General features: G+C 63.8%; 48 protein-coding genes, 2 tRNA genes and 1 pseudogene (1 of these 51 running past the window's edge). 22 read left to right on the forward strand and 29 right to left on the reverse strand.

Annotated elements, in window-relative coordinates; translation table 11 throughout:
• The 3 genes and pseudogenes from PG899_RS08025 to PG899_RS08035 form a co-directional block, all read left to right on the forward strand.
• A pseudogene (locus tag PG899_RS08025) lies at positions 1-534 on the forward strand (IS630-like element ISAhy2 family transposase); the annotation flags it as partial.
• A gap of 610 nt (positions 535-1144) precedes the next feature.
• Positions 1145-1675 (forward strand): hypothetical protein, encoded by a 531-nt coding sequence (locus tag PG899_RS08030; protein ID WP_232105285.1) that lies wholly within the window; start codon positions 1145-1147, stop codon positions 1673-1675.
• A gap of 3 nt (positions 1676-1678) precedes the next feature.
• Complete coding sequence (locus PG899_RS08035) at positions 1679-2008, forward strand: hypothetical protein (RefSeq protein ID WP_232105286.1); 330 nt, start codon at positions 1679-1681, stop codon at positions 2006-2008.
• A gap of 235 nt (positions 2009-2243) precedes the next feature.
• Here the strand turns inward: PG899_RS08035 and PG899_RS08040 are convergent, their stop codons facing one another.
• Together PG899_RS08040 and PG899_RS08045 are read right to left on the reverse strand one after the other, a co-directional pair.
• Complete coding sequence (locus PG899_RS08040) at positions 2244-3347, reverse strand: anhydro-N-acetylmuramic acid kinase (RefSeq protein ID WP_190283956.1); 1104 nt, start codon at positions 3345-3347, stop codon at positions 2244-2246.
• 16 nt (positions 3348-3363) lie between these two features.
• Positions 3364-4674 (reverse strand): peptidoglycan DD-metalloendopeptidase family protein, encoded by a 1311-nt coding sequence (locus PG899_RS08045; RefSeq protein ID WP_190283957.1) that lies wholly within the window; start codon positions 4672-4674, stop codon positions 3364-3366.
• 114 nt (positions 4675-4788) lie between these two features.
• Between PG899_RS08045 and tyrS the strand changes: the two genes are divergently transcribed.
• A complete protein-coding gene (gene tyrS / locus PG899_RS08050) occupies positions 4789-5988 on the forward strand; it encodes a tyrosine--tRNA ligase (RefSeq protein ID WP_103827013.1) in 1200 nt (399 codons plus the stop codon).
• Positions 5989-6069: 81 nt separating this feature from the next.
• Here the strand turns inward: tyrS and ygjK are convergent, their stop codons facing one another.
• The 4 genes from ygjK to PG899_RS08070 form a co-directional block, all read right to left on the reverse strand.
• The gene (gene ygjK, locus PG899_RS08055) at positions 6070-8550 is read right to left on the reverse strand and encodes an alpha-glucosidase (RefSeq protein WP_190283958.1); all 2481 of its coding nucleotides are present in this window, start codon (positions 8548-8550) and stop codon (positions 6070-6072) included.
• Positions 8551-8734: 184 nt separating this feature from the next.
• On the reverse strand, positions 8735-9547 hold the full coding sequence (locus tag PG899_RS08060; RefSeq protein ID WP_190283959.1) for a helix-turn-helix transcriptional regulator: 813 nt from the start codon (positions 9545-9547) through the stop codon (positions 8735-8737).
• A gap of 11 nt (positions 9548-9558) precedes the next feature.
• Positions 9559-10095, reverse strand: a complete 537-nt coding sequence (locus PG899_RS08065) for a YbhB/YbcL family Raf kinase inhibitor-like protein (RefSeq protein WP_025201329.1) — start codon at positions 10093-10095, stop codon at positions 9559-9561.
• Between the two features lie 214 nt (positions 10096-10309).
• On the reverse strand, positions 10310-11566 hold the full coding sequence (locus PG899_RS08070) for an adenylosuccinate synthetase (RefSeq protein WP_029304166.1): 1257 nt from the start codon (positions 11564-11566) through the stop codon (positions 10310-10312).
• Between the two features lie 187 nt (positions 11567-11753).
• On the opposite strand from PG899_RS08070, the gene PG899_RS08075 reads away from it, so the two are divergent.
• Positions 11754-12662 carry a LysR family transcriptional regulator gene (locus PG899_RS08075; protein WP_011706900.1) on the forward strand — a complete coding sequence of 303 codons (909 nt, stop codon included), beginning with the start codon at positions 11754-11756 and terminating at the stop codon, positions 12660-12662.
• Positions 12663-12732: 70 nt separating this feature from the next.
• Here PG899_RS08075 and PG899_RS08080 read toward each other — a convergent pair whose 3' ends face one another.
• Positions 12733-14103, reverse strand: a complete 1371-nt coding sequence (locus PG899_RS08080; RefSeq protein ID WP_190283960.1) for a TAXI family TRAP transporter solute-binding subunit — start codon at positions 14101-14103, stop codon at positions 12733-12735.
• A 262-nt stretch (positions 14104-14365) separates the two neighbouring features.
• Entirely contained in the window at positions 14366-15502 is a 1137-nt protein-coding gene (locus tag PG899_RS08085; protein WP_190283961.1) for a MalY/PatB family protein, read from the reverse strand.
• A 161-nt stretch (positions 15503-15663) separates the two neighbouring features.
• Here PG899_RS08085 and PG899_RS08090 point away from each other — a divergent pair, with 161 nt between their 5' ends.
• The gene (locus PG899_RS08090; RefSeq protein ID WP_005303290.1) at positions 15664-16836 is read left to right on the forward strand and encodes an MFS transporter; all 1173 of its coding nucleotides are present in this window, start codon (positions 15664-15666) and stop codon (positions 16834-16836) included.
• 59 nt (positions 16837-16895) lie between these two features.
• Here PG899_RS08090 and PG899_RS08095 read toward each other — a convergent pair whose 3' ends face one another.
• Positions 16896-17780, reverse strand: coding sequence for a LysR family transcriptional regulator (locus tag PG899_RS08095; RefSeq protein ID WP_045527769.1), 885 nt, complete (start codon positions 17778-17780; stop codon positions 16896-16898).
• Between the two features lie 99 nt (positions 17781-17879).
• Positions 17880-18635 carry a YciK family oxidoreductase gene (locus tag PG899_RS08100; protein WP_190283962.1) on the reverse strand — a complete coding sequence of 252 codons (756 nt, stop codon included), beginning with the start codon at positions 18633-18635 and terminating at the stop codon, positions 17880-17882.
• Between the two features lie 233 nt (positions 18636-18868).
• Between PG899_RS08100 and sohB the strand changes: the two genes are divergently transcribed.
• Complete coding sequence (gene sohB, locus PG899_RS08105; protein WP_190283963.1) at positions 18869-19876, forward strand: protease SohB; 1008 nt, start codon at positions 18869-18871, stop codon at positions 19874-19876.
• Positions 19877-20079: 203 nt separating this feature from the next.
• On the opposite strand, the gene astB is transcribed toward sohB, so the two are convergent.
• Entirely contained in the window at positions 20080-21417 is a 1338-nt protein-coding gene (gene astB / locus PG899_RS08110; RefSeq protein ID WP_024944132.1) for an N-succinylarginine dihydrolase, read from the reverse strand.
• 361 nt (positions 21418-21778) lie between these two features.
• Between astB and topA the strand changes: the two genes are divergently transcribed.
• Entirely contained in the window at positions 21779-24400 is a 2622-nt protein-coding gene (gene topA / locus PG899_RS08115; RefSeq protein ID WP_043160059.1) for a type I DNA topoisomerase, read from the forward strand.
• 114 nt (positions 24401-24514) lie between these two features.
• The gene (locus PG899_RS08120; RefSeq protein ID WP_005303277.1) at positions 24515-24682 is read left to right on the forward strand and encodes a hypothetical protein; all 168 of its coding nucleotides are present in this window, start codon (positions 24515-24517) and stop codon (positions 24680-24682) included.
• A gap of 15 nt (positions 24683-24697) precedes the next feature.
• On the opposite strand, the gene PG899_RS08125 is transcribed toward PG899_RS08120, so the two are convergent.
• The 11 genes from PG899_RS08125 to PG899_RS08175 all read right to left on the reverse strand — a co-directional run bounded on the left by PG899_RS08125 (position 24698) and on the right by PG899_RS08175 (position 41194).
• Positions 24698-25054, reverse strand: coding sequence for an MGMT family protein (locus tag PG899_RS08125; RefSeq protein WP_024944134.1), 357 nt, complete (start codon positions 25052-25054; stop codon positions 24698-24700).
• Between the two features lie 67 nt (positions 25055-25121).
• Positions 25122-26675, reverse strand: a complete 1554-nt coding sequence (locus tag PG899_RS08130; RefSeq protein WP_190283964.1) for a methyl-accepting chemotaxis protein — start codon at positions 26673-26675, stop codon at positions 25122-25124.
• Between the two features lie 217 nt (positions 26676-26892).
• Positions 26893-28761, reverse strand: a complete 1869-nt coding sequence (locus tag PG899_RS08135) for a beta-N-acetylhexosaminidase (RefSeq protein WP_044800501.1) — start codon at positions 28759-28761, stop codon at positions 26893-26895.
• A gap of 160 nt (positions 28762-28921) precedes the next feature.
• Positions 28922-29794, reverse strand: a complete 873-nt coding sequence (locus tag PG899_RS08140; RefSeq protein WP_190283965.1) for a BadF/BadG/BcrA/BcrD ATPase family protein — start codon at positions 29792-29794, stop codon at positions 28922-28924.
• Positions 29787-31520, reverse strand: a complete 1734-nt coding sequence (locus PG899_RS08145; RefSeq protein ID WP_190283966.1) for a glycoside hydrolase family 9 protein — start codon at positions 31518-31520, stop codon at positions 29787-29789. The genes PG899_RS08140 and PG899_RS08145 overlap by 8 nt, the downstream gene beginning before the upstream one ends.
• Positions 31521-31622: 102 nt before the next feature.
• The gene (locus PG899_RS08150; protein WP_016351558.1) at positions 31623-32615 is read right to left on the reverse strand and encodes an ABC transporter ATP-binding protein; all 993 of its coding nucleotides are present in this window, start codon (positions 32613-32615) and stop codon (positions 31623-31625) included.
• Between the two features lie 11 nt (positions 32616-32626).
• Positions 32627-33649, reverse strand: a complete 1023-nt coding sequence (locus PG899_RS08155) for an ABC transporter ATP-binding protein (RefSeq protein WP_011706885.1) — start codon at positions 33647-33649, stop codon at positions 32627-32629.
• Positions 33646-34566, reverse strand: a complete 921-nt coding sequence (locus tag PG899_RS08160) for an ABC transporter permease (protein ID WP_011706884.1) — start codon at positions 34564-34566, stop codon at positions 33646-33648. The genes PG899_RS08155 and PG899_RS08160 overlap by 4 nt, the downstream gene beginning before the upstream one ends.
• A 1-nt stretch (position 34567) precedes the next feature.
• Positions 34568-35551, reverse strand: a complete 984-nt coding sequence (locus tag PG899_RS08165) for an ABC transporter permease (protein ID WP_190283967.1) — start codon at positions 35549-35551, stop codon at positions 34568-34570.
• Between the two features lie 117 nt (positions 35552-35668).
• Positions 35669-37354, reverse strand: coding sequence for an ABC transporter substrate-binding protein (locus tag PG899_RS08170; protein WP_043160064.1), 1686 nt, complete (start codon positions 37352-37354; stop codon positions 35669-35671).
• Positions 37355-37756: 402 nt separating this feature from the next.
• The gene (locus PG899_RS08175; RefSeq protein ID WP_270697331.1) at positions 37757-41194 is read right to left on the reverse strand and encodes a hybrid sensor histidine kinase/response regulator; all 3438 of its coding nucleotides are present in this window, start codon (positions 41192-41194) and stop codon (positions 37757-37759) included.
• A 249-nt stretch (positions 41195-41443) separates the two neighbouring features.
• On the opposite strand from PG899_RS08175, the gene PG899_RS08180 reads away from it, so the two are divergent.
• Both PG899_RS08180 and PG899_RS08185 read left to right on the forward strand, forming a co-directional pair.
• Positions 41444-41519: transfer RNA gene (locus PG899_RS08180), tRNA-Gly, on the forward strand.
• A gap of 55 nt (positions 41520-41574) precedes the next feature.
• Positions 41575-41648, forward strand: a tRNA-Cys gene (locus PG899_RS08185).
• A gap of 62 nt (positions 41649-41710) precedes the next feature.
• Here PG899_RS08185 and PG899_RS08190 read toward each other — a convergent pair.
• On the reverse strand, positions 41711-42004 hold the full coding sequence (locus tag PG899_RS08190) for a hypothetical protein (RefSeq protein WP_190283968.1): 294 nt from the start codon (positions 42002-42004) through the stop codon (positions 41711-41713).
• Between the two features lie 214 nt (positions 42005-42218).
• On the opposite strand from PG899_RS08190, the gene PG899_RS08195 reads away from it, so the two are divergent.
• The 9 genes from PG899_RS08195 (at position 42219) to PG899_RS08235 (ending at position 49397) form a co-directional block, all read left to right on the forward strand.
• Positions 42219-42419 (forward strand): YbfA family protein, encoded by a 201-nt coding sequence (locus PG899_RS08195; RefSeq protein ID WP_011706879.1) that lies wholly within the window; start codon positions 42219-42221, stop codon positions 42417-42419.
• A 358-nt stretch (positions 42420-42777) separates the two neighbouring features.
• Positions 42778-43041: a BufA1 family periplasmic bufferin-type metallophore gene (locus PG899_RS08200; RefSeq protein WP_016351554.1), complete on the forward strand. Its 264-nt coding sequence runs from the start codon at positions 42778-42780 to the stop codon at positions 43039-43041.
• A 71-nt stretch (positions 43042-43112) separates the two neighbouring features.
• On the forward strand, positions 43113-43961 hold the full coding sequence (bufB, locus tag PG899_RS08205) for an MNIO family bufferin maturase (protein ID WP_190283969.1): 849 nt from the start codon (positions 43113-43115) through the stop codon (positions 43959-43961).
• Entirely contained in the window at positions 43954-44709 is a 756-nt protein-coding gene (locus tag PG899_RS08210) for an HvfC/BufC N-terminal domain-containing protein (protein ID WP_190283970.1), read from the forward strand. Before bufB ends, PG899_RS08210 begins: the two co-directional genes overlap by 8 nt.
• Before the next feature lie 5 nt (positions 44710-44714).
• Positions 44715-45158 carry a DoxX family protein gene (locus PG899_RS08215; RefSeq protein WP_158196920.1) on the forward strand — a complete coding sequence of 148 codons (444 nt, stop codon included), beginning with the start codon at positions 44715-44717 and terminating at the stop codon, positions 45156-45158.
• 78 nt (positions 45159-45236) lie between these two features.
• Positions 45237-45698 carry a GNAT family N-acetyltransferase gene (locus PG899_RS08220; RefSeq protein WP_190283971.1) on the forward strand — a complete coding sequence of 154 codons (462 nt, stop codon included), beginning with the start codon at positions 45237-45239 and terminating at the stop codon, positions 45696-45698.
• 193 nt (positions 45699-45891) lie between these two features.
• On the forward strand, positions 45892-47187 hold the full coding sequence (locus PG899_RS08225) for a methyl-accepting chemotaxis protein (RefSeq protein ID WP_190283972.1): 1296 nt from the start codon (positions 45892-45894) through the stop codon (positions 47185-47187).
• Between the two features lie 128 nt (positions 47188-47315).
• A complete protein-coding gene (locus PG899_RS08230) occupies positions 47316-47936 on the forward strand; it encodes a DUF3332 domain-containing protein (RefSeq protein ID WP_190283973.1) in 621 nt (206 codons plus the stop codon).
• 87 nt (positions 47937-48023) lie between these two features.
• Positions 48024-49397 (forward strand): HD-GYP domain-containing protein, encoded by a 1374-nt coding sequence (locus tag PG899_RS08235; RefSeq protein WP_017409128.1) that lies wholly within the window; start codon positions 48024-48026, stop codon positions 49395-49397.
• A 69-nt stretch (positions 49398-49466) separates the two neighbouring features.
• Here the strand turns inward: PG899_RS08235 and PG899_RS08240 are convergent, their stop codons facing one another.
• The 6 genes from PG899_RS08240 to PG899_RS08265 all read right to left on the reverse strand — a co-directional run bounded on the left by PG899_RS08240 (position 49467) and on the right by PG899_RS08265 (position 55363).
• Entirely contained in the window at positions 49467-50525 is a 1059-nt protein-coding gene (locus tag PG899_RS08240) for an FUSC family protein (RefSeq protein ID WP_190283974.1), read from the reverse strand.
• 63 nt (positions 50526-50588) lie between these two features.
• Positions 50589-52334 (reverse strand): bifunctional molybdopterin-guanine dinucleotide biosynthesis adaptor protein MobB/molybdopterin molybdotransferase MoeA, encoded by a 1746-nt coding sequence (locus PG899_RS08245; protein WP_190283975.1) that lies wholly within the window; start codon positions 52332-52334, stop codon positions 50589-50591.
• Positions 52331-52969 carry a molybdenum cofactor guanylyltransferase MobA gene (gene mobA, locus PG899_RS08250; protein WP_029299481.1) on the reverse strand — a complete coding sequence of 213 codons (639 nt, stop codon included), beginning with the start codon at positions 52967-52969 and terminating at the stop codon, positions 52331-52333. The genes PG899_RS08245 and mobA overlap by 4 nt, the downstream gene beginning before the upstream one ends.
• Positions 52941-53636, reverse strand: coding sequence for an energy-coupling factor ABC transporter ATP-binding protein (locus PG899_RS08255; RefSeq protein WP_005303221.1), 696 nt, complete (start codon positions 53634-53636; stop codon positions 52941-52943). Before PG899_RS08255 ends, mobA begins: the two co-directional genes overlap by 29 nt.
• Before the next feature lie 115 nt (positions 53637-53751).
• Complete coding sequence (locus PG899_RS08260; RefSeq protein WP_190283976.1) at positions 53752-54453, reverse strand: ABC transporter permease; 702 nt, start codon at positions 54451-54453, stop codon at positions 53752-53754.
• 67 nt (positions 54454-54520) lie between these two features.
• Positions 54521-55363: a substrate-binding domain-containing protein gene (locus PG899_RS08265; RefSeq protein WP_270697332.1), complete on the reverse strand. Its 843-nt coding sequence runs from the start codon at positions 55361-55363 to the stop codon at positions 54521-54523.
• Between the two features lie 248 nt (positions 55364-55611).
• Between PG899_RS08265 and PG899_RS08270 the strand changes: the two genes are divergently transcribed.
• Together PG899_RS08270 and PG899_RS08275 are read left to right on the forward strand one after the other, a co-directional pair.
• Positions 55612-56967, forward strand: a complete 1356-nt coding sequence (locus PG899_RS08270; RefSeq protein ID WP_029299487.1) for a sigma-54-dependent transcriptional regulator — start codon at positions 55612-55614, stop codon at positions 56965-56967.
• Positions 56968-56998: 31 nt separating this feature from the next.
• Positions 56999-57251 carry the 5' end (the start) of a sensor histidine kinase gene (locus PG899_RS08275; RefSeq protein ID WP_190283978.1) on the forward strand. The gene runs 1841 nt beyond the window's last position, so the window shows 253 of its 2094 coding nt (coding positions 1-253); its start codon is at positions 56999-57001; its stop codon lies beyond the right edge, outside the window.

The following is a 57251-nucleotide window of genomic DNA, read 5'->3' on the forward strand; positions in this document are numbered from 1 at the left end:
GCGCTGGCCCGCTGTGATGCCGATAATCCGGTGTTTTATGAGGATGAAGTCGATATAGACCTCAATCCCAAATTAGGAGCCGACTGGATGTTCAGAGCGCAGCAAAAGCGGGTTGTCACACCGGGGCAGAATGCCAAGCATTATCTGGCAGGCGTTCTCCACGCAGGCAACGGAAGGGTACTTTACGTCAGCGGGATCAAGAAAAACTCATCGCTGTTTATTGCCATGCTGGAAAAGCTGCGCCACCACTACCGACGAGCCAAAACCATCACGTTGATCCTCGATAACTACATCATTCACAAAAGCAAACAGACCGAGCGATGGTTGAAGAAGAATCCCAAGTTCTGCCTGGTGTTCCAGCCAGTTTACAGCCCTTGGGTTAATCACATAGAACGGCTATGGCACAAGTTACATGAAACCATCACGCGCAATCATCAATGCAGAGGGATGGCAAACCTGCTGGCCCGAGTGAAACACTTCATGGATACCGTGTCTCCTTTCCCGGGGAATGGCTATGGCACAGCGAAGGTGTAGCACTATTGGGATCAGTTATTTAGGGGGCGTTCGCCAGCGGATGCAAACCGGGATCCGGTTTCTATGAGGTGGCTCAACAGAGTGAAATATATTCACTTTGCTATTCAATGCATGACCAGAATGACCAATAAAGGTGATGGCGCTCCCACTTTTTGCCATGCAGGTGGCTGATGGTGCCTTTATTCACGTCAATTCTGGTTACCAGCTGTAAATCCCAGGTTAATGATTCTGACCAACTTGCAGGATATTATCCCGGTTTTGCATAGCTATTTATTTTTCGGCCTGGCGAAGGGCTTTTCATAAGGCCAAAAATATGCCTGAAGTGAGCCGCAAGAGAGCCCTTGAAATAACATTCAGCCCATCTGCATGGCAATAAGCTGGGGTGGCAAGAGTGGATGGAAATGAGGGGCGCCGTTCACGGCCGGATGCGGCAACCAGACGGGCAGGATGGAACCCTGCATATGCCATATATTTTCAGCGCCGCGAACAGGACCTGGCTGCGCGGGCGCCGTGCGTCAGTGCCCTGTCTGAGGGAAGGGCACGGCGCATTTACCCGGCCCCTGGCAGCCAATATTGTGAGAGCGAGTCAACCCATGATGGAGAGAGTCCCATGACCGAGAAGCTGATTGACGATAAGCAACCCACCCCGGATCCGGCGGAGCAGAATGCCTTTTTCCCTTCCCCCTATTCATTGAGCCAGTTCACTTCGCGCAAGTCGGATCTGGCGGGGGCCGACTATCCCGTCCCCTATCGTGGTGGCCGCTGGAAGATCCTGCTGATCGGGGCCGATGAGCGCTATCTGCCCACCGACAACGGCACCCTGTTCTCTACCGGCAACCACCCGGTGGAAACTCTGCTGCCCATGTATCACCTCGACAAGGCGGGCTTTGCCTTTGAGGTGGCCACCCTGTCGGGCAATCCGGTCAAGTTCGAGTGGTGGGCCATGCCGACGGAGGATGAGGCGGTGGTGGGGCTCTATGGCAAATACCAGGGGCAGTTCCGCCAGCCCGCCAAACTGGCGGATCTGCTGGCCCAGGTGCAGGCCCCCGATTCGGACTACCTCGGCGTGTTCATTCCCGGCGGGCACGGCGCCCTGATGGGGTTGCCCGAGAGCGCCGAGGTCAAGGCGCTGCTGGAGTAGGCGATGGCCCACGAGCGTTTCATCATCACCCTCTGCCACGGGCCGGCGGCCTTGCTGGCGGTGGCCAATCCGCACACCTTCGCCGGCTACCGGATCTGCGCCTTCCCCGATGCGCTGGATGAGCAGACGCCGGCGATCGGCTACATGCCGGGTCGGCTCACCTGGAAGTTTGGCGAGCGGCTCAAGGGGATGGGGTTTGAGATCGTCAACAGCGGCATCTCGGGGGAGGTGTGTCGGGATCGCAATCTGCTGACCGGTGACAGCCCGCTGGCCGGCAATCCGCTCGGCAAGCTGGCCGCCACTACCCTGCTGGAGGCGGTGAGCCGCCGATAGCATCATGCCCCTCGCAAGAGGGGCTGGCAGCGCTGAGCAGGAAGGAAATCAGGCAGAAAATAAAACCGCAGGGCCGTCGCGTGACGGCCCTGCTCTATTGGGTCTGGACCAGGCTTGGTTTCAGGTATGGCTCAGGCGGGATAGAGGGCACCCAGCACAGCGGGGCGGCTGGCGCCGGCGTATGGGAGGGCAGGTTGCCCTCCTTGTTCAGGGGGCGCCTTGGACCAGGCATGGGTCAGGCAGGATAAAGGGCACCCAGCACGGCGGGGCGGCCGGCACCGGTGACAGCCGGCAGGTTGCCGGGTTGGCGGTGGATAAAGCGCTGCGCCAGCCAGGCAAACGCCGCGCCTTCCATCCAGTCGGGGGCGATCCCCAGCTCGGCCGTGTTGGCGATGCGCCAGCCGGGCAGCAGGCTGGCCAGCTCCGCCAGCAGCGGGGCGTTATGGGCGCCTCCGCCGCAGACATACAGCTCGGGCCGGCTCTGCGCATCAGCCAGTGCGGGCAGCTGGCGGGCGATGCTGTGGCAGGTGAGCGCCTGCAGGGTGCGCTGCACATCCGCCGGGGCATGGGCGCGGCCGGCCAGCTCGCCATCGAGCCAGTCGAGGGTAAACATCTCGCGCCCGGTGCTCTTGGGGTGGGGGGCGGCAAAGTAGGGGTGAGCCAGCAACTGCTCCAGCAGTGCAGGGATAAGCTGGCCGCTGGCCGCCCACTGGCCGCCGGCATCGTAACCGGCTCCCTGGGGGTGATGGCGGCGATACCAGCCGTCGAGCAGGGTGTTGGCCGGGCCGGTATCAAAGCCATAGACGCCGTCGGCCTGGCCCGGCAGCACCGAGATATTGGCGATGCCGCCGAGGTTGAGCACCACCCGCAGGGCGCCGGGGCGCGCAAAGAAGGCCTGATGGAAGGCGGGCACCAGCGGCGCCCCCTGGCCGCCGAGGGCCATGTCCATGGTGCGAAAGTCGGCCACCACATCGATGCCGGTCAGCGCCGCCAGCAGGGCCGCGTTGCCGATCTGCAGGGTAAAGCCAAGCTGGGGGCGGTGGCGGATGGTCTGGCCGTGGCTGCCGAGGGCGCGAATATCTTTAGGTTCAAGCCCCGTCTTGGCCAGCAGGGCGTGGGTGGCGGCGGCAAATTCGCGCGCCACCAGATTGTCGGCCGCCCCCATGCGGTCGATCTCGTTGTCGCCCGGGGTGCAGAGGGCGTGCAGCTCGTGCGCGGTGGGCCAAGGGTGGCTGAGAGCCGCTTCGACCCGCAGTTCATCCCCCTCGATCAGCACCAGCACGGCGTCGATACCATCCATGCTGGTACCGGACATCAAGCCGATATAACGCTCGCTCATGACTGCTCCTTGTGGGTCAATTGCCGCCGTTGGCCCGCTTGTTCTGGGCCAGCTGCAGCTCCGGGCTGTTCAGCTTGGCCAGCTGGGGCATGGCCTGCGCCTTGAAGTTGGCCAGCACCCGTCCGCTCAGCGTCTCGGCCTGCGGCAGATTGAGGGTGCGCGGGTTCTTGTGCACGCCGCCCACCACGAATTCATAGTGCAGGTGCGGCCCGGTGACCCGTCCGGTCCCCCCCAGATTGCCGATGGTCTGCCCCTGCTTCACCCGCTGCCCCTTGTTGACGGTGCGCTTGGAGAGGTGCAGGTACTTGGTCACGTAGTCGCCGGCGTGCTTGATGAAGACGTAGTTGCCGTTGAACTGGTTGTAGCCAGCGGCCACCACGCTGCCTGAGCCCGCCGCCATGATGGGAGTGCCCACCGGCGCCACGTAGTCGATGCCGTTGTGGGGACGCACCTTGCCGGTGACCGGGTGCAGCCGGCGCGGATTGAAGTTGGAGCTGATGTATTTGAAGTTGACCGGCGCGCGCAGGAAGCTCTTGCGCATCGCCTTGCCATCCGGGGTGTAGTAGTTGCCGTCCTCGTTCAGCACGGCGCGATAGGTGGCACCCTGGTTGACGAACTCGGCGGCCAGGATGTCGCCGGAGGCAACCCGCTCGTCATCCTGATACTTCTCTTCGTAGACCACCCGGAAGCTGTCGCCCGGTTGCAAGTCCTGGGCGAAGTCGATGTCCCAGCCGAAGATGGCGGCCAAGTCCATGATCTGATCCTCGGTCATGCCGGCGTCGACGGCGGCGCCCCAGAAGCTGGAGCGGATCTCGCCCTTGGCTACTTGTTCGCGGGTGTCGAGTTCGAGTTTGACCGGTCTGGCCACGAAGCTGTCGGCCTTGCGGCTCACCTTGAGCGCCTGCTCCAGACTGTGGGGGTAGTAGAGGCTGTGCAGCTCGCCGCCCTTGGTGAGCTTGAAGGTGAGCTCCTGGCCCGGCTTGAGCAGGCGCAGGGTATCCGTGCCCTCGAGCTGATCGATCAGGTGCAGATCCGTGGTGCTGAGGCCGAGGCGCTGGAAGATGACCCCCATGTTGTCGCCGCTGCGTACCTTCACCTGCTTGGTGATGTAGCTCGGCTTGGGCGGGGCGACGGGCTTGGCTTCGGCCAGCAGCGCCTCCTCGTCGACCTGCTGCTCGATGGCCAGCTCGTTGCCGTTGTCATCGACCCGGGTGGCGACCGCCTGTTCGCTGGGCCAGGCCGCCAGCATCATCACCATGATGCTCAGGATCAGCACCATCTTGCGGTGCCAGTGAGGGAGAGAGTTGAAGGCGTGCCAAATGACCATGAGAAGCAGACGAAGTTGAGCCGGGAAGAATGTCGGAGTTTACCGCCTTTCCAATTGGCCCGCCATTCCAGTAATATGTCTGGCCCTGTGGAATCGTGATTGGAGAGTCAAAAAATGTCCCAGCTCGAGGTGGCGCTAGCCGAGATCAAGCGCGGAGCGGAAGAAATTCTGGTGGAAGAAGAACTGGTCGCCAAGTTGAAGGAAGGGCGCCCGCTGCGCATCAAGTTGGGGATGGACCCGACGGCTCCCGACATTCATCTGGGTCATACCGTGATCCTCAACAAGCTGAAGACCTTCCAGGATCTGGGCCATGAAGTGATCCTGCTGATCGGCGACTTCACCGCCATGGTGGGTGATCCCTCCGGCAAGAACGCCACCCGTCCGCCGCTCTCCGAAGAGGCCATCAAGCACAACGCCCTCACCTATGCCGAGCAGGCGTTCAAGATCCTCGATCCCGCCAAGACCCGCATCGAGTACAACTCGACCTGGCTGAGCGAGCTGGGCGCGACCGGCATGATCAAGCTGGCGGCCAAGCAGACCGTGGCCCGCATGATGGAGCGCGACGACTTCAAGAAGCGCTACAGCAACGGCCAATCCATCGCCATTCACGAATTCCTCTATCCGCTGCTGCAAGGCTATGACTCGGTCGCGCTGAAGGCGGACGTCGAGCTGGGCGGTACCGATCAGAAGTTCAACCTGCTGATGGGCCGCGAGCTGCAAAAAGATGCCGGCATGGCGACCCAGTGCGTGCTGATGATGCCGCTCTTGGTGGGCCTCGACGGCGTCAAGAAGATGTCCAAGTCCGCAGCCAACTACATCGGCGTACACGATGCCCCGGGCGAGATGTTCGGCAAGATCATGTCCATCACCGACGATCTGATGTGGAACTACTACGAACTGCTCTCCTTCCGTCCGCTGGCAGAAATTGAAGAGTTCAAGGCAGGCATTGCCGCCGGTACCCTCAACCCGCGCGATGTGAAGATCTGGCTGGCCAAAGAGATCATCGCCCGTTATCACGACGAGGCGGCGGCTGAAGCGGCCCATGAAGATTTCACCCAGCGCTTCTCCAAGAATGCCATTCCGGACGAAATGCCGGAAGTCGAGCTGGCACTGGAAGGCGAAGGGCTGGCCATCGCCAACCTGCTCAAAGATGCCGATCTGGTGGCCACCACCTCCGAAGCGCTGCGGATGATCAAGCAGGGCGCGGTGAAGCGCGATGGCGAGAAGCTGGAGGATGGCAAGGCACTCATCGGTGCCGGTACCGCCGTCTACCAGGTCGGCAAGCGCAAGTTTGCCCGGGTGACCGTCAAGTAAGTCGCCACTTCTGGCGCCGCCATAAGAAAGGCCTCCCTTGCGGAGGCCTTTTTGTTGGGTCATTGACCGGGTCGGTTGGGATCAACCCTCGGTTTTCAGGAAGTTGCGGTAGAGCATGTAGAGGTGGGCCGAGCTCCAGCTGAAGTTGCTGGCCCCCTGCATGGCGCCGGTCTCCGGGTTGTAGTTCTCGCGGATGGGGCCGCTGCCCGCCAGCCCCTCGGCGTTGGCAAACAGCTTGTTGACCAGCGTCTGGGCATCGCTGCGATAGCCGTAGTTCTCCAGCCCCTTCACCCCGAAGTAGAACTGATCCAGCCAGACCCGGCCGCGCCAGTAGATGTCGGGGTCGTAGGCCGGGTTGGTCAGCGCCGCCGTGCCCAGCGGCACCTTGGTGTTGAACTCCTGGGCATTGAGCATCACCTCGCGTACCCGCGCCGCCTTCTCCTTGTCCGCCACCTCGGCCCAGAGCGGACTCCACCCTTCCGGGCCGCGGCCACGGGCGGTCAACAGCTTGCCGACGCAGCCGTTGGCGTCGGGCAGATCCCCCTGGGCTATCTGGCGGTCGTAATAGAAGCCGGAGGCCTCATCGAACAGGCAGCTGTTGATGTAGCCGGCCAGCTGGGTCGCCCCTTCGCGATAGCGGCTCGCCTCGTCCGGCTTGCCGAGCAGCTCGGCCATGTCGGCCAGGATGCGTTTCTCCTTGGCGAGGAAGGCGTTGAGCTCCACCGACTCCTGATCGATGGAGAAGCCGATGAGGCTGCCGTCGTCCTGATGGTTTTCGAAGAAGAAGACGTTCCAGTCCTGGCGCGCCTTGGCCATGTCGCCGCCATAGGTCTTGTCGGCATAGCGCTTGAGCTGATCCGGCTCGATAAAGCCGAAGCGGGCGGCGTTGTCCATGCCGGACTCCCAGCCGGCCCCGTGCTGGGCGCCGATATCCATGTCGGCGTAGCCGCCAACGCTCAATACCTGCTGATAGAGCGCCATGCCGGCGCAGCCATACCAGCCATCTCCCTCATCGGTACAGCTCGACAGATCCAGCCCGGCCGGTGCCCCCGCCGGGTACTGCACCTTGAAGGTGATGTTGCCGAACTCGTCGTTGTGCTCGACGTGACGGGTGGCGCCATATTCGATGATGCCGTTGCGGTTGTTGTCCCGCGCCCGGTACCACCAGTCGTGATAGGCCTGGATCTTCGGGTACATCTCGGCGATGAAGGCCTTGTCCTTGGTGGCGCTGTAGATCTCCCAGATGGCCCAGGCGGAGAGAGGCGGCTTGGTGTCGCGCTCGTTCCAGTTGCCGCCGTCGCCACCGCGATCGGCGAGCTTGTTGTAGAAGACGGCGTCGATCACCATGCCGGCATCCTGCGGCCGAACCGGGTCATCGGCCTGGATCTGGTAGTCATACATGGCGCGCACGTTGTTCTTGGCTACCTCGGGGTTGAAGTGGGCCATGGCGTAGGCGTGCTTCCAGCTGTCCCAGGCCCAGACCCCGTCGAACCAGCGGGCGGTGTTGGAGGGGGTCACCCCGTCGTGCAGGATGGCACCGGCCGGCGAGCGCCAGTTGCCGTTGAGGGTCTCCATCGCCTTGACCGCGATACGCCGCTCCGATTCCGGGATCCCCTGATTGGAGAGGCCGCGCGCCAGGTAATCCTCCCAGCGGCGGATGGAGTCATCGAAATGGCTGGCGGGGTCGGCCAGCAGCGCCTGGCGGCTCTGCTCGAAACGACTCGCTTCAGCACTGCTGTGGACATAGCTCTGCAGGGTGTAGATATCCTGCTGGCCCTTGGCAGCCAGGGTGAGGCTGGCCTCGCTCACGTAGCCGAGCTCCTGCTCGTCGAGGGTGGTGCGACTGGGCAGGGTGCGATCGATGCGGTAGCTGGCGCTGCCGCTTTGCATGATGTTCCAGGTGCTGCGCAGTTTGCCGAACTGGAATGCCACGCCGCGCTCGGTCTGGCTGATGGAGCGGGTCCAGGCGGGGTACTGCTCGGCGACCGTCTTGTTGGCATCCCACTGGTTGAGCAGCTCCCCCTGCCAGTTGAGCTTGAGGGTGAGGGGGGCGTCAGTGTGGTTGATGAGGCGGGTGCGAACCAGCGCAGTGCGGGCATCGCCGTAGCGCAGCTCCAGCTCCAGGGTGAAGGGGTCGAATTCGAAGCGCTGCACCAGCGCCCCCGGGATGGCGTACAGCGCCTGCTTGCTGGCGCTGGTGAGCGGGAAGGCGCGGCCGCTCTCGTCGCTCAGGGTCAGCTTGTCCAATTCGCTTGCGAAGAACAGGCTGTACTCCTCGGCGATGACCATGGGGCCGGTAAAGCCGCCCCATTCGCTGTCGCTGGCGGGCAGCAGGAAGCCGTGCCAGGCGCCGAGATCGAGCAGCGGGTTGTATTTGAGGTTGGAGTAGCTGTCAAAGTCACGGAACTGGAGCGGGGTGCCGCTGCGGTCGATCACGTTCTGATACTGGTTCGCCAGGGTGGCGCTGGGGGCGGCCGGGCTGCTGGAGTCATTGCCGTTGCAGGCAGTGAGGCCGAACAGGACGACGCTCAGGGTGACGGATAGTAAACTTTTACGAAACATCTCTCGCTCCAATGACAGTTTTTGTAGGTTAAGGAAGGTGTTTTTTAGTGCTTGTTTTAGTGAAAGCGTTTGCGAGAGCCATTATAGGGCGATTTTGAGGGGATTATTGGCGCTGCATCACAGTGCCGGAGGGGCTGGTGTGAGCCGGATCACCCGGTTACACGAGGTTACATAGTTTGATGTTTTAGTAACTATTTACTTGTCTGGCGGCAGCCAGCGAGAGAAAGGAGGGGCAGGTGCGCAGGTATTGATAGGGGGTCAGGCCGAACTCCTGCTTGAAGCGGGCGGCAAAGCGGCTGGGGGAGTCGTAGCCACAGGCGAGGGCCGTCTCCAGCGGCGCCAGCCCCTGCTGCAACAGGGTGAGGGCGTGGCTCATGCGCACCTGGGTCAGCAGCTGGCGAAAGCTGCGCCCCTCGGCGGCCAGCTTGCGCGCCATGGAGGCGCGGCTCATGGCGAAGTGGGGTGCTACCCCCTCCAGGGTGTGATCGGCGCCCGGCTCCACCCCAAGGTAGCGGGCCAGCCGCTCGCCTAGGGTCATGGTGTGGGCGGGAAACAGCAGGTCGAGCCCGCCGGCGGCCTGCAGCTCGGCATAGAAGCCCTGCAGCAGCTGGACCTGGGTGGCCTCATGGAGCCGCCGATCCGCCATGGAGCAGACCAGCTCGAAACAGAAGGCCAGCGCCGGACTGACCGCCAGGCGCGGCTCCCTGAGCGGGCCGGCCTGGGCGGCGCCGAGCCATTCGACGGGGGGCGGGGTCAGCAGGGTCAGCGCGCGGGAGCGGAACTTGCCCTGCTCCGGCTGGTTGACGAAGGTGAGCTGGTGACCGGCCGGGATCAGCAGCCAGCTCGCCTGATCGAACGCCAGGCGCTTCTCCTGCCACCATAACTGCTTGTGACCCTGCTCCACCCAGATGATGGTGGGGGCGTAGATGAGCACCCGGTGCAGCGGCTGCTGGCGGATCCCGAGATAGTGGTGCAGTTGCAGCAGCGGCGTGCTCATCCGGCTGGCTCCTAGGGGGTGACGAAGGTGGCGGTCAGGGTGGCCTTGCCAAGGGCCATGCTGTTGAGCATGTAGCCTACCATGGCGGGCGGGGTGTCTGCCTTCACCTCCAGGGGCTGGGGCAGGGCCCAGGCGGTAAACTGGTAGCGGTGCATGCCGTGGCCGGCGGGCGGGCAGGGGCCGCCGTAGCCCTGGCTGCCGAAGTCGGTCTTAAGCTCCAGCCCCTGCTTGAGCTTGCCGGAGGCGTTGCTCGGCAGTTCGTTCTGACTGGCCGGCAGGTTCACCACCAGCCAGTGCCACCAGCCGCTGCCGGTGGGGGCGTCCGGGTCATAGGCGGTGATGGCGACGCTCTTGGTGCCGGCCGGCAGGTCCTGCCAGCTCAGCTGGGGCGAGCGGTTGTCACCGCTGCAGCCAAAGCCGTTGAAGCTGAAGGCCTTGTCCATCAGCTGGCCTTCGTGGATGTCGCTGCTCTTTAGGGTCATGGCACTGGCGGGCAGGGCCGCCACGCACAGCAGGGAGAGCAGGGTGGTACGCTTGGCAATCTTCATGGTGAGGCTCCTCGGTGGATGATGGGATCAGTCTAGCGAAGAGGAGGAGGAGGTGAGTGACCCAACCGCTCAAAGTGGCCTGCTTGCTGCCAGGATATGAGTCGTTGTGTTGATTGCTGGTGAGTGTTGCGAAAGTGCGGTGGTGCGCCTGGGCATAAAAAAACCGGCATCATGGATGCCGGTTTTTTACTGTGTTGACAGCTGATCGCACGACTTAGCGCAGGATCATCTCGTCACGGCCCGGGCCGACGGAGACCATCGGCACCGGTACGCCCAGCAGCTCTTCGATGCGCAGTACGTACTGCTGAGCCGCTTTGGGCAGCTCGGCGAAGGTACGGCAGCCGGTGATGTCTTCGCTCCAGCTTTCCATCACTTCGTAAACCGGCTTCAGACCGGCAGTTTGCGGCCAGATCGGGTTCTCGGTGTGGGCACCTTCGTAGGCGACGCAGATCTTCAGATCCGGCAGACCGGTCAGGCAGTCCAGCTTGGTCAGCGCCACTTCGTTGGCAGCCTGCAGCTCGACACCGTTCTTGGTGGCGACGGCGTCGAAGTAGCCGACGTCACGGGGACGACCGGTGGTGGCGCCGAACTCGTTGGCGATCTTGCGGAACTCGTCCTGGTTCTCCATGGCGGTCAGCAGGGTGCCGGTACCGACGGAGGTGCTGAACGCCTTGGCGACGGCGATGATGCGCTCGGGACGCAGACCCGGCAGGCCGCCACCGATGCCGGCATAGGCGCCGGACACGTGGGAGGAGGTCACCCAGGGGTATTCGCCGTAGATCAGGTCACGGCCGGCGCCCAGCTGGGCTTCGAACAGCAGGGTCTTGCCTTCGGCCTGCAGCGCTTTGAGCGGCATGCTGACGTTGCAGACGGAGTCGATCCAGGGTGCGGACACTTCCAGCAGCCAGTCGGCCATCTCCTGGGCGGTCTGGTTGAATTCGAAGGTCGGGTAGAGCGCTTTGAGCTGCGGCAGTTTCCAGTCGAGGAAGAATTGAATGCGCTCGACCAGTACTTCCGGCTGTTTCAGCCAGCCCACCAGGATCGCTTTCTTCATGACGCGATCGCCATAGGCGGGAGCGATGCCCTGACGGGTGGAACCGTAGGCGCCGTCGCCCAGACGCTGCTCTTCCAGGGTATCTTCCATGGCGTGCAGCGGCAGGCAGAGGGTAGCGCGATCAGAGATGGCCAGCTTGGGAGTGACGCCGGAGGCTTTCACTTCGTCCAGCTCGACGGTCAGTTTCTCGGGGCTGATCACCATGCCAGGGCCGAGCACGACCAGGCAATCCGGGTTGAACACACCGCTCGGAACCTGGTGCAGCTTGAAGGTGCCAAGGTCGTTGACGACGGTATGGCCGGCGTTGTTGCCGCCCTGGAAGCGAATGCTGGCGCCTGCTTGGCCTGCCAGATAATCCACGATGCGGCCTTTGCCTTCATCACCCCAGTTGGCACCTACGACTACGATAGACGACATGACTCTTTCTCCTAAGACGTTAGGCGATCATCCTAGGAGGCTCAGGAGGATTAGAAAAATTAATTATCTTTATAATTCCGATAAGAGAGTCATATAATTGCGGTGAATTTATCGGCAAACCGCCCCACTGCCGTGCCGACGTCCCCGTCAGGGGCCCGTGCGGCCGTGGCGGCACAAGAGGATCCCCATGCTGGATATTCACTGGCTGCACACCTTCGTCACCCTGGCCCGGCTGCAGCACTTCGGCCAGACCGCCACCGAACTGCACATGACCCAGCCCAATGTGAGCCTGCACCTCAAGAATCTGGAGCAGGCCACCCGGGTCAAACTCATCGAGCGCAGCCCGTTTCGGCTGACCCAGGCCGGCGAGCGGCTGCTGCAAAGCGCCGAGCGCGCCATCGCCGAGCTGCAGCTCTGCCAGTCCGATCTCAACGCCCTCAATCAGCTGAGTCAGGGGACGCTGGCCATCGCCGCCAGCGACATCATCTCGCGCCTGCTGCTCATTCAGCCCTTTCAGCGCTTCAAGCAGGAGTTTCCCGGCATCGACCTCACCCTGTTCAATACCACTTCGGATCAGGCTGCTGAGCTGGTCAAGGCGGGCAAGGCGGATCTGGGCTTCGTGATGGCGCAAAAGCGCAGCGAGCCGCTGTTCTACACCGAGCTGCAGCAGGTGACCTGGTGCGCGCTGGGCCACGGTCTCGCCCGCTGGCAGGCGCGGGCAAAGGCGGGGGAGAGCGATCCCCTCGACGAGCCGACCCTGATCCTGCTGGGGCACGACACCCGCACCCGGGCACTTATCGACCCCTCTTTGCCGCTGCTCGGTCTGCCCAGCTGCCGCATCATGGAGGTGGGCAGCGTGGACGCCCAGCTCGACTGGGCCGAAGCGGGCTTCGGGGTGGCCATAGTGCCGGACTTTTCCATTCACCCGCGGCTCAAGCTGACCGCCCCGGTGACCCGGCTCACCGACTTTCCCGGCACCAGCTTGGGCTATGTGGTGCGCCAGAATCAGGTGCTGTCGCGCGCCATCAAGCAACTGCTGCACTGGGTGGAGCAGGAGATCCAGCGCCCGCAGCCGTTGCCGGACGCCAGGGCGTGAGTCCACCCAATATCGAAATAAAAAGAGGCCACCCTTGGGTGGCCTCTTTCGTTGTGGCTGTTTGGCGGTCTTACTGGGCTGGCACGCCGTCCCCGGTCGGTGAGGCGGCGCTCGGTGCGGCCGGTGCCGGTGCTGTTGATGCCGGTTCTGTGGGGGCCGGCGAGGCGGGTTGTTCCCCGCTCATCACGGCAGAGGGGCTTGGCGCGGCCGTGCCCGTCAGCTTGCCGCCCTGCTCCACGGCGGCCCCTTCGAGCACGGTACTCGCACCCGGCTCGGTAGTTGTGGCTGCCGAGGGGGTCGGCAGCAGGGCGCCAGGGGTCTGCCCGGACGAGGTAGCGGGCGCGCCTTCCGGGGAGGGGGCGCCCGTCTCGCCGGCAGGTTGCTTCGCGTCCTCACCGGCGGGGCGTTCCACTTCGGTGGGCTGCGCCGCTGAGGTGGCCGGAGCCGGGTTCAGGGCTTCGGGCTGCAGGGCGGGGGCGGCATCCGCCATGCCGGCGTGGCGCGGCACTTCCGCCTCGCCCTGCATCCCCTCCAGGGTGAGGGCGGTGAGGGCTGGATGGAGGCGGGTGAATTGCTTGAGTCGCCCGTTCAGCACGTCGCGCACGGTGCGCACCTCGCCCTCCGGCAGGCTGGCCAGCGCCACCAGCTCGGCGGTGACGGCGAAGGTGTTGACGCCACTGGGTTGGCCCGGGTAGAGGTTGGCGCCGATGCGGCTGCGCTGATAGTAGGGATGCTGTTTGAGCAGCGCGTCGACCTGCTCCCCTTCGATGGGGATGAGGCGCGCCTTGCAGCGGCCGGTGAGATCGCCGATGGCCTGGTTGGGGTGACCTGCCACCACGAAGGCGGCGTCCAGGGTGCCGTCACAGAGCCCCTCCAGCCGGTTGTTGGCCGCGGCGGGGATGACGGGGGCAAAGCTCTTGGCCTGCCAGCCCATGGCATCGAGCAGGGCCTGGCTGGTGATGTGCTCGCCGGAGCCCGGGTTGCCCAGATCGACCCGTTTGCCCTCGATGTCGGCCAGGGTGTTGATGTTGCTGTTGGCGCTGGCGAGCAGGGTCAGCGACTCCTGATGAAGCCGATAGAGGCTGCGCAGCTGGTCGTCGGGCGCCTGACCCATGAAGGGGCCGGTGCTGTGGGCGGCATGGTGCACCACATCGGACTGCACCAGCGCCAGCTGCACTTTCCCTTGATGTAGGGCCTTCAGGTTGGCAAGGGAGCCGGAGGTGCTCTGCACCGAGCAGTGCAGGCCATGGCTGGCCGTCTCTTCATTGAGCAGCCGGCAAATGGCGCCACCGGTCGGGTAGTAGACGCCGTTGAGGGGCCCAGTACCGATGGTGAGATAGGCAGGCGTGGCTGCCTGCAGGGGCAGCGCCAGGGCCGCTGCCAGCCAGGGCAGGGTGCGGCGAAGCAGAGTCGGCAGAGGGTGCAAGGCTGGTTGGGGCATAGTGAACCGGATCAATGGCTGATAAAAGGGATGGGGCTGGCCCATCCCGGTTGGCATTCGGCCACGCCAGCTGCTGGCGGCGGCACTGTACCGTACTTGGCGCCATCGACATCCCGGGTTGCGGGGACGTGGCGGCATGTTGCGAAAATATACCCTATTGCGATCGGATACGGATCTGGCTGACTTCAATATATTGCGGGGCCGGCTGCTGCCGGCCCCGCCACTGCCCATAGGGTGAGGCCATGGGGGAGAACGCGCGTGATCAGCGCGCCAGAATGGCCTTCTCCATGCGGGCCAGCGCCTCGATGAGGCGAGCCCGGGTGCAGCCGAAGTTGAGGCGCACGAACTGGCCGTCACCAAACTGGGCTCCGGGGGAGAGTCCCACCCCGGCCTGCTCGAAGAAGGCGATGGGGTCGTCCAGCCCGAGCGCGCTCATGTCGATCCAGGCGAGGTAGGTGGCCTGGTGGCGCGCCAGCTCGATGCCGGGCCAGCGGGCGACCGCCTGCTCGATCAGGGCCAGGTTGGCGGCCAGGTAGTCGAGCTGTTCGCTGAGCCACTGCTCGCCCCCTTCGTAGGCCGCCTCTGCCGCCACGAAGCCGAGCAGGTTGACGTCGGCACTGATGCCGCGCATCGCCTGCTGCAGCTTGAGGCGCAGACGGGCATTGGGCACCACCGCGAAGGAGCAGCAGAGCCCGGCGATGTTGAAGGTCTTGCTCGGGGCCATCATCACCGCCGAGCGCTCGGCCGCCGCCGGGCTGATGGCACCGTAGGGGATGTGGCGGGCGTCCTTGTCCAGCAGCAGGTCGCAGTGAATTTCATCGGAGCAGATCACCAGATTGTGGCGCTCGGCAATGGCGTCGATGGCCAGCAGTTCCTCGCGGGTGAACACAGTGCCGCCCGGGTTGTGCGGGTTGCACAGCAGCAGCAGATCCGCCGCCGGCGCCTGGCGCTCCAGCTCCTCGATATCCAGCACCCAGCGACCGGCCTCTTCCACCATGGGCACGGTGAGCAGCGGCCGGTCGTTGAAGCCCGGCGCCTGCAGGAAGGGGTAGTAGACCGGCTTGGGGGTGATGATGCCACGCCCGTGCTGGCTCCAGGCCTTGCAGGCGAGGTTGAGACCGGGCACCACCCCGGGCAGGAAGACGATCCACTCGGGCTGGATGGTCCAGCCATAGCGGCTGGCCAGCCGCGCGATGATGAGTTCGATCAGCCGGGGAGAGGGGCGCGAGTAGCCGAAGATGCCGTGGGCGACCCGTTGGGTGAGGGCCTCGATGACGGCAGGGGGGGAGACGAAGTCAGTGTCGGCAACCCACATGGGCAGCACGTCCTGTCCCTTGTACTTGTCCCATTTCAGGCTCATGGTGCCGCTGCGATCTATTTCCCGGTCAAAATCAAACATGTGAAATCCTTATGCTGGCCAGTGGGCTTTCACTGTACGGGGTCGGGGACGGGGTCGCAAGCCTTGAGGTGGCTCTTGATAATGACATAAAATAAGCGACGCCATTTCATGCACTTGCCGAATTTTGGCCAGTTTTCCTCCCTCCAATCAGTGGTAATTCTATGCGTTTGCTGACCGCCGCTCGCAACAGGACGGATCCCGTCTCCCTCTCTTTTCTGGCCGTGACCTTTATGACCGGGGTGGCGGTGGCACTGCAGGTGCCCACCTTGAGCCTGTTCCTGGCCGAGGAGGTGCAGGTGCGCCCCTTCCTGGTAGGGCTCTTCTATACCGTCAACGCGGTGATCGGCATCCTCATCAGCCAGTGGCTCGGCCATCGCTCCGACAACAAGGGGGATCGCAAGCGGCTGATCCTGCGCTGCTGCTTCGCCGGCGTGGTGCTCTCACTGCTGTTTGCCTGGAACCGGCAGTACTGGTTGCTGGTGAGCCTGGGGGTGTTGCTGGCAAGCCTGGCGGCGACCGCCAGCCCCCAGCTGTTCGCGCTGGCGCGGGAATACGCCGACAGCCGCAACAAGCGGGCCGACATGTTCAGCTCGGTGCTGCGGGCCCAGTTCTCGCTGGCCTGGGTGATAGGGCCCCCCATCGCCTTCGCGCTGGCCATCGGCTACGGCTTCGAGGTGATGTACCTCGCCTCCGCAGTGGCCTATCTGCTCTGCGCCTTCGTGGTGTGGCGCTGGTTGCCCTCGCTGCCGCTGCCGGTGATGGACAGCGAGGTGGAGCGGGTCAGCAGCTGGCGGGATCCGTCGGTGCGGGCGCTCTTCATCGCCTCCACCCTGATGTGGACCTGCAACAGCATGTACCTCATCAACATGCCGCTCTACATCACCCGCGAGCTGGGGCTGGAGGAGAAGCTGGCCGGGGTGCTGATGGGCACGGCGGCGGCCCTCGAGATCCCCTTCATGCTGCTGGCGGGCCACTATACCCAGCGCTTTGGCAAGCGCCCCATGATGCTGCTGGCGGTGCTGGCCGGGGTCGGCTTCTACGTGGGGCTGGTGACCCTGTCGAGCCAGCATGCCCTGATTGCGCTGCAACTGCTCAACGCCATTTTCATCGGCATCGTCGCCGGCATCGGCATGTCCTACTTCCAGGATCTGATGCCGGGTCGCGCCGGGGTGGCGACCACCCTGTTTGCCAACAGCATCCGCACCGGCTCCATCATGGCGGGGGCGATAGCGGGGACTGTGGCGGAGATCTGGAGCTTCCACGGGGTCTTCATGGTGGCCATGGGCCTGGCGCTGCTGGCATTGGCCGCCTGCTGGCGGGTGCCGAACGTCTGAAAGCGGAGGGGGCGAGCGGGTCAGCCCGCCTCAATGTCTGATGGCGGTGGGGAGGCGCTCTAGCGGTCGTTGTCGTTCTGGTATTCGTTGCGCAGGCAGCGCAGCAGCAGCTCGGTGGCCGGGCCCAGCGCATCGGCCGACGGGGTCAGCAGATAGGTGTAGAGGTGGCGCTCGTTACCGCTCGCCAGAACCAGCGGTACCAGGGCGCCGCTTGTCAGCTCTTCCTGCACCAGGTGGCGCGGCAGCCAGGCGTAGCCGAGGCCGAGCTTGAGCATGGCGATCACCTCGTGATAGTGGGTCGCCTTCCAGCCGGTGTCGTCCGCGTCGTTCCAGTCCACCGAGCGGTGAATGGGGGGATGCAGGCTGATCTGGTTGTGGCTGGCCAGCTCCTCGGCGGCGATGGCGCCGCCCTGAGTGGCGAGCGGGTGCTCGGCCGAGCAGAGTGGCAGCAGGCACACCTCGTCCAGCGGCAGGCCGGTGCGATCGTGGGGCAGGTGCTCGGAGAGCATCAGATCCCCCACCTGCAGGGCGTTGAAGTGGCAGTGGATGCGCTCGTGCAGATTGACCCGGCAACCCCGGCTGCGGGGATAGAAGTTGGCCAGCGCCCGATAGAGTCGCTCGCGCGGCTGCAGCACCGACACATAGAGGTTGATCTGCGGCTCCCACTGCCGCTCCAGGTTGTTGGCCAGGTTCTCCAGCTCTTCCACCTGCTGGCTGAGCTGACGTGCCCGCTTGAGGAAGATCTCCCCCGCCGGCGTCAATACCGCCTTGCGCCCTCTCACCTCCAGCAGAGCCACACCCAGACTCTGCTGCAGCTTGGCTACCGCATGATTGAGAGAGGATTGGCTCTTGTTCAGCGCCTCGGCGGCCTGGGCGTAGCCGCCACAGTCCACTACGGCCTGAAAGATCCGCCATTGCTCAAACGTGCTCTTGGGACGAAACATATCTCAACCTGATAAGGGAGCGGATGTTGCAACAGGGTGCCGACGGCACCCTATTGAATGTAACCCCATGCGGCGCAGGGTTGCGGTTATTTTGTTGATTTATTTGGGCTGGGCCACAAAGGTCTGGCCGGTTTTGCCCCGGCTGTCCGCGCCCATCAGATAGAGATAGAGCGGCATCAGGTCGGCGGGGGTCTTGAGGTTCATCGGATCTTCGGCCGGGAAGGCGCTGGCCCGCATCTTGGTGCGGGTGCCGCCCGGGTTGAGGGTATTGACCCGCACACCGGTATTTTCCAGCTCGTCCGCCAGCACTTCCATCATGCCTTCGATGGCGAACTTGGAGATGGCATAGGTGCCCCAGTAGGCGCGGCCCTTGCGGCCCACACTGGAGGAGGTGTAGACGATGGAGGCATCGCCCTGCTCCTTGGCGGTCTGGCGGATGAGCGGCAGCAGCGCCTGGGTCAGCAGGAATTCAGATTTGACGTTGACCAGCATCACCTCGTCCCACTCCTGCTCCTGGATGTGTTCGAACGGTGACAGGGTGCCGAGCAGGCCGGCGTTGAACAGCACGCCGTCGAGGCGGCCGAACTGCTGGGCGAAGGTCTCGGCCATGCCAAGGTAGTGGCTCTTGGTGGCGCCTTTGAGATCCACCGGCACGATGGCGGGCAGCGGGTGGCCGGCCGCCTCGATCTGGTCGTAGACCGCCTCCAGCTTGGCGCTGGTGCGGCCGAGCAGGATCACGGTGGCGCCGTGGGCCGCATAGGTGAGCGCCGCTTCGCGGCCGATGCCGTCACCGGCACCCGTGACCAGAATGACCTTGTCCTTGAGCAGATCCCGGGGGGCCTGATAGTTGAACATGACAACTCCTGTTAACAATTCGTGGCAGATGCGCGCGGCAAATAGAGGGGCAAGTGTACTGATCCCGCACGGCGTTTGACCAGTATGAGATGGCAAAAATGTGAATAAATCAGAGGGGTTGTGATTGTCGATTGGCATTTTTGACGGGTTGACGCAGAGTTTTTGCGCACACCGGGCAAACTCCCTAGAATGTGAAAAAATCGTCCCCCCGGGGCACACCAGTGGAGCATCAAGTGGCATTTTTGACCGAATACGGCCTGTTCCTGGCCAAGACCCTCACCCTACTGCTCGCCATCGGCGCCGTCATCCTGATGGTGGTGAGCAGCCGTCGGCCCAAATCCCGCAAGGGGGAGCTGGTGGTGACCGATCTTTCCAGCGAGCTGGAGCAGGGACGTCACCAGTTGCAGGCTGCGCTGGCCGGCAAGGCGGAGCGCAAGCAGCTGGAGAAGGCGCGCAAGGCCGAGCACAAGGCCCGGGGCAAGAGCGAAGATGCGCGCAGCCGGCTGTTCGTCATCGATTTTCACGGCAGCATGGATGCCAAGGAGGTGGCCTCCCTGCGGGAAGAGGTGAGCGCCGTGATAGGGGTGGCCCAGCCGGGCGACGAGGTGTTGCTGCGGCTCGAATCCGGTGGCGGCGTGGTGCACGGCTACGGCCTTGCTGCCTCCCAGTTGCAGCGGTTGCGGGATCGTGACATCAAGCTGACCGTGGCCATCGACAAGGTGGCGGCGAGCGGCGGCTACATGATGGCCTGCGTGGCCGATCAGATCCTGGCGGCGCCGTTTGCCATCGTCGGCTCCATCGGGGTGATCGCCCAGCTGCCGAACTTCAACAAGCTGCTCAAAAAGCACGACATCGAGTTCGAGATGCACACCGCCGGTCAGTACAAGCGCACCATCACCATGTTCGGCGAGAACGACGATCAGGGGCGCGAGAAGTTTCGCGAGGAGCTGGGCGCCATCCACGAGCGCTTCAAGGCATTCGTGGCCGAGCACAGACCCAACCTCGACATCGACATCGTCACCACCGGCGAGCACTGGCTGGCGAGCCAGGCCAAGCAGCTCGGGCTGGTGGACAGCCTCTGCACCAGCGATGACTATCTACTGGCCCAGGCCAGCCAGCACAAGGTGGTCGGCATTCGCTACAGCAAGCCAAAGAGTCTGACCCAGAAGCTCGGTCAGCAGGCCGCGGTGGCGCTGGAGTCCGGTCTTGGTCGATTGTGGCAGCAGAGCCCCTGGCGCTGAGAACCTGTTCCGACCTTACTGCGAGGTCGTGATCAAGGCTCATGTGCTGCTCTGAATCCTCACGTATGTCTATACGCTCCGGTTCCTGCGCTGCTCTTCACCTTGTTGACGACCTCTCGCGACAGTTCGAAAACAGGTTCTAGGAAGCCATTCAAAGGGCAACAAAAAGCCGGGCACTTGCCCGGCTTTTGCTATCCAGAGACTCAGCGCTGGAACGGGTAGACGGAGCCGAGTTTGAGGATCTGGGTCAGCTCGTCCAGCGCGGTGCGGGACTCCATGACCAGGGCCGGATCCCGCAGGTCGTCCAGCGCCAGGCTGTCGCGGTAGTGGCGATCGACCCAGCCATCGAGGCGGGCAAACTGGCTGTCGGTGATGAGGCAGGCCGGGTTGACGGCGGCCAGTTCGGTGTCGTTCATCGCCACCCGCAGCCGCAGGCAGGCGGGGCCGCCGCCGTTGCGCATGCTCTGTTTCACGTCCATGTAGTGCACCCCCTTGATCGGGGTACCCAGGGTCACCAGCTTGGCCAGATAGGCGGATACCGCCGGGTTGTCGCGACATTCGGTGGGGGCGATGATCGCCATCTCGCCGGAAGGCAGGGTGAGGATCTGGGTGTTGAACAGATAGGACTTCACCGCATCCTGTACCGACACCTCGGCAGTCGGCACCTCGATGAAGTGCAGCTCGCCGTCGCCGAACTTGGTGCGCACCTCAGCCAGCGCCGAGGCAGTGTTGAGAAATGCCTGCTGGTGGAAGAACAGCACGTTCTGGTTGCCCACCGCGATCACGTCGTTGTGGAACACCCCCTGATCGATGACATCCGGGTTCTGCTGGATGAAGACCGCGCTCTCATCCCCCAGGCCGTGCAGGCGGGCGATGGCCTGGCTCGCTTCCAGTGTCTGGCGGGCCGGGTAGCGTTTGGGGGCAGGCTGGGAGACGTCGAAGGCGCTGCGGCCATAGACGAACAGCTCGACCCCGGATTCGCCATAGGCACGGCACAGCCGGGTGTGGTTGGCGGCCCCCTCGTCACCGAAGTGGTCGTTCTCCGGCAGGTGCTGGTGGTGATAGAAGTGGCGGTCGTTGTTGAACACGGCGCGCAGGATGCGGCCGGTCACCTCGGGTTCGAGGGAGCGGTGAAACTTGTTGGTCAGGTTGGCGGGGGTGAAGTGGATGCGGCCATCCTGGGTATCGGCACTCGGGGAGACGGTGGCGGCGTTGGCGGTCCACATGCTGGAGGCCGAATAGCAGGCGGCCAGCACGGCGGGTGCCTGCTTGGCGGCCTGGGCCAGCACGCTGGCATCGTTGCCGGTGAAACCGAGGCGGCGCAGGGTGGCGAGATCCGGTCGCTCCTGCGGGGCCAGCACTCCCTGGGTCATGCCGAGCTCGGTCAGTGCCTTCATCTTGCGCAGACCCTGCTTGGCCGCCTCCTTCGGATTGGACGCCTCCTTGGCATTGTTCTGGGAGGCGACGTTGCCATAGGACAAGCCGGCATAGTTGTGAGTCGGGCCGACCAGGCCGTCGAAGTTGACCTCGAAGTGCTTCATTGAGTACATCCTTTCGATTTTTATATGGGTAGCGGTTCCTTCCGCGCACAATGCTGCGGGATGCAGCCATTATAAGGAGATTTTGTCTTTTGTAACAAGCTGATAACGAAACTGGTTTGTTATGTTACAAGAGCGGTTGGTTATGTCGTTTCAAATATAAAAAGAGGGTGGATATAGCATAAAAATAAAAAAGCGGTTGCTTCCCGCGGCTCGGCTTCGCATTAATAAATAAAGAAACAAAGTGGTTCGGGCTGCCGGGCAAATTTGCTCACAAGATTGCTTTTTCCCGTCAAATCTCTTATACAGCCCCACAAAACCGCACACCAACCCCGTCGGGTGCAATGAGGATAATAGTTACAGCATGGGCAAATCACTGGTCATAGTGGAGTCTCCGGCCAAGGCCAAGACCATCAACAAATATTTGGGCAAGGACTACGTGGTGAAATCCAGCGTCGGTCACGTGCGCGATCTGCCCACCAGCGGCAGCGCCAGCAACGAGCCCAAAAAACCTGTCATTCGCGGCATCAAGCTGAGCGAAGCAGAGAAGGCTGCCAAGGATCGCAATGCCCTGTTCTCACGGATGGGGATCAATCCGACCGCAGGCTGGCAGGCCAACTACCAGATTTTGCCCGGCAAGGAAAAAGTGGTCAGCGAGTTGCAGAGTCTGGCCGAGAAGGCTGACACCATCTATCTCGCAACCGACTTGGATAGAGAGGGAGAAGCGATCGCCTGGCACCTGCGCGAGATCATCGGCGGCGACGACAGCCGCTACAAGCGCGTGGTGTTCAACGAGATCACCAAGACCGCCATTCAGGAGGCGTTTGCCCAGCCATCCGAGCTGAACATTCACCGCGTCAATGCCCAGCAGGCCCGTCGTTTCCTCGACCGGGTGGTGGGTTATATGGTCTCTCCGCTGCTCTGGAAGAAGCTGGCCCGCGGCCTCTCCGCCGGCCGGGTACAGTCGGTCGCGGTGCGCCTCATCGTCGATAAAGAGCGCGAGATCAAGGCGTTCGTGCCGGTCGAGTTCTGGGATCTCAACGCCGATCTGCTGACCGCCGACAAGAGCGATCTGCGGATGGAAGTGGTCAGCCGCAACGGCGCCGATTTCAAGCCGGTGACCCAGGCCGAGACCTTCGCCGCCGTGGCCGCCCTGGAAGGGGTCGACTACAAGGTGGTGAACCGGGAAGACAAGCCGACCGGCTCCAAGCCGTCCGCCCCCTTCATCACTTCTACCCTGCAGCAGGCAGCCTCCACCCGGCTGAGCTTCGGGGTCAAGAAGACCATGATGATGGCCCAGCGTCTCTATGAAGCGGGTTACATCACCTATATGCGTACCGACTCCACCAACCTCAGCAAAGAGGCGGTCGAGGCGGTGCGGGAATACATCGGCGAGCAGTATGGCGCCGCCTACCTGCCGAGCGATCCGAACCTGTACGGCGCCAAGGCCAATGCCCAGGAGGCCCACGAGGCGATCCGTCCCTCCAGCGTGCTGGTGACCGCCGAAATGTTGGAAGGGATGGAGCCGGACGCCATGCGGCTGTATGACCTCATCTGGCGTCAGTTTGTCGCCTGTCAGATGACGCCGGCCCAGTACGACTCCTCCACCCTGACCGTCAAGGCGGGTGAGTTCGAGCTCAAGGCGCGCGGCCGTACCCTGCGCTTCGCCGGTTGGACCAAGGCGCTGCCGCCCATGGGCCGCAAGGGCGAAGACAGCCAGCTGCCGGCGGTGACCGTCGGCGAGATCCTCAAACTCGTCAAGCTGGATCCGCGCCAGCACTTCACCAAGCCGCCTGCACGTTTTACCGAAGCGGCGCTGGTACGGGAGCTGGAGAAGCGCGGCATCGGCCGTCCGTCTACCTATGCCTCCATCATCTCCACCATCGTCGACCGTGGTTATGTGCGGGTCGAGAGCCGCCGTTTCTTCGCCGAGAAGATGGGTGAGATTGTCACCGACCGGCTGGTGGAGAACTTCGTCGAGCTGATGAACTACGAGTTCACCGCCAAGATGGAAGACAAGCTCGATGGCATCGCCGAAGGGAGCCTGGAGTGGAAGAAGGTGCTGGACGCCTTCTACGCCGAGTTCACCCAGGAGCTGGAAAAAGCGGACAAGGCGCCGGAAGAGGGGGGCATGCGTGCCAACCAGATGGTGCTGACCGACATCGACTGCCCGGATTGCGGCCGCAAGATGGGTATCCGTACCGCTACCACCGGGGTGTTCCTCGGCTGTTCCGGCTACGCACTGCCGCCCAAAGAGCGCTGCAAGAAGACCATCAACCTGGTCTCCGCCGACGAGTTCGTCTCCGCTACCGACGGTGAAGAGGCCGAGACCGAGGCGCTGCGTGCCAAGCATCGCTGTGGCGTGTGTGGCACCGCGATGGATGCCTACATCATCGACGACAGCCGCAAGCTGCACGTCTGTGGTCGCAACCCGGATTGCGATGGCTACGAAATCGAAAAAGGCCAGTTCAAGCTCAAGGGCTACGAAGGGCCGAGCATCGAGTGTGACCGCTGCGGCTCCGAGATGCAGCTCAAGAACGGCCGCTTCGGCAAGTACATGGGTTGCACCAACGACACCTGCAAGAACACCCGCAAGATCCTGAAAAACGGTGATATCGCGCCGCCGAAGGAAGACCCGGTCCCGCTGCCGGAGCTCAAGTGCACCCAGTCCGACGCCCACTTCGTGCTGCGTGACGGGGCGGCCGGCCTGTTCCTGGCCGCCAGCAACTTCCCGAAATCCCGCGAGACCCGTGCGCCGCTGGTGGAAGAGCTCAAGCGCTTCAAGGAGCGTCTGTCGCCCAAGCACCAGTATCTGGCCGATGCTCCGGCGTCAGATCCTGACGGTAATGCCGCCATCGTGCGCTTCAGTCGCAAGACCAAGGAGCAGTACGTGATGACCGAGGTCAACGGCAAGGCGACCGGCTGGACGGCGCACTACGACAACGGCAAGTGGCAGGAGAGCCTGGCCAAGTCGAAGAAGGCGTGATTGCGCGCAGTTCACACTCTGATGAAAGAGGCCCCTCGCAGGGGCCTTTTTGTTTTCGGATGGCGGTATACTGAAACCGCTGCAAGGATGGCAGCGCTGGACACGGAGGTTGTGATGGAGATTAACGAGATCCGGCCGGGAATGACCTGTCTGACCCGGGAAGGAACCGCCTATGTGCTGGAAGTGGACAAGCAGAGTCTGCTGGTGCTGCTGCAGCGGGAGTACGAAACCATCCCGGTGCAGGTGCGCAGCGACGAGATCCTGGCCCCCATCACCCGGTGAGGCGGGCCGCCATCGTCAAAAGGGCAGGAGAAACAGCAGCTCGGCGAGGTCGGGCTGCCACTGCCACTCCCGCATCCTGACCCGCCCGCCAATCACGGGCACCCCCTCTTCCTGCAGCAATCCCGCCTGTTTATCGAAGCCTGCCGACCCCTTGGGCAGTGAAATGGTGCCCGCCGCGCCCAGTACCCGGTGCCAGGGTAGCACCTTGTCGGTCTCCCGCAGCACCTTGCCCACCAGCCTGGCGCGACCGGGCAGCCCCGCCAGATCCGCCACCTGGCCGTAACTCACCACGCGACCGGCCGGGATCAGGGCGAGGATCGCCTCGATGCGGGCAACTTTGTTCAGCGGGGCAGGGGTCGATTCCATTCTCATCCGGATCACTCGTCAATAACGACAGAAGCGCCATTGTGGCGCTTCTGTCGGGTGGCTGGCAAATGGGTCAGCCGAAGGTCTGGCTGAGCACCTTGAGCTGCTTGGCCCGCTCCAGCAGCTCCTGACTGGAGTCGTCGACCTCCTGCATCTTCTGGCTGTTGGCGTGGGAGTACTCGGAGATCTGGTTGATGCTGCGACTGATGTCCTCCACCACCGTCTGCTGCTGCTCGGCGGCGGCGGCGATCTGGGTGGAGAACTCGGTGACCAGCTCGATCTCCTGCAGCACGCTGTGCAGGCTGCTGGAGCCCTGGCGGGTCATCTCGGCGCATTCGCGGGTCTGCTGCAGGTTCTCCTGCATCATCCCCTTCCAGCGGCCCAGGGTGTGCTGGATCTGCTGGATGCTGCCCTGGATCTGCTCGGTCGCCTTGTGGGTGCGGGTCGACAGGGTACGCACCTCGTCTGCCACCACCGCAAAGCCGCGCCCCTGCTCGCCGGCCCGGGCCGCCTCGATGGCGGCGTTGAGCGCCAGCAGGTTGGTCTGGTCGGCGATGCCCTGGATCTCCCCCATCACGCTGCCGATCCGCTCCGACTCGCTGGCCAGCTCCACCGCCGAGTTGAAGGCCTGCTCCGCCTGTCTGGCGAGCTGTTCGATGCGCTGCTCGGTCTGGGCCAGCTGCTTGTCCGTGTGCTGGCAGCGGCTGCGGGCCTCGTTGACCTGACCGTTGGAGTCCTGGATGTTGCGGGCGATCTCGTGGGCCGTGCTGGCCATCTGGGTCATGGCGGCGGCCATCTGCTGGGTCTGGGCATCCTGCTCGTTGATGTCGAGGCAGGCCTGATGGGAGGCCTGTTTCAGGTTGGTGGCCAGGGTCTGCAGCGGATTGGTCGCATCGTTGACCCGGCCCAGTACGGTGCGGATGCGGGCCTGCAGCATCTTGATGTGAAAGTCGGCGATGGCGCCGGGGCCGTCCCCTGAGTAGACCAGCCGGGTCAGGCTGTCGTATTCGCGACCGAGCTGCTGCAGATAGAGCGGCAGGGCGAAGAGCTCGCGCCAGTAGGCGCCGCCGATGAGCAGCAGGGGCAGCAACATCAGCAGGGCGATCATCGGGCCCTGACTGCTGGCGGCCCAGCCCAGCAGGCCGAGCAGCAACAGAGCGAGCAGCGGCAGGCGGGCACGGGCGAGGGAGGGGAGGCGGCTGCTGGTACCGCGCTCCGCCTTGAGCAAGGCCTGGTAGGTCTGGCTGGCGATGCGCTTGAGCTGGGGATCCGGCTTGCAGCGCACCGACTGGTAGCCGCTGATCCGGTTGCCCTCGTAGATGGGGGTCACATAGGCATCGACCCAGTAGTAGCGGCCATCCTTGCAGCGGTTCTTCACCATGCCACGCCAGGGTTTGCCCTCCTTGAGGCGGGCCCAGAGATCGGCGAAGGCGGCCTTGGGCATGTCGGGGTGGCGTACCAGGTTGTGATTGTGGCCGACCAGCTCCTCGACGGGGTAGCCGGCGATGCGGCAGAAGGCGGGGTTGGCGTAGGTGATCACCCCGCGCAGATCCGTGGTGGAAACCAGTTGTTCGTCGGCAGGAAACTCCACTTCGCTGTCCAGGGTATGGACGTCTCTGCGGGCCATAGGAATACGCTCCGATGTTCTTGTTGATAACTTTGTCGTTGTTATTGTGGCAGATCTGGAGGTGGCTGCAGGCTCGCGCCAGCAGGCGGCAGACCGGCTTCATAGGGGGCTGAATTTTGCCAACAATGGCGGATGAATGGTAGGGGCAAGTTGATGTTTTGTTGGCGAATCGTAAAAAAAAAGGCGGCCATCGGGCCGCCAAGGAAAAAAGATAACACTACCTCTGTGGTACCCGGTAACGCACCTGAAGCTGGTCGAGGATCTGCAGCTGGCCCGGCAGACGGGCGGCGAAGTGCTCCCACGCCTTGCGGGCGGGGTCGCTCCAGGCCACCTCGGCGGTCGCCAGCATGCGCGGGAACAACATATAGTCGAGGCGATCGCGAGAGGTGATCAGCTCCGACCATAAGGGGCTCAACACCCCCAGGATGTTATCGTTGGCATGGAAATCGGCTGGGGCCGGGTCGCACGCGTAGACCTGCGCCAGATTGAGGGTGCCCGCCCAGTAGAGGCCGGGTTCATGGATGTCCTGGCTCCAGGCGAGATCCAGATAGAGGTGCTGGGCCGGTGCCATCACCACCGGATAACCCGCCGTCGCCGCGTCGAGCCCGGCCTGGAAGCTGGTCCAGGCGAAGATGGTGGCGTCCCGGCTCACCTTGTCGCCGTGCAATATCTCCTCCCAGCCCAGCATCCGCTTGCCCTTGCCGGCCAGGTACTGCTGGCAGTGGCGCAGCAGGTGGCCCTGCAGCTCGCGGCAATCCTGATACCCCTGCTGCTTCATCAGCTGCTGGCAGGCGGGGCTGTCGGTCCAGACCCCGGCGGGCACCTCGTCCCCCCCCATGTGCACCAGCGGCCCCGGGAACAGTTCGCACACCTCGTCCATCACGGCTTCCAGGAAGCGGTAGGTGCCGGGCAGCGCCGGGTTGAGCACGTTGTCGTCAAAATATTGCACCGACAGGTAGCGGGAGCGGTCGGCCTCCTCCACCAGCAGCTCGGGCAGCGCCTTGATGGCGGCGTGGCAGTGACCCGGGATGTCTATTTCCGGAATGATGGTGATGCCGAGCCCGGCGCCGTAGGCCACCAGCTCGCGCACCTCGCTCTGGGTGTAGTAGCCGCCGTAGGGCTCGGGGCCACCGCTCAGCTGGGGCCCCACCGGCAGGGCGTGGCCGCGCCAGGCGGCCAGCTCGGTCAGCTGGGGGAAGGCCTTGATCTCGAGTCGCCACCCCTCGTCATCGGTCAGGTGCCAGTGGAAGCGGTTGAACTTGTAGAGGCTCATCAGCTTGAGCAGGCGCTTGAGGGTGGCGAGGGAGTGAAAGTGGCGGGCACAGTCGAGAAAAATGCCGCGAAAACCGAAGCGCGGTGCATCGCTGAGCTCGATGCAGGGCAAGCTCTCGCCGTGCTGCAGATACCACTGGGCCAGGCTGACGAGGCCGTGGCGCCAGCCTGCCTCGCCGCTGGCGGCAATCACTATCTCCTCCGGGGTGATGGTCAGCCGGTAGGCCTCCGGGCCCAGCCCGCTTTCAACCAGCCGGATCTCGGCGTCGTGATCCTGCGCCAGCGCGAGCCCGGTCAGTTCGTTGAAGTGGGCCAGCAGCGGGCCGAGCAGGGGGCTCGGGCCGCTGACGTGGGCGCGCTCCGCCAGCCGGAAGTTGCCCTCCAGCAGCAACAGCCGATCCGGCTGGGGCACGATGCCGGCGAGGGGCTCCACTTCGGGCAGATCCGGTGCCGCAGCGGCGGATTGCGGCAGGCCCAGCTCCTCGCCGGTCAGCGCCACCGGCATCAGCTGGGGGCCGCCGCTGGCCTGGGGCAGGCTCAGGAAGAAGCCGCGCGGCATGTCGGAGAGGCGCTTGATGGGGGTGTTGCGACAGCAGAAGCACAGCTCGCTGGCCCCCGTTTGCGGGATCAAGACCTTGTAGCTGCCGCTCTGGCGCTCCAGCTCCCCCCCCTCTACCGAGCCGGGGTCGATGTGGCGGGCTAGGCAGAAGTGGAGTTTCCAGGGGGCATCCGGCAGCTGGCTCAGGCTGAAACGAAACCAGACGTCATCGCCGTCGCGTCGGTCGACCTGGGTGTGGATCAGGGGTGCAGACATGAAAATTCCTCTGATGGAGTGAAGGGGACGAACAGCCAGACAGCGTCCTTGTGGTATTGGTCAACCCCGGCCGGGAGCCGCAGGGCTGACATGGGTACCCCTCGCAGCGGGCAGACCGGGGTCAGGCCCGCACTTTGGGGTGGGGTGAATGGGGGCAGGTTCAGGGATGCAGACACGGGTAGGCCTCCGATCGGGCAAACAGGATGGCCCCCTCCAGTGCGTCGGCGCCGGGACTGACCAGCGGCAGGTGTGCCAGACGGGGGGCGAGGCGCATGCCGATGCCGCCGAGCAGGGCTATCCGGTCGGCACCCAGCTGGCGCATCCCCTCCAGCAGGGTAGCCAGCTGTTGGCAGGTCTCATCCAGCAGCTGGCAGGCGAGCTCGTCACCGTCGCTGGCGGCATCGAACACCCAGGGGGCGAAGCGGCCGTAGTCGGCCGGAATGGCGCGGGCGGCCCAGCGCACCACCTCGGCCTGATCCCGCTTGAAGTGATCGAGCAAGCGGATGGCCAGCGTGCTGGGGGGCAGGATGCCGTCGTGGCAGAGCAGGGATTGCTGGATGGCGCGCAGCCCCAGCCAGGCGCCGCTGCCCAGATCCGAGATGGGAAAACCGCGGCCGGAGCAGGTGTGCAGCTGGCCGTGGCGATAGAGGAGCCCGGCCGAGCCGGTGCCGGCGATGAGGATGGCACCTTCTTCGCCGCCAAAGGCGCCCAGGCAGGCACCGAAGGCGTCGGAGGTGAGCCGCACGCTCGCAAACGGGAAGGGCATGGTCAGCATGGCGTGATAGCAGTCGGCCAGCTCGGCGGAGGCAAGCGCCAGCCCGATCCCCATCCGTTGCTGGGCATCCTCAGCCAGGCCGGCCTCGATACGGGCCTGCTCGATGGCGGCCAGCACGTTGCCGTGGGCGAGCGCGATGCCGAGCTCCAGATTGGAGCCGGCGGCGCGCCCCTCGCCGAGCAGCTTGCCGGCCCGATCCCGAATGCGGGCACGGGTGTGGGTGCCGCCGCCATCGACCCCGACCCAGAACTCAATCATGTCGACCTCCATTTCCGTGCGCATTCTGCCAAGTGATGGCCAGAGCAAACCAGGCGGCGTGGGGGATCCACTGCTCGCCCCAGCGCCAGTTCTGATCCAGCCGATCCTTGTACGCCTCTGGAATGAATGCGATCTCCGCCTCGTCATCGAAGCCGGCGGTGATGCCGTTGCAGATCCCCCCCAGCGCATTGGGATAACCGGCGGTGTAGGCGGGGTTGTTGCTGCCATGGCCCGCCAGCATGCAGGCGTTGAAGGGATTCTGCCCCAGGATCCAGTCGAGCTGGTGCTGGCCGAAGCTGAGCAGCGGCTTGCGCTGGCGCGGCAGCTGGGCAGCGGCAGCAAACGCCATGGCGGCCAGCGACGCCAGCCGGGCGTTCTCCCCCTGCCACCAGTAACCCGACTCGTTGTGGTGGGGCATGAAAAAGCTCACCCGAGGGGCCTCATCGACCCCCTTCACATACTGGCGGGCGAGGGCGAACGGGTTGCCGGGGCGGGCGCACAGTGCCAGTTCGGCAGCCAGCGCCTGTTCGATGACGCGCTGGGCCGTCCCCTGGCGCGCCGGATCCGGCTCGATGGCGAGATACTCCAGCAGCGCCAGCACCGGCAGGCCCGCCTCGGCGGCGTGGTAGTAGGGGCGCGAGCCATCCTCGTTGGCCGACCAGTAGTGGCCGAGCTCCGGGTGAGGGCGCTGGCGGGCGCACAGCTTGTCGGCCCGCACTCTGGCTTCTGCCAGCCACTCGGGGCCCAAGGTGCGGGTCAGTTCGATGGCGGACAGCAGGGCGCAGTAGTCGTCGATGATGTTCTCGACCCCGTCGTCCAGATAGGCCGAGTTGTGTTCGCGCAGGTGCAGGTAGCCGCGGCGGGCCGCCTCGGCGTAACGGCTGGCATCAACGTCGCCGCTGACGCTCTCGCGGGCGGCGCGGGCGAGCGCCGCGATGGCCATGCCGCCCCCTTGGCGAAAACCTGCCTGCCAGTGGGCGGACTTGATCCCCTGCTGGGTGGCGTAGGCGCATAGCTCGCGCTGGGCGGGATCCTTGCTCCACTTGTCGAACAGGGTCATGTAGAAGAAGCCCGACTCATCCTGCATCCGGCAGAGGAAATCCGCGCCGTGCAGTGCCTCGTCGTTGAGCCGCTTGCAGAGGTTCACCCCGTCGATGTCCTGGCGCGGGGCCAAGAGCTCGCGGCACTTGAGCAGGGACCAGACCACCATGGGGGTCTGCTGGGGGTTGAGGTAGTTAGCGTAGGAGAGGTGGCTCAGGTACTTGCTCACATCCCCGCTGGCGTCATACCAGCCGCCGTGCACGTCTTTGCGCTGATCGCTGCCAAACAGGCGGGCGCTGCGGTCGGCCCGATCGAAGGCGCCACTGGCGCGCTGCCCCTTGAAGTAGTGAATGACGTCGGAGAGGCAGCGGCTGGCCAGCAGATCCTGGCCGATGGTGAAGGGGGCGGTGCGCACGATGCGCTCCTTGGCGCCCGTCTGGATGAGGGCCTCCAGCCGGTAGTGGCCGGGCTCTTTGCAAGGGGAGAAGTCGGCGCGCCAGTAGTGGCGCCCCTGCCAGCCCTCGACCTGGCCGGCCGGCAGCAGCGGGACTTCCAGCAGGATGCGTTCGTCATCCTGGCGCAGCAGCCTGAGGTGGCCGCGGATATCGAGGTCGGTGTCGCTCTGCAGCAGGGCGATCTTCTCCCCGTCGCACTGGTAACCCACCTGATTGATCAAGAGTTCCATCAACGTCTTACTCCTGTGGCTCGCCTGGCGTGGCGAGGCACATTGCGGGGCCCTGACGGCCCCGTGGCGAGGCGTGGCCGGACGCCGTGTCCGGCCGGTCTGTCATTGGTAGAGGTAGCAGCGCACGAAGTGGTTGTCGGCGAGCTTGCTGACGGGGGGCAGGGTCTCCTTGCAGCGAGGCATCGCCTGATTGCAGCGCCCGGCGAAGGGGCAGCCGCAGGATTCCGGCGTCCAGAGCGGGATCTCCCCCTTGCGACCCCCCTCCAGTTCGGCGTGGATGCTCTTCTCGGGGTCCGGCACCGCCGAGATGAGCAGCTGGGTGTAGGGGTGTTGCGGGTGGTGCAGGATCTCGTCCACCTCGCCCCACTCCACCATGTGGCCCACGTACATCACCGCCAGATCTTCGGCCACGTAGCGGGCGGTGGCGATGTCATGGGTGATGTAGAGCATGGAGACCCCGAGCTCATCCTTCATCTGCTCCATCAGGTTGAGGATGCCGATGCGAATGGAGACGTCGAGCATGGAGGTGGGCTCGTCCGCCAGCACCACTTCGGCCTCCACCGCCAGGTTGCGGGCGATGTTGACCCGCTGGCGCTGGCCGCCGGAGAGCTGGTGCGGGTACTTGGCCGCGGTGGCCTTGGCGGGGGTGAGCCCCACCTTCTCCAGCAGGCCATAGACCATGTCGGGCAGGTCTTTCTTGTCGATCACCTTGCTGTGCAGCAGCAGGGGGCGGGCGATGTGGTGGTAGATGGTGTGGGTCGGGTTCAGCGAACCGAACGGATCTTGCCACACCATCTGCACGCTCTGGCGGTAGTCGAGCAGGGCGGTGCCCTTGTTGAACTCCTCGAGGTCGCGGCCACGATAGAGGATGCGGCCGCCAGAGAGCTTGTACATCTTGGCGATGATCTTGGCGATGGTGCTCTTGCCGGAGCCGGACTCCCCCACCACTGCCAGGGCGCGGCCCCGGTGCAGGTTGAAGGTGATGTCCGATAGGGCCCGCATCTTGCCGCTCTTGATGGCGTTGGAGTTGACGGGGAAGTCCTTGTAGAGGTGCTGGACTTCGATGATGGGGGCGTCGGTTTGGGCGATTTGCATGACAGACATCCTTAACAGCCAGCGGCCTTGTCCAGATAGATCAGGGGATCTTGTTGCTCATCCTGCGCCTCATAGAGGTGGCAGGCGGTTTGTTGGCCGGGGCGGATCTCGGCCAGTTTGGTGTACTGCTGGCGGCAGCGCTCGTGCACCCTGGCGCAGCGGGCCTGAAAGCGGCAGCCCACCGGCACCTCCAGCAGGTTGAGCGGGGTGCCCGGGATCCCTTCCAGCACGGTTTTTGGGCCGTGCAGAGGCGGGAAGGAGTTGCCGAGCCCCTTGGTATAGGGGTGCAGCGGCGCGGTCAGGATCGCTTTGGCCGGCGCCACCTCCACCAGTTCACCGGCATACATGATGCCGATGCGATCGCAGAACTCGACCATCAAGGAGAGGTCGTGGGTGATGAACAGGATGGAGAAGTTGAACTTCTCTTTCAGCGCATAGACCTTCTGCAGGATCTCCCGCTGCACCACCACGTCGAGCGCCGTGGTCGGCTCGTCCATGATGAGCAGCTCAGGGTTGAGCGCCATGGCGATGGCGATCACCAGCCGCTGGCGCATGCCGCCGGAGAACTGGTGCGGGTAGTCCTTGAGCCGGCTCGGGTGGATGTCGACGATGGCGAGCAGCTCCTGGGCGCGCTTGATCGCCTCGTAGCGGGTCAGCCCCGGGTTGTGGGCCAGCAGCACGTCGCAGAACTGCTCCTCCATGCGAAGCACGGGGTTGAGCGCATTCATGGCGGACTGGAACACCACCGACACCTGCTGCCAGCGGTAGGATCGCAGGCGCTCGTCGCCGTAATGGAGGATGTTCTCCCCCTTGAACAGGATCTCGCCACCGCTGATGTAGGCGGGCGGCTTGTGCAGCCGCGCCACCGAGAAGGCGACGGTGGACTTGCCGCAGCCCGACTCGCCGGCCAGGCCGAACACTTCACCGGGGGCGATGTCGAAGCTGACCGAGTTGACGGCGCGCACGTCGCCGTTCTCGGTGATGTAGTCGACGCAGAGGTTGCGTACCGACAGCAGGGGTTGTTGCGATCTCATGCTGTCTTCTCCTGTACGGCCGGCACCGGCGTGGTGACGGGGGCGGCGAGTTTCTTCCAGCGATTGAGCCCCTTGTGGGAGCGCAGCTGCGGGTTGGCGATTTCGTCGATGGCGAAGTTGAGCAGGGCCAGGCCGGCACCGAGCGTTGCGATGGCGAAGCAGGGGGCCAGGATCTCCCACCAGGCGCCGACCAGGATGGCGCTCGAGGTCTGGGCGTTGTAGAGCATGATGCCCCAGCTCACGACGGTGGGGTCGCCCAGGCCGAGGAACTCCAGGGTCGCCTCGGTAACGATGGCGTAGATGATGGAGCCGATGAAGCTCACCCCGATGATGGAGATAAGGTTCGGCAGAATTTCCACCAGGATGATGCGCCAGGCCGGCTCGCCCAGCACCTCGGCGGCGATGACGAACTCTTTTTCGCGCAGCGCCAGAGTCTGGGCCCGGATGACGCGCGCGCCATAGGCCCAGGAGGTAAAGCCTATGATGAGCGCGATCACCGTCGGTGACGCCTCCCCGATAAAGCTTGCCAGCACCAGCAGCAAGGGGAGGTTGGGGATCACCAGCACCACGTTCATCAGGAAGGTGAGGCACTCGTCTATGACGCCGCCGAAGTAGCCGGCGGTGATGCCGACCGTGATGGCGAGGGCGCACACCAGAATGCCGGCACCGAAGCCCACCATCAGGGAGATGCGGGCGCCGTTGGTGAACTGGGCCCAGATGTCGTGACCCATGCGGGTGGTGCCCATCACGTACTCGGCACTGGGCGGCTGGTGCGGGCGGGAGACCCGCTTGGTCGGCTCGTAGCTGGCCAGCAGCGGGGCGAACAGCGCCATCAGCACGAAGCTGACCACGATGAAGAGGCCGCAGGCGGCCTTCTTGTTGCCCAGCAGGATTTTCAGAATAGTCGGCATGCGCATCTTATTTGTCTCCGGTACGCAGACGGGGATCCAGGAAGACGTAGAGCACGTCGGCCAGGAAGTTGAAGCTGAGCATGGTGATGGTCATGATGAGCAGCTGCCCCTGAATGAGCGGGTAGTCGCGGGCCAGAATGCCCTGATAGAGGGTCAGACCCAGTCCCGGGTAGTTGAAGATCACCTCGGTGATGAGAGATCCGCCGATGACGAAGCCCAGCGCCATGGAGAGGGCGGTGACGCTCGGCAAGATGGCGTTGCGGGCGCCGTAGTTGAAGATCACCCGGTTGCTGGAGAGCCCCTTGGCCTTGGCCATGGTGATGTAGTCCTCGCCGAGCAGGTTGATCATGTTGTTGCGCATGGTGATGAGAAAGCCCCCCACCTGCACCATGGCCAGGGTGCCTACCGGCATGATGGCGTGGGTCAGGATGCTCTTGATGTGCTCCCAGCCCCAGTCAGGCTTGATCTCCGGGCTGTAGGCGTAGCCGATGGGCAGCCACTCCAGGCTCACCCCGAACAGGAAGAGCGCCAGCAGCGAGATGACCACCGGCGGAATGGCCTGCATCACCAGGGTGAGTGGGGAGAGGAAGCTGTCCATGCGTCCACCCCGGTGCCAGGCGGCGAAGATGCCGACGATGGAACCGATGGAGAAGCTCAGAATGGTGGAGGTGCCCACCAGGAACAGGGTCCAGCCGATGGCGCGGCCGAGCACGTCGGCGACCGGTTGGGGGTAGTAGCGCACCGAGGTGCCGAGATCCCAGGTGAAGACACTCTTCACATAGGTGAGAAATTGGGTGCCGATGGGGCCGTCCACGAACCCGAAGGTGGCCTTGAGGGCTTCTAGGGCGGCGGGTTCCATCATGGCGCCGGCCCGGGCAAACATGACGGAGACGGGATCCCCCGGCATGGCTCTGGGTAGCAGGAAGTTGATGGTGGCGGCCACCAGAAAGGCGACCAGATAGAAGGAAAAGCGTCTCAGTATGAATCCCATGATGATACCTTTTACTGCTGGTCCGCCCCGCGCCGGGCATAGTTACCCCAACCCCGGCAGAGCCGGGAAAAGGGGGATGGGCGGGGAAGAGGGCCCCCCGCAGGGGGCCGGGATTGATTAGCTGTTCGGCTTGAGTGACAACACGTGCAGCAGACGCTCCGGGGTGTCCGGGTGAACCTGCGGCTTGGCGACCGGGTTGTCGGCACTGAACCAGCCGTGGAAACGCTTGGTGCTGTATTCGTACCAGGTCGGGTTGTTGAACACCGGGATGATGGTCTGGTTGGCACCGACCCTGTCCTGGATCTCGAACATGATCTCCTTCTGCTTGGCGGCATCGGCGGTCTGGGTGAAGTCGTCGATCAGCTTGTCCAGCGCCGGATCCTTGTAGCGGGGCGCCGCAAAGCGGTTGCCGCGCTCACCCATGTTGCGGGAGTGGAAAGCCGTCTCGAAGTACTTGTGCGGGTTGGCACCGGCAAAGTAACCCTGCAGGGCGACGTCGAAGTCACCGGTGATGAGGTTTTCAGTCCAGACGGTGGCTTCCGGGGTGGCGGTCTTGGCGTTCAGACCCAGTGCCTGCAGCCCTTCCACGCCGATCTGTGCGGTGTTGACCCAGTCGGTCCAGCCGTTCGGTACCAGCACCTTGAACTCGATCTTCTGGCAGGTGGGGGTGTCGAGGAACTTGTCGCCGTCACAATCCTTATAGCCGGCCTGCTTCAGCAGGGCCTTGGCGCCTTCCAGATCGAACTTGTTGTACTTGCCGTACTTCTTGTCCACTTCCGGGTTGTTCCAGGAGTCAAAGGCTTTGCCGAGCCCTGACGGGTACTCGTTGACGGTCGGGTAGCCGTAGCCCGCGATATCCACCATGGACTGGCGATCCATCGCCATGGAGAAGGCGCGACGGAAGTTGATGTCGTTGAAGGCTTCGTGGTTGCCCGGTTTCTTGGCCTGGAAGTTGACGTTGAACGCCACCGTGCCGGAGGCCGGGAACCAGTACTTGTTGTTCTTCGGATCGTTGCCGACGTAGAGGCGCTCGATGTCCGGCACGAAGGAGCCGAACCAGTCCACGTCACCCTTCATCACTGCGGCCAGTACCTGGTCGTTGGTGGCCATCTGCGGCATGCGCAGGCAGTCGATGGAGAGGTTGGCGTTGTCCCAGTAGTGCGGGTTGCGGCACTGGGTGTAGAGCTGGGCGGAGAAGTTGTCCACTTCGGTGAAGGGACCGGTGCCGACCGGCTTGTCGTTGGTGAAGGCGACCGGGTCTTTCACCGATTTCCACTGGTGTTCGGGCACGATGGGTACCAGTACCAGATCGTTCACCACGTTGGTGTTGACGTCGGTCAGGTCGAACTTGACCTTGTTGGGGGCCAGCTTCTCGACGCTCTTGATCTGGGTCCAGATTGAGCGCTCGTCCAGCGCCTTGTTGGCCTTGACCAGATTGAAGGAGAACAGGATGTCATCGGCGGTAAAAGGCTGACCGTCCGACCACTTCACACCGTCACGCAGATCGAAGGTGACGGACTTGAGGTCCTTGCTGAACTCGTAGTGGGTGGCCAGACGATAGACGGGTTTGCCACCCTGCATATCGTTGAAGATCACCAGCGGTTCATAGATGAAGTGACGAGTGGTGTGCAACAGACCCGCTTGCAGGAAGGGGTTGAAGTTCTTGACCCACGCGGTCTCCTGTTGTGCGACCAGGGTCAGCACCGTCTTGTTGTCGGCCGCCATGGCGTTGCCGGCAGCGCCGGCAAGCATCATGGTGCCCAGCATTACAGCAGTAGAGATTTTGGATACTTTGGCAAGCATATTATTTCCTTTCTTATTTATATTCCTTGTTTGGATTTGAGCACCGACTTCGCATGCTGGGGAGGTCGGCCCTCAATGTTGGCCAGGTTTTGCACCCTTGTAGTTGTGTCATCCAACGTCCCTAGCAAAGCAGAGTTAACAGGAAAACAACAACTGTTCAGATCGTCGATATCGTAAAAATCGACGCCCTCACGTCAATTTCGTCAAAACCGCTTTTAACTCGATTTAAATCATCAGGTTATGTTAATTGCTTTGGCGTAATAAGTCCCTGTCAATCGACCTTCCATGACAATTGTGTGAATTGGATCGGCTCTCGTTTTGACGTATGGCGAAGGCTTAATTCTGCACAAAAAAAAACCGCCCCGGCAAGTGTGAGCCAGGGCGCAGATTGGGCGGTGGATATCAGGGCTTGCGGTTGGCGAGCTGACGCAGGGTCTGGGCGCTGTGGTGCAGCTGCTGGCGCTGGGCCTCGTTGAGCGGGCTGTGGCTCAGCACATACTCGGCGGTGGCGACCACCGTCTTCCAGCGTGGCGCCTTGGGCAGGGTATCCAGGCTCAGGTACTTGTCGAGGGTGCGGGTCTGCGGGCTGGAGCGGTCCATGTAGACCCGCCACAGCTTGCTCTTCTCGGCCAGCACTATCTTGCCCTTGCCAGTGCTCTGCTGCCAGGCATCCAGGGTGAGTCGCATGGTGTCCACCAAGGCGCGGCGCAAGGGCTCGTCATCCTGCTGGCGGATGAGGTCGTCGGCGAGCGAGCGGAACTCCCCGCCCAGCCGGCTCAGCTCGCCCAGTAGCTGGCCATCCTCGATGATGGCCTGGCGTGACAGGCTCTTGAGGGCGTTCTCCAGCGCCATCACCCGGTTCTCGTCCTGCCGCAGTTCGGTGCTGAGGGTGAGGGCGAAGGCGGCCTGGCCTCCCAGGCTGATGGGCAGGGCGCGGGCATTGAGCTCGTCTTTTTGACCGGCCACCAGAAACGCCAGCTGCTGCTCCCCCCGATCGTGCAGATCGGGCCACTGGCTGGTCAGCGGGCTGGCCAGCCAGTCGTCCAGCGGTTGCCCCTCCATGGCTTCCGGCTCCTGGCCCAGCAGGCGGGCCAGCGCGCGCGAGGCGAATAGCACTGTGCCCTGGCCATCGATGAACACCATGGGGTCGGCCCCTTCGCCGAGCAGACCCAGCAGCCGCTCCTGATCCTGATGCAGCTGCTCCTGCAGCAGCAGACGGTGCTCTATCTCCTGTTTGAGAAGGCGGTTCTCCACCAGAGAGGCGCGCCCGGCGCAGGCTTCCAGCAGGGCTCTGACCCGGGCGAACAGCTCCTCCTTGCAGAAGGGTTTCACCAGATAGTCGTTGGCGCCGGCGTTGAAGCCCTCCTCGATGTCCTTGGGCTGGTTGAGGGCGGTGAGCAGCAGTACCGGCAGCTTCTCCTTGGGGTGCTGCTGGCGCAGCCGGCGGCAGACGTCGAAACCGGAGAGGGTGGGCATCATCACGTCCAGCAGGATGAGGTCGACCGGCTCCTGAGCCAGCTTGGCCAGCGCATCGTGGCCGTCGCTGCTGGGCAGGATGCGATAACCGCAGGGCTGCAGCAGGTGGCGCAGGATGTGCAAATTGATGGGCTCGTCGTCCACCACCAGGATGAGGGGGGCATCCTCGGGGGGAGGCGGGAGGTCATCGCTCTCCCAGTCCGGCAGGATCAGCGGCTGCTGGCGCACCAGCTGGTGTTCGATCTGGCGGCTGTCGAGGGTCAGGCTGCCCGCCTTGCCGCTGGCGAGCGGCAGGGTGAAGGCGAAGGTGGAGCCGACGCTCGGCTCGCTCTCCACGAACAGCTCGCCCCCCATCAGGTGCACCAGCTGGCGGGTGATGGAGAGGCCAAGGCCGGCCCCCTGCTTGCTGACCTCCGGGCTCATCTGCACCAGCGGCTCGAAGATGTGCTCCAGGTGATCCGGGGCTATGCCGATGCCGGTGTCGGTCACCTTGATGCGCAAGAAGTTGCCCTCCACCAGGGCGCTCAGCACCACCTTGCCCTGCGGGGTGTATTTGATGGCGTTGCCCACCAGGTTGTAGAGCACCTGCTCGAGCCGCTGCTCGTCGGCCAGCACCGGCGGCAGCTCCACCGGGCTGATGTCCACCAGAGTCAGGGGCTTGGCCTGCACCAGGTGCTGGCAGAGATCCAGCACCAGCCTAATGACCCCCTTGGAGGAGACCGGCTGGGGGTGGATCTCCAGCTGGCCGTAGCGCATCTGGTGGTAGTCGAGCAGATCGTCCACCAGCCGGGCCAGGCCGTCGGCGCTCTTGATGATGAGCCCCAGCTGTTTTTGCTGCCCTTCGGTCAAGTCCTGCTGGCTGGCGAGCATGGACTCGGCCATCCCCTTGATGCCGTGAATGGGGGTGCGCAGCTCGTGGGAGGTGTTGGCCAGCAGCTCATCCTTGAGCTTGTCCGCCTGCTGCAGACTGAGGTTCTGCTTGTGGGTCAGCTTGACCTGCTGCTGCAGCTCCTGGGTCTGGCGTTCGATGAGTTCGATCTTGTCCTTCACCGAGCGCTGCATGTGGCGAAACGCCTGGGCGAGCCGGTCGATGTCGTCATCGGTGCGTTCGATGGCGATGGGGTGATCCAGCGCACCGTCGGCCACCTGCTCGGCGGCGGCGGTGAGGGAGCGCAGCGGTGCCGTGATGGAGTGGGAGAGCCAGCGGGAGAAGAGGATCAGCAGCAGCAATGAGCCGGCCCCCAGCAGGATCACCAGGGTCTCCAGCTGGCGGATGGGGCGATAGGCCTCGCTGGTGGAGATCTCGGCGATGAAGGCCCACTCGGTGTCGAACACCTTCACCTGGGTGTAGGCGGCCAACACTTCGTCATCGTGATAAGAGCGAAACAGCCCGACCCCCTGCTCGCCAGAGAGTGCCTTGACCACCAGCGGGGTCTGCAGCGGCCGGAAGTTGGGGCTAAAGCTATTCTCCACGCTGAATTCAGGCGCCAGCCAGGCGTTGGCCCGCATCCGCTTGTCCGGGCCGATGAGGATGGTCTCGCCGGTCTCGCCGAGCCCTTCCCGCTCCGCCATGATCTGGTTGAGCTTGTCAGGCAGCAGCTCGAAGATCACCACGCCGCGCACATAGTCGTACTGCATCACGGGAGCCGCCATGTAGGCGACCACCTGGCCGGTCAGCTCGTTGCGGCCAAAATCGGTGAACTCGAAGATCTGCTGCGGCTTCTGGCCGCCGTCGAGGCGCCGCTTGATCTTGGCGAAGGTGCTGCCAAGGCCGCTCGACTGGTAGGGGCCGGAGAGCAGGTTGGTGGCGAAGTTGGCGTGCTTGGTGACCGAATAGACCACGTCGCCGTTGAGATCGATGAGAAAGATGTCGCTGTAGTTGGACTTGCGCACCATGTCGGCGTAGCCGCGGTGAAAGCGCTGGTGCACCCGGCCGTACATCTCGTCCGCCAGGATCAGGGCGCTGATGGAGGGTTCGATGTCGCTGGTGCTGTCGGGTTTTTGCAGCTGATCCCAGGAGCCCGGCACATAGCGGGCCTGGGCACGGGCACGGGCCTCCTGCGGTGTGGTGCCGAGTTTCTCGAAGGCACCGGTGAAGCCGTAGAAGCGACCGATACTGTTGCCGGCAAAATCCTGCTGGGAGAAGTTGATGATCTGCTCTTTGAGGTTGCCGAAATAGTCTTCCAGCTGGTTCTTCTTGATGTTGCGAACGGAAACCAGATGGTTGGAAGTCTGGGTGGTGAGATCCTTGCCGTGGCTATAGAGGAAAAACAGGGTGACGACCAGGAAGGGCACCATGGCTAGCATGAAAAATGCCAGCATCAGCTGCGGCCTGAGCCCACGGGGCTTGAAGATCCATTTCATCGGGTGATTTTCAATTGAGAATCCGGTTACTAACCGCAGCAAGTCTCTGACTAAAGGCTAATCATTTCAATGACTTTATCTCAAATTCGCCTGTGGGGTCACAGCCTGGTGCGGATTTTTTGGGCAAGCCGTCTAAACCCTGAGCAAACAGCACGGGAAAGGGCTCAAAGTGCGAAAAAAGGGTTGTGCCCGCGCTCGGGGTACGTATAATGCGCCTCGTTGTCAGGTAACTGGCAGCAAGCAGTACAGGCGGGAATAGCTCAGTTGGTAGAGCACGACCTTGCCAAGGTCGGGGTCGCGAGTTCGAGTCTCGTTTCCCGCTCCAATTTTCCATGGCACCAATCATGGATATCACTTTCAAGGCAATGCCTTGTCAGCATGGCGCGTTAGCAAAGCGGTTATGCAGCGGATTGCAAATCCGTTTAGTCCGGTTCGACTCCGGAACGTGCCTCCATCTTCTCCTCGTTTCATTTCTTAAAGCATTTCATCACACCAGCCCAGTGTGGATCACTCTGCTCAATATCCTTGCTGCAACAACAGCTGCTCACAGCCCTGTTGCTGCCACTCCCGTTCCAGATAGCGGTTGACCTGCGTCAGATCCTGTCCCCGGTATTGAAACTGCACTTCGGCCGAGTGTTCGGTCACATCCATTATCTTCTGTTTCAACTGGCCGCATTGCCACATGCTGACAGTCGGCGCTCCCTTGTAGGCCAGCGTGATGCTGTCGGCCTGGTTGAGCTGCCAATCCTGCCATTCCGACCAGAGCAGCAGGCCCAGTATCCCTATGATCGCCATTTCTGCGGGTTTCATCGCACCGACTCCATCTTGAGTGCCAACTCATTAAATCTGGTCGACGGGAGCTGCTTTGCCAGCTTTTGTTGCCTGTAAGTTAATAGATGTAACCAAATTTCACTTTAAGGCTTTTAAGGGATCTTTTTGCAAAAAAATGGGAATCTTGGTGTAGTAATCCTACAAATTGTGGAGTAATCTTTGCTCAGTGGTCTTACCAGTAAGGAGTTCTATCATGTTTCATCCCTATTCCCTGACTCAGATAATTCTTCGTCGCATCTATGTGCTGCTGGTGGGTATGCTGGCTTTCCCGGTGATGCTGTTTCGCAGCGATCGGGCCCGTTTCTACAGCTATCTGCACCGGATCTGGAACAAGACCAGCACCAAGCCGGTATGGCTCAAGATGAGCGAGCGTGGCGAGCGGATCTTCTACTAAGTCAGGTTTCAATTGAAAAAGACAGCTGCGGCTGTCTTTCTTGTCATTAAGTATCGACCGCCGATGCCCGCACGGTTGTATCGTGCCAATCAGACCCCGCCCTCTAGCGGGGTTTTTTATTGCCTGCATCTCGGGTATTGGCGGCGGCAGAGTGGCGTAGAACACATCTGCATGGCGAAAGAGCATTTGAAAGGTGAATGAAATAACCCTTTAAAAACAGCCTGTTGTCAATTGTGTTTTTTATAGATGTGCCGATTTTGCATTTTTTTTGAAATCAATTTGCCGGCGCTCCGGTTCTATGGAGGGCATCCGGTCGTGACCGATCGGGCACACCACACACAATCAGAAGGAACAGAAAATGAACGTTAAAAAGAGCACTGCCATCGCCTCCGCCATGACCGGTCTGCTGGCCCTCGGCGCCCAGTTCGTCGCCGCCCCTGCCATGGCGGCCGATGAGAAGGAGAAGTGCTACGGGGTGGTGAAGGCGAGCAAGAACGACTGCGCGACCAAGACCAGCTCCTGCGCCGGTACCGCCAAGATGGATGCCCAGGGTGACGCCTTCGTAGTGGTGCCAAAGGGGCTGTGCGAGAAGCTGGCAGGCGGCTCGCTGCAACCCAAGTAAGGCTGGGTGCCACGGTGTTGCCTCAGGGGCACCGTGGCCTTCTTTTGGCTGGTTTGCAGCGAGGCTTTGCGATGAACCCCTTGATTGGTATTGGATTGCGCACGCCCCATTACGACGAGATATTGCGCACCCTGCCGGCGGTTGGCTGGCTGGAGGTGCACAGCGAAAATTACTTTGAACGTCACAGCCGGGGTTTTCAGGTGCTGAGCGAGCTGGCCAGGCACTATCCCGTCAGCCTGCACGGCGTCGGCATGTCGCTGGGCTCGGCCGATGCACTCGACCTTGATCACCTCGCCAGCCTCTCGGCGCTGGCCCGCGCCATCAAACCGGTGCGTATTTCAGAACACCTTAGCTGGGGCAGTATTGGGGGGCGCCACTTCAACGATCTGCTGCCGGTCCCCTATACCCGGGAGAGCCTGCTCAGCATGAGCGACAAGATCATGCAGGTGCAGGAGGCGCTCGGCTGCCGGCTGCTGATCGAGAATCCCTCTTCATACCTGCAACTGGCGGGGGAGATGCCGGAGTGGGAGTTTCTGGCGGAGCTGCAGCGACGCAGCGACTGCGCCATCCTGCTCGATCTCAACAACCTCTACGTCAGTGCCTTCAACCACGGCTTTGCATGCCGCGACTATCTGGCCGCCATCGACATCGCTACGGTGGGCGAAATTCACCTGGCCGGTTTTACCGATCAGTCCCTGCCGCAGGGGCACCTCTATATCGATACCCACAGCGCGCCGGTGAGCGAACCTGTGTGGGCCCTCTATGAGGAGATCTGCCGCCAGCGCGCCATTCCCACCCTGATCGAGTGGGATCTCGAGATACCGCCGCTCCCCGTGCTGTTGGCGGAGGCCGAGCGCGCGAGCGCCATGCTGGACGCCGCCATGGCCACCCATCTTGTGCCGGAGGCTGCCCATGTCTGAACTGGCTTGCCGGCAGCAGCAGTTTGCCGAGGGGCTGCTTGGCCAGAGCGAGGCCATTCTGCCCCACATCCACTCCCGTCTCTTTACGGCGGATGCCGTACTGCAGGTCTATCGCAACCACTTCATCCTGAGCCTTGGCGAGGTGCTGGCGGGCAGCTATCCAGCCGTCAAAGCCATGGTGGGGGAGGCGTTTTTCGACGCCGCGGCGCGCAGCTTCGTGCTGGCAGAGCCGCTCTGCGAAGGGAGCGTGATGCATTACGGCGCCGGCTTTGGCGACTGGCTTGCCCGGCTGCCGACCACCGCAAATCTGCCCTGGCTGGGGGAGCTGGCCCGCTTCGAGTGGGCACTGGAGCGCACCAGTTTGCTGGCTGCCGAGGGGCGCCACTGGCCGGCCGAGCGGGTGGCCGCCCTGTCGCCAGCGGCCTGGCAGACGCTGGTGCTGATCCCGGCCTGCGATCTGTGTCTGTTCGACAGCCCGCGCCCGGTGGATGCCCTCTGGCAGATGGCCCTGCACGAGGGCGAGACAGTGCAGGATCTGGCGGCTCCCGCCTGGCTAGCCCTCAAGAAACAGCCCGATTGCCGGGTATTGCCGCTGAGCCTGAGCGAAGGAGAGTGGCGCCTGCTGGATGGCTGCCGCCAAGGCATTGCCCTGTCGGCCCTGCTGGCGTGGGACTCGCAGGCTGCAGAGTCTCTGACTCGCCTCGTCACCCTGGGCCTGCTGGTCGATGTGACCTCAACGCTGGAGTAAATTCGATGACAAATCACAAGTGGACACTGATGCAACCGGTGGGCCCCGCTGTTCCCTGGTGGCTGAGCGGCGCCCTGTTGCTGCTGGCCAGGTGCTGGGCGGCGGCGGCCTTCTTTCGTTCCGGCTGGCTCAAGCTGAGCGCCTGGGACAGCACCCTCTATCTGTTCGAGTTCGAGTATCAGGTGCCCCTGCTGCCCTGGCAGTGGGCGGCCTGGCTTGGCACGGCCACCGAGCTGCTGCTGCCGGTGCTGCTGCTGGTCGGGCTCTTTACCCGACCGGTCGCCGCCCTGTTGTTTGCCTTCAACATGGTGGCGGTGATCTCCTATCCCACCCTCTGGGCCGGCGGTTTTTACGATCACCAGCTGTGGGGCTGGATGCTGCTGACCCTGGTCGTCTGGGGGGCGGGGCCGCTGGCCTGGGACCAGTGGCGCCTTGCCAGGCGGGCGTGAAGTCTCCACACTGGCGCTTTGTTCAGGCGCCCGCGGGGGGCCTGTTCACCTCAACGAACGTCACAAGGAGAAGCGCCGATGATCATCCGTCAGGCAACGCAGACAGACATTCCCGCGCTGGTGACCCTGCGCATGGCGCTGTTTTGCGAGGTGGGGGAGCTGAGCGAACCGCTGGCCGACCTGGATCTCTGGCAGGCGACCAGCCGTTACTTCAGCACGGCGCAGGCCGAGGAGAGCGCCCGCTCCTGGGTGGCGGAAGTGGATGGCGAGGTGGTGGCGAGTGCGACCCTGGCCCTCTTCGTGCGCCCGCCTTATCCCGGCAACTTGGCGGGAAGGGAGGGTTATCTGCTCAACATGTATACCCTGCCGGCCCACCGCCGGCAGGGGGTGGCCGGCGCCCTGCTGGATCAGATGGCGGACTATGCCAAAGCGCAGCAGCTGGGCCGGGTCTGGCTGCATGCCAGCGACGAGGGGCGCCCGCTCTATGAGCGGATCGGTTTTGTGGCCAATCCCGCTTATCTGGAGTGGCAGCCCGGGTGATCCCTCGCCGGGCCTTGCACGTATCAGGCGCAGGCTGCACTGCGAGCCCCTCGTCGGCTGTGGCAAAATATCGGCCGAATTCTGATCGCACCACGGTGCTCAACTAAGATCAGCCTCAACAGGCTCGTGACGGTTTACCCAGCGCCGAGCCTTGTGCCCGTATCCACCTTGTCAGTACAGAGGTATGACATCCATGTTCAACAACAAGCTGAAGGCGCAGTTGCAGGCCTGCCAGGCACAGCTGGCCGAATCCCAGGGCTTCGTGGAGGCGGTCAAGGAAGGGATCGCAACCATCATGTTCACCCCGGATGGAGAGATCCTGGAGGCCAACCAGCCATTCTTGAACCTGATGGGTTACAGCGCGATGGAGTTGCAGGAGCAGCACCACCGAATGTTTTGCAGCCCGGAGCTGGCTCGCTCTGCCGATTACCAGCAGTTCTGGGCCCAGCTCAAGCAGGGCCGGGTCAAGTCCGGCATCTTCTCGCGTCTCAACAAGCGGGGCGAGGTGGTCTGGCTGGAGGCGAGCTACTTCCCGGTCAAGTCGCAGGGACGGGTGACTCAGGTGATCAAGATCGCCAGCGACGTTACCGCCAAGCATCAGCAATTGCTGCGTCAGGAAGCGGTCACCAAGGCGCTGGAACGTTCGCTGGCGATGATCGAGTTCACCCCCAATGGCGACATCATTTCGGCCAACGCCAACTTCCTGAGCTGTGTCGGATATACCTTGAGCGATCTCAAGGGACGCAATCACCGCATGTTCTGCGATGACGCCTTCTATGAAGAGAACCCCCGCTTCTGGGAGGAGCTGGCTCAGGGCCAGTTCAAGTCCGGGCTCTTCTTGCGGCGCAACAGCCACGGCGAGGCGATCTGGCTGGAGGCCACCTACAACCCGATCCGCGACGAGAGCGGCAAGGTGAGCCGGGTCATCAAGTTTGCCAGCGACATCACCGAGCGGGTCACCAAGAGCCATGCGGTGCGCGATGCAGCCCAGGTGGCTCATGCCACGGCGCAGGAGACCCTGCGCAGTGCCGAGCAGGGGGCGGATCTGCTGTGCTCTGTGGTGGACACCTCGTCGCTCATCAGCGAGCAGGTGGACAAGACCATACTGCTCATCAACCAGCTCAACGAGCAGTCCAAAAACATCGAGGCCATCGTCTCCACCATCAGCAGCATCGCCGATCAGACCAATCTGCTGGCCCTCAATGCGGCCATCGAGGCGGCTAGGGCCGGGGATCAGGGACGCGGTTTCGCAGTGGTAGCCGATGAGGTGCGCCAGCTGGCGGCGCGCACGTCGCTCTCCACCGACGAGATTGCCAAGGTGGTGCAGAAGAACCGTGAGCTGACCGCCAGGGTGACCGACGACATGGCCAGGGTGGCCGGCAGCGCCGAGCTCGGCAAGCAGCAGATCGACAAGGTCAACGAGGTGATGGCGGAGATCCGGCAGGAGGCCAACAATGTCTCGGCGACCGTCTCCAGCCTCTCCATCTGATGCCGTTCAGGGGGCCTGCCTCGTGAGAGGCAGGCTGTCATCCTGGCCGTTATTTCGACAGGCTGTATGAATGGTGAGCAGTCGATATCCCAGTCTGAACCCCCGCTGTATCGCTCCCTGCTTGTGAATTGCCCGTTGGTGGCGGCCTGTTTAGGCTTGCCGCCTCATTATTTCTGGAGCAAGCGAAGACGATGGCAACGAGAAGAGATGGCAGGGCACTGGCGCTGCTGGCGGGCATGGTGGCAAGCGTGGGACTGAGCGGCTGTATGGGGCAGATGGGGCTCTCCTCCATGGTGACCAAGGGCAACCTCAGCGTGGTGGACAACCGTTACGGCCGGGCCGGGGTCTTCGTCCTGCTCTCGCCGGTCTATGGCCTGGCGGCCACCGCCGATCTGTTCGTGTTCAATACCATCGAATTCTGGTCTGGCAAGAACCCCATCACCGGCAAGTCGCCGGCGCTGGTGGATCAGAAGCTGGACGCCCTGATCAAGGTCAATCAGCACCTGGACCCGTCCCTCAACAAGGTGCCGCTGGCCATGCTGCCGCAAGGGGTGCGCGAGGTGGAGGTGAGCTACCCGGACGAGCGCACCGCCCAGATGGAGGTGCACTACCTGGACGGGCGCAGCAGCCTGATGCGTGGCGAAAAGCGCGGCGAGCTGCTGGACATCTATTTCGACGGCCGGCTTGTGTCGACCCTGACCCCGGCCCAGCTGGAGGAAAAAGCCCGGACTGGCAGTGCCGAGGCGTAAATTCATCTGAATCCAGATCTATTCCTCTCTGGATAAGGTATACCTAGTCAGCAGGCAAGATCGCCATGATGTCCAAGGGAGCAGGCTATGACGGTGAATGGATTGCGGTTGGCAGAGTTGATTGGTTCCCTCAGTCATGCACTCGACATGACCGAGGGACAACCAAGAGGGCACTGCATTCGCTGTTGCTGGATAGGTTCCCGGCTGGCCGAGCGGTTGGCGCTGGATGCCCGGCAGCGCCATGATCTCTATTACATGCTGCTGCTCAAGGATCTGGGGTGCAGCAGCAATGCGGCCCGTATCTGCGAGCTCTATCTCACCGACGATCTTCACTTCAAACGCGACTTCAAGCTGGTGGATGGCTCCCTCTCCGAGGTGGTCAACTTCGTGCTGGGCCACACCGGCTTGCAGGCGGATCTGCTGGGGCGTTTTCGCAGCCTGTTCCATATCTTTCGCAACGGCGATCAGATTGCCAACGAACTGATCCAGACCCGTTGTCATCGGGGGGCGGACATCGCTCGCCAGTTGCGGTTCAGTGAAGAGGTCGCCGCCGGCATCCTCTCTCTGGATGAGCACTGGAACGGCAAAGGTCGACCGTTGCAACTGGCCGGTGACGCGATTCCGCTCTTCTCTCGCATAGCGCTGCTCTGCCAGGTGGTGGATGTGTTTCACGCTACTGCTGGCCCGGATGCAGCCCTCAAAGAGCTGCGCGAGCGCAGCGGCAGCTGGTTTGATCCTCAATTGGTTAGCGAGTTTGAGGCGTTGGCGGATGACGACTTTTGGCAAGGACTGGCGGATCCCAGGTTGGCTGAGTGGGTGTTCGTTCACCCGGCCGGGCAGGGGGAAGTAGCTCTGGATGAAGACTATCTGGACGAGATCGCGGCGGCGTTTGGCCAGGTGGTGGACTCCAAAAGTCCCTACACCGCTGGTCATAGTGGCCGGGTGGCGCTCTATACCGACATCCTCGCCACCCAGATGGGCTTGTCCGAGCAGCGACGACGCTGGCTCAAGCGCGGCGCTCTGCTCCACGACGTGGGCAAGCTGGGGGTGAGCAACGCCATTCTCGACAAGCCGGGCAAGCTGGATGCGCAGGAGTGGGCCGCCGTGCAGATGCATGCCGCCTATACCGAGGAGATCCTGAGTCGCATCGGGGCGTTCGAGGAGCTGGCGCAAGTGGCGGGGGCCCACCATGAGCGCCTCGATGGCAAGGGTTACCCCAAAGGATTGAAAGGGGACGAGATAGCCTTGGAGACCCGCATCATCACCACGGCCGACATTTTTGATGCCATCACGGCCAAACGGCCCTATCGCGGCGCCATCCCGGTGCCCCAGGCGCTGGAGATGATGGCCGAGACGTTGGGATCAGCGATTGATCCGGACTGCTTTGCTGCCCTGCAGGCGGGGATCCAGGATTTTTCCCTCTACCTCCCGTTCGAGCAGCCGCTGGCAAACGCCAGTTAATGTTGGCGCCATATCTGGCCTCAAGCCATTGGCCTGAGATGACAACGCCCCGCTTTGCGGGGCGTTTTGCTATGGGTGGCTCTGACTGCGGGGCGGGTGCATCACCAGGCCCAGCAGCCGGCGCAGGTGGGTGAGCTGTTCGGTGAGTTGCAGGTTGAGCCACAGATAGCCGCTGATGGCGGCCTCGCCGCCGGCGTCGATCCGCACCCGGCCGGCCGCCTCCTGCAGACGGCTGATGGCCAGCTCAGAGCCCTGCAGCTCGCCGCTCTTGAGCATCAGCGCCAGCTCGCTCATCAGCGCCTCGGTCGCCTGCTGGCAGGCGCGCAGCTCAGGGGTGCTCTGCATCAGAAAGTGGCTCTGGCGATCGCGCCAGTAGGTGTTGGCCAGCATCTCCAGGGTGCAGAGGGTGTTGCGCATGGTGGTCTGGATCGCTTCGAACAGGGCGCTGCCAAGGCGGGTTTCCTTGACGGCCGGGGTCAGCAGGGGACGCAAACTCACCATCTTGGCGAGCAGTCTGGCGTGGTTGTGGGCGAGGCGCGGCCGCTCCAGCACGTTGGGGGAGAGGTGGGTGTGGTAGAGCCGCTGGGCCTGCTGCAGGGTGTCGTGCATCTGCAGCCGCCAGTGGCTGTAGGCGCGCTGGGGATAGATGCTGCAAAACAGCAGCGCCAGCAATGAGCCCAGGATCACGTCGGCACTGCGCCACAGGGCGGTCTCGATGTCGCCGGGCATGGCCCCCATGGTGACGCCGAGGGTGATGCCGATGAGCAGCCCCACGTAGGGGCGCTTGCCGAGCGCCAGATAGCCGCACAGAAACATGATGCAACCGCACCACAGCAGCATCAGCGGCAGGGAGTAGAGCTCGAGATAGAGCGCCACCACCCCGCAGCTGGCGCCGAAGATGGTGCCGACCACCCGCTGCAGGGCGCGCGACAGCACATTGCCCCAGAACGAGATGGGGCCCATCACTACCACCAGGGTGATGAGGGGCCAGGTGCTTTCCGGCAGCTTGAGCTCGCGGGTCAGCAGAAAGGTGAGCATGAAGGCGAGCGCGATGCGCAGGCCGTGGACGATGCGGTAGTGACCGTAGATCAGCAGATCGAGCCGGGAGAGGGGGGCATTCAGGCGCAAGGGACAAGCCTCGGATTCATGGGGGCAGCCACCCCGCCACGCCCGGCGGGGTGGACACCGGTATCAGGCCACTCGTCCCTGGAGTGGGTGGATCCAGACCCGCTCGCCGACCGCGATGGCTGGCTGGGCGGGGACGATTTCAATCAGGCAGTTGGCATCGCTCATGGAGCTGAGGATGCCGGAGCCCTGCGGCCCTGTGGTGCGTACCCGCAGCACGCCGCTGGCGTCCTGATGGAAGATGCCGCGCAGGAACTCAGTGCGCCCGGGTCGGCTCTTCATCTGCTGCTCGGCCAGCGCCGAGAGGCGCAGCGGCTGCCACACCCGGCCCTGCAGGCGGGCGATGGCGGGCTCGACGAATTGCAGGAAGCAGATCATGGCGGCCACCGGGTTGCCGGGCAGGCCGAAGAAGGGGGTCTGCCCCAGCTTGCCGAAGGCGAGCGGGCGGCCCGGCCGCATCTGGATGCGCCAGAAGGCGATCTGGCCAAGCTCGGCCAGCACCTGCTTGATGAAGTCGGCATTGCCGACCGACACCCCGCCCGAGCTCAGCACCAGGTCGGCGTCGACCGCGGCCTGTGCCAACTGCTGGCGCAGAATGGCGGGATCATCGGGGATGATGCCAAGGTCCATCACCTCGCAGCCGGCCCCGGCGATGAGCGCCATCAGGGTGAAGCGGTTGCTGTCGAAGATGTGGCCGGGGGCGAGCGTCTCGCCCGGTGCCTGCACCTCGTCGCCGGTGCTGAACAGCGCCACCTTGAGCGGTGCGCGCACCGTCAGCGTTGCCTGTCCCAGAGAAGCCGCAAGCCCGAGCTGAGGGGCGCCGAGGCGGGTGCCGGCTGGGATGGCGACCGCGCCCAGCGCCAGATCTTCGCCGGCCTGACGCACGTTCTGCCCTGCCTTGACGGGGGCGCTGACGCTGACCCATTCACCGTCAAGCTGGTTCTCTTCGCGCATCACCACGGTATCGACGCCGGGGGGAAGCGGGGCGCCGGTCATGATCTGCACCGCCTGTCCCGCCAGCACCGGCTCGCTGCGCGGCTGGCCCGCCAGCACTTCCCCCACCAGCTGCCAGCGGCCGGCGGCGAGATCGTCGCTGCGCAGGCCAATGCCGTCCATCGCCGAGTTGGCGTGGGGCGGCACATTGATGGGGCTGACGAGATCCCCCGCCAGCACGGCACCGTGGCAGCGGGCGAGCGGCAGGTCGATGCTGCGGGTAGAGGGGGCGAGTGCGTCAAGAATGGCCTGGCGCGCCCCCTCGACCGACAGGAACCCGGCCCCCGGTGCCTGCTCCTGCTGCTGGCTCTGCGCCAGGTAGGCACAGACGAAGTCGGCGATGGCCTCCAGATCATTGATGTCGAGCCGGGGCAGGGCGGTCTCTGTGGGCTGATCGCTGGCCACGGCGATGATGTCGCGATCCATCGGGAACAGCAGCGGCTTGCCGATGGCGGCGCGGTGCAGCTCGATTTTCGGGAAGTGCTCGTGCTTGAACCCTTCCACCAGCAGCAGGTCGAGGCTGCGCTGATCGAAGCTGGCCAGCAGCTCGCGAAAATCGGCCTCACCCAGATCGGTCTCGATGATGCGGGCGTGACGGCGGCGGGAGGCCACCATCATCTGGCAGGCACCGGCCTGGCGCAGGCGGTGGCTGTCTTTGCCCGGCTGGTCGATGTCAAAGTCGTGGTGGGCGTGTTTGAGCACCCCGAGGCGCAGGCCGCGGCTCACCAGCAGGGGGATGAGCTGCTCGAGCAGAGTGGTCTTGCCGGTGCCGCTCCAGGCGGCAAAGCCGAGCAGAGGCAGGGTGGGGGCCGGGGTCATGAGGTGGCTCCTTGTCCGGTCGCGGAGTCTGGCAGGCGCGCCTCGTAGGCGGCCAGCTCGTCCGGGCTGTTGAGATTGATGAAGGCATCCGGCTGGTCGGCAAAGCTCACCACCGCCATCTGGTGGCGGGCAAACCAGATATCGATTTTGCGCTCTCCCTCGGCCAGCGCGGCGGACAGGGAGGGGAGCAGGGACTTGTGCAGCAGAGCTACTACGGGTTGCAGCCAGTCGCCGTCATGGGCTACCACCAGCTCGGTCGCCGGGGTCAGGGCGGCGCGAAAGCGCGCCATCAGATCGCGGGGCAGGGCGGGGCCGTCGCAGGGCACGAACAGCACCCAGTCGTGACGGGCGGCGGCAAGGCCGGCCTGCATGCCGGCCAGCGGGCCGAGATAGTCGGGGTTGTCGTCGCCGATGACCGGGGCCAGCGCCTGGTAGCGGGCCTGGCTGCGGTTGGCGTTGATCAGGATCTCGTCCACCTGGGGCCTCAGTCGGTCAAGCACGTGGTCGATGAGCGGGCGGCCCGCCAACTCGACCCAGCCCTTGTCGGCGCCCCCCATGCGGGTGGCACGGCCGCCGGCCAGCACCACGGCGGAGACGGGGAAGCGGTCAGTACGAGGTTCGCTGTTTGAGGTCATGTCGCTCGATGATTTTCAAAGGAGTGGGTTCGTGCAGCCGGCCCCGGGCGAGGGTCCATTGCCGCTCGCACAGGTCGGTCAGATCGTTGCTCTGGTGGCTGATGATGACCAGGCCGCTGCCCTGTTCCCGCAGATCTTGCGCCATGGCGGCCATCAGGGCAACCGAATGTGCATCCAGATTGGCGGTGGGCTCGTCCATCAGCAAAAAGGCGGGCTGCAGCGCCCAGGCGCGGGCCATGGCCAGCCGCTGGCGCTCGCCGCCAGACAAAATGCTGATGTGCTCGCGCGCCAGGCTCTCCAGTTCGACCCGGCGCAGCGCCTCGAACACCCGCACCTCGTCGGCGGCGCGATGGCCGAGGGCCCAGGCCACGTTGTCGTGCACGCTGCGATCAAACAGGTAGGGAGTCTGGTGCAGGTAGGTGACCCGACCCGGCCCCGGATCGCGCTTGAGCCACTGGCCGAGCTTGCCGCGCCAGCCAGAGGGGAGGTTGGTGTGGCCCCGGGTCGGGGTGAGCAGGCCGGCCAGGATCTTGAGCAAGGTGGTCTTGCCCACCCCGTTCGCGCCGCGCAGCCAGATGGCGTCGCCGGCCGCGATGGAGAGCTGCTCAATCTGGAACAGGTCGCGCTCGCCAAAGCGCATCATCAGCTGGTGGGCGGTCAGGGCCATGGCGTACTCCGGTGGATGAACGGTGGGGGCATGGTCGGTTCTTCACATAACCGTGACCGCGACAGCGGTGGGGTCAGCAGCATTTGGCTATGGATAATAGTGCGCTGCGCCATGGTCAGTTCTTCAGATAGCTGTGACCACGGCACGCGGTCAGCAACAGGTTGAGCAGCAGGGCCAGGGCCAGCAGCACTATGCCGAGTGCCACCCCCTGGGTGAAGGCCCCTTTCTGGGTCTCCAGCGCGATGGCGGTGGGGATGTTGCGGGTGAAGTGCAAAATGTTGCCCCCCACCATCATGGAGCAGCCCACCTCGGTGACGATGCGGCTGAAGGCGCCGATCACCGCCGCCAGCAGGCCGAAGCGGCACTCGCGCATCAGCCCGAGCAGCGCCTTGGGCCAGGAGAGCCCCAGGGTGCGGGCGGTCTCCCAGGCGCGCCGGTCGCTCTGCACGAACGCCGCGTGAGCCATGGTGGTGATCACCGGAAAGGCGATCAGCATCTGCCCCACCACCATGGCCTGCTGGGTGAACAGCATCTTCCAGTCGCCGAAGGGGCCGGCCCGCGACAGCAGCATGTAGAGCAAGAGGCCAATCACCACGGTCGGCACTGACTGCAGGGTATTGATGCAGGAGAGCCAGAGCCAGCGCGCCGGGATCGGCAGATAGGCCAGCGCGAAGCCGAGCAGCAGGGCCGGCAGCAGCACCAGCCCGAGCGCGAGGCCCGACACCGAGAAGGAGACCCCCACCACCTGCCACAGTTCGGCGTCACCACTGAACAGCAGCGCCAGCGCCGCCAGTGTGGTCTCGATCAGGGTCGGCACCGGGCGCCTCCGTCACTCAAGGTGGCGAGGGGCACCAGGGGCAGGTCGAGCAGGGTCGGCCTTGGCATCACTGTGGCTTGGCGTCGGCCACGAACAGCGGCTGGCCGGCCACCTTGAAGTCACCGATAAGCTGCTGGCCATGCTGGGAGACCAGCCAGTTCTTCAGGGTGCGGGCCCCTTCGGTGTTGAGATCCGGGTAGCGCTTGGGGTTGACCAGGATCACCTGATAGGGGTTGAACAACCGCTTGTCCCCCTCCAGCAGCACGGCGAGATCCAGCTTGCTCTGGTAGGCGAGCCAGGTGCCGCGGTCGGTCAGGGTGTAGGCACCGAGCTCCGAAGCCATGGTCAGGGTCGGCCCCATACCCTGGCCGATGGACTTGTAGCCGGCGAACTCAGGCTTGACGTCGGCCGCCTGCCACAGGGTCTTCTCCTTGATGTGGGTGCCGGACTCGTCCCCGCGGGAGATAAAGGTCTGCCCCTTGTCTTCGATGGCCTCCAGCGCCTTAGCGGCGTCGTGCAGCTTGCCAAGACCGGCCGGATCTTTCGCCGGGCCGACGATGACGAAGTCGTTGTACATCAGGTGCTCCGGCTCGATGCCAAAGCCCGCCTCGACGAAGGCCTGCTCGGCAGAGGGGGCGTGGGTCATCACCAGATCCGCGTCGCCGTTCTCGCCCATCTTCAGGCTCTGGCCGGTACCGGCCGCCATCACCTGCACCGGGTAGCCGGTCTCCTTGGTGAACTGGGGCAACAGCCAGCCCAGCAGGCCGGACTGTTCGGTGCTGGTGGTGGTGGCGAGGCGGATGGGCGCCTTGGTCTCGGCATGGCTGGCAGCGCTCCAGAGCGGCAGGCTGAGCAGCAGGGCGGAGGAGAGGGCAAGGGCGAGGCGTTTGCGCACTGTGGCTGTGATCATGATGTCAGGGTACCCGGTGATGGAGAGAGGGCAGGACTAAGCAAGCAGGGTGCCAAGCTGACCGCGAGCCTTGTTCGGCCCAGTTTTTAATGTGAAAACAGTCGGTTAAGCGCACTAATTGCGTGATGGCACCGTCGCTTTTAATAAACGGAGTTGGCACTTGGGGCCGGTTAGCGACAAAATGTCCCACAGTTTATAAGGTCGGTGGGACAATCCCGGAACCTTGTCGAATCTGAGGTACTTTTTTCATGACTGCACCCGCCAGCCGCTGGTCCGCCCTCTCCTTGCTCATCGTCGACGACGAACCCGGCATGCGCAGCTTCCTCGCCAAGGCGCTGGCCCGGCGCTTCGCCCAGATAGAGACGGCCGCCAGCGTGGAGGAGGCCGAGGCCCTGCGCTGCCGCCTGCATTTTGATCTCATCATCGCCGACATCCGCCTGCCGGGGCGCTCCGGCATCGAGTGGCACGAGGCCATCGATCCCGCCACCCGGCGCAGCGACATCATCTTCATGACCGGTTTCGGCGACATGGAGACCGCCCTCAAGGCGCTGCGGCTCGGTGCCAGCGACTTCATTCTCAAACCCTTCAACCTGGATCAGATGGTGCAGGCGGTGGACCGGGTCATCGAGCGCCGCCAGATGGAGCGGGAGAACCTGCTGCTGCGCCGGGAGGTGAGCAAGCTGTTCCCGCCCACCCTGATCGGCGACAGCGCCAAGACCCGCGAGCTCAAGACGCTGATCGCCCGGGTCGCCCCCTCCAACGCCGCCGTGCTGGTGGAGGGGGAGTCCGGCACGGGCAAGGAGCTGGTGGCCCGCGCCCTGCACCAGCTCTCCGGTCGGATGGGGGCCTTCGTGCCGCTCAACTGCGCCTCCATCGCCCCCGAGCTGCTTGAAAGCGAGCTGTTCGGCCACGTGCAGGGGGCCTTTACCGGCGCCCGCAAGGGGCGCGACGGCCTGTTCCGGGTCGCCCACCAGGGCACGCTGTTTCTGGACGAGATCGGCGAGATGCCGCTCGCCATGCAGGCCTCCCTGCTGCGGGCGCTGGAGCAGAAAGCCATCCGCCCGGTCGGTGCCGAGCGCGAGCTTTCGGTGGACGTGCGCATCGTCGCCGCCACCAACCGCAACCTGAAGGCGGAGGTGGAGGCGGGCCGGTTTCGTGAAGATCTCTTCTACCGCCTCAACGTGGTGGCGCTGCCGGTGGCCCCCCTGCGTGAGCGCATCGACGACATTCCCGCCCTGGTGCACCACTTCACCCGCCAGCTCACCGCCGAGATGGGGATGGGCGCCCTGCACTGGACCCACGAGGATGTGGTGGCCATGCAGGCCTACCCCTGGCCCGGCAACGTGCGCGAGCTGCGCAACCTCATTGAGCGCTGCCTGCTGCTGGGCAAGCCCCCCGCCGAATACTGGCAAAGCGCCAAGCCGGCCGAGTCGGCGCGGGGGGAGGAGGGCTATCCGCTGGAGTGGGCGCTGGCCGAGGTGGAGAAGGCTCACATCTTGCAGGTGGTGGCGAGCCATGATGGCAACAAGTCGGCCGCCTCCCGAGTACTCGGGGTGGCACGCAAGACCCTGGAGCGCAAGTTCAAGGAGTGGGCCATCGAATGAGCCGGCTCGCCCCTTGCCGCCGGAGTGAGTCATGAGGCTGGCGCAGATCCCGTGGTTGCTCAGAACCAAGGTGCGCTGGCGTCTGCTGCTGCTCACCTCGGTGCCCATCATGCTGACCCTGGCCGGCATGATAGGACTCACCCTCTACTGGACCCTCACCTACAGCTGGCAGAACCTGCTCACCACGGTGCGCAGCGACCTGGGCGTCGCCCACCACGCGGTGAGCGTGCAGCAGCAGCGCCAGGCCGAGCACCTCGAACACCTGCGCGATGCCTGGGCCTTCC

Origin of the sequence: Aeromonas sp. QDB39, from assembly GCF_027707585.1 — a bacterium.
GTDB classification, from domain to species: domain Bacteria; phylum Pseudomonadota; class Gammaproteobacteria; order Enterobacterales; family Aeromonadaceae; genus Aeromonas; species Aeromonas hydrophila.

Excerpts from the sequence above, each read along its gene's own strand:
- PG899_RS08030 (WP_232105285.1), top strand. The coding sequence starts at position 1,145 with ATGACCGAGAAGCTGATTGACGATAAGCAACCCACCCCGGATCCGGCG.
- PG899_RS08035 (WP_232105286.1), top strand. The coding sequence starts at position 1,679 with ATGGCCCACGAGCGTTTCATCATCACCCTCTGCCACGGGCCGGCGGCC.
- PG899_RS08040 (WP_190283956.1), bottom strand. The coding sequence starts at position 3,347 with ATGAGCGAGCGTTATATCGGCTTGATGTCCGGTACCAGCATGGATGGT.
- PG899_RS08045 (WP_190283957.1), bottom strand. The coding sequence starts at position 4,674 with ATGGTCATTTGGCACGCCTTCAACTCTCTCCCTCACTGGCACCGCAAG.
- tyrS (WP_103827013.1), top strand. The coding sequence starts at position 4,789 with ATGTCCCAGCTCGAGGTGGCGCTAGCCGAGATCAAGCGCGGAGCGGAA.
- ygjK (WP_190283958.1), bottom strand. The coding sequence starts at position 8,550 with ATGTTTCGTAAAAGTTTACTATCCGTCACCCTGAGCGTCGTCCTGTTC.
- PG899_RS08060 (WP_190283959.1), bottom strand. The coding sequence starts at position 9,547 with ATGAGCACGCCGCTGCTGCAACTGCACCACTATCTCGGGATCCGCCAG.
- PG899_RS08065 (WP_025201329.1), bottom strand. The coding sequence starts at position 10,095 with ATGAAGATTGCCAAGCGTACCACCCTGCTCTCCCTGCTGTGCGTGGCG.
- PG899_RS08070 (WP_029304166.1), bottom strand. The coding sequence starts at position 11,566 with ATGTCGTCTATCGTAGTCGTAGGTGCCAACTGGGGTGATGAAGGCAAA.
- PG899_RS08075 (WP_011706900.1), top strand. The coding sequence starts at position 11,754 with ATGCTGGATATTCACTGGCTGCACACCTTCGTCACCCTGGCCCGGCTG.
- PG899_RS08080 (WP_190283960.1), bottom strand. The coding sequence starts at position 14,103 with ATGCCCCAACCAGCCTTGCACCCTCTGCCGACTCTGCTTCGCCGCACC.
- PG899_RS08085 (WP_190283961.1), bottom strand. The coding sequence starts at position 15,502 with ATGTTTGATTTTGACCGGGAAATAGATCGCAGCGGCACCATGAGCCTG.
- PG899_RS08090 (WP_005303290.1), top strand. The coding sequence starts at position 15,664 with ATGCGTTTGCTGACCGCCGCTCGCAACAGGACGGATCCCGTCTCCCTC.
- PG899_RS08095 (WP_045527769.1), bottom strand. The coding sequence starts at position 17,780 with ATGTTTCGTCCCAAGAGCACGTTTGAGCAATGGCGGATCTTTCAGGCC.
- PG899_RS08100 (WP_190283962.1), bottom strand. The coding sequence starts at position 18,635 with ATGTTCAACTATCAGGCCCCCCGGGATCTGCTCAAGGACAAGGTCATT.
- astB (WP_024944132.1), bottom strand. The coding sequence starts at position 21,417 with ATGAAGCACTTCGAGGTCAACTTCGACGGCCTGGTCGGCCCGACTCAC.
- topA (WP_043160059.1), top strand. The coding sequence starts at position 21,779 with ATGGGCAAATCACTGGTCATAGTGGAGTCTCCGGCCAAGGCCAAGACC.
- PG899_RS08120 (WP_005303277.1), top strand. The coding sequence starts at position 24,515 with ATGGAGATTAACGAGATCCGGCCGGGAATGACCTGTCTGACCCGGGAA.
- PG899_RS08125 (WP_024944134.1), bottom strand. The coding sequence starts at position 25,054 with ATGAGAATGGAATCGACCCCTGCCCCGCTGAACAAAGTTGCCCGCATC.
- PG899_RS08130 (WP_190283964.1), bottom strand. The coding sequence starts at position 26,675 with ATGGCCCGCAGAGACGTCCATACCCTGGACAGCGAAGTGGAGTTTCCT.
- PG899_RS08135 (WP_044800501.1), bottom strand. The coding sequence starts at position 28,761 with ATGTCTGCACCCCTGATCCACACCCAGGTCGACCGACGCGACGGCGAT.
- PG899_RS08140 (WP_190283965.1), bottom strand. The coding sequence starts at position 29,794 with ATGATTGAGTTCTGGGTCGGGGTCGATGGCGGCGGCACCCACACCCGT.
- PG899_RS08145 (WP_190283966.1), bottom strand. The coding sequence starts at position 31,520 with ATGGAACTCTTGATCAATCAGGTGGGTTACCAGTGCGACGGGGAGAAG.
- PG899_RS08150 (WP_016351558.1), bottom strand. The coding sequence starts at position 32,615 with ATGCAAATCGCCCAAACCGACGCCCCCATCATCGAAGTCCAGCACCTC.
- PG899_RS08155 (WP_011706885.1), bottom strand. The coding sequence starts at position 33,649 with ATGAGATCGCAACAACCCCTGCTGTCGGTACGCAACCTCTGCGTCGAC.
- PG899_RS08160 (WP_011706884.1), bottom strand. The coding sequence starts at position 34,566 with ATGCGCATGCCGACTATTCTGAAAATCCTGCTGGGCAACAAGAAGGCC.
- PG899_RS08165 (WP_190283967.1), bottom strand. The coding sequence starts at position 35,551 with ATGGGATTCATACTGAGACGCTTTTCCTTCTATCTGGTCGCCTTTCTG.
- PG899_RS08170 (WP_043160064.1), bottom strand. The coding sequence starts at position 37,354 with ATGCTTGCCAAAGTATCCAAAATCTCTACTGCTGTAATGCTGGGCACC.
- PG899_RS08175 (WP_270697331.1), bottom strand. The coding sequence starts at position 41,194 with ATGAAATGGATCTTCAAGCCCCGTGGGCTCAGGCCGCAGCTGATGCTG.
- PG899_RS08190 (WP_190283968.1), bottom strand. The coding sequence starts at position 42,004 with ATGAAACCCGCAGAAATGGCGATCATAGGGATACTGGGCCTGCTGCTC.
- PG899_RS08195 (WP_011706879.1), top strand. The coding sequence starts at position 42,219 with ATGTTTCATCCCTATTCCCTGACTCAGATAATTCTTCGTCGCATCTAT.
- PG899_RS08200 (WP_016351554.1), top strand. The coding sequence starts at position 42,778 with ATGAACGTTAAAAAGAGCACTGCCATCGCCTCCGCCATGACCGGTCTG.
- bufB (WP_190283969.1), top strand. The coding sequence starts at position 43,113 with ATGAACCCCTTGATTGGTATTGGATTGCGCACGCCCCATTACGACGAG.
- PG899_RS08210 (WP_190283970.1), top strand. The coding sequence starts at position 43,954 with ATGTCTGAACTGGCTTGCCGGCAGCAGCAGTTTGCCGAGGGGCTGCTT.
- PG899_RS08215 (WP_158196920.1), top strand. The coding sequence starts at position 44,715 with ATGACAAATCACAAGTGGACACTGATGCAACCGGTGGGCCCCGCTGTT.
- PG899_RS08220 (WP_190283971.1), top strand. The coding sequence starts at position 45,237 with ATGATCATCCGTCAGGCAACGCAGACAGACATTCCCGCGCTGGTGACC.
- PG899_RS08225 (WP_190283972.1), top strand. The coding sequence starts at position 45,892 with ATGTTCAACAACAAGCTGAAGGCGCAGTTGCAGGCCTGCCAGGCACAG.
- PG899_RS08235 (WP_017409128.1), top strand. The coding sequence starts at position 48,024 with ATGACGGTGAATGGATTGCGGTTGGCAGAGTTGATTGGTTCCCTCAGT.
- PG899_RS08245 (WP_190283975.1), bottom strand. The coding sequence starts at position 52,334 with ATGACCCCGGCCCCCACCCTGCCTCTGCTCGGCTTTGCCGCCTGGAGC.
- mobA (WP_029299481.1), bottom strand. The coding sequence starts at position 52,969 with ATGACCTCAAACAGCGAACCTCGTACTGACCGCTTCCCCGTCTCCGCC.
- PG899_RS08255 (WP_005303221.1), bottom strand. The coding sequence starts at position 53,636 with ATGGCCCTGACCGCCCACCAGCTGATGATGCGCTTTGGCGAGCGCGAC.
- PG899_RS08265 (WP_270697332.1), bottom strand. The coding sequence starts at position 55,363 with ATGATCACAGCCACAGTGCGCAAACGCCTCGCCCTTGCCCTCTCCTCC.
- PG899_RS08270 (WP_029299487.1), top strand. The coding sequence starts at position 55,612 with ATGACTGCACCCGCCAGCCGCTGGTCCGCCCTCTCCTTGCTCATCGTC.